This window comes from Enterococcus sp. C65, from assembly GCF_040887165.1.
In the GTDB taxonomy this organism is placed as follows: domain Bacteria; phylum Bacillota; class Bacilli; order Lactobacillales; family Enterococcaceae; genus Enterococcus_B; species Enterococcus_B hirae.
Genome location: NZ_JBFOFG010000012.1, coordinates 1 through 57,671, shown reverse-complemented (window position 1 = coordinate 57,671; position 57,671 = coordinate 1). Strand labels below are relative to the sequence as shown.

Here is a 57,671-nt window from a genome sequence, read left to right as displayed (position 1 = left end):
TCGATACCAGGCGTTTATGCTGCTGGCGATATCTGTTCTTACAAAGGAAAAGTAAAATTGATCGCTACTGGATTTGGCGAAGCACCTACAGCTGTCAATAATGCGTTACACTTTATTAACCCTAAAGAACGCACACAACCTGGACATAGTACCAGTTTATATGATAAAAAAGTTCCTCCGAAATAGGATAGCTTGTGTGATTTTTGACCATTTTGTCCAAAGCAGAGGAGACAACATTTGTTTCTTGCTTTTTTATTTGGTAGGCTAACAATATAGTTGATTCACAGAAGCAAAAGGAGGAAGAAAATGGTTATCAAAACTGAAACGCTAGAAGAAAAAGCACGTGAATTGCTCAATGAGCGTGGAGTAACCCTTGAAGACATTGCTGAGCTAGTGATGTTTTTACAAAAAGATTACATTACTGATCTTACTTTAGCAGATTGTATCCAAAGTGTTCACGCTGTCTTAACCAAACGTGAAGTCCATAACGCGATCATAACTGGGGTTCAATTAGATATTTTAGCAGAAGAAAATAAGTTGATGTCACCGCTCCAACATATCATTGAAGATGATGAAGGACTGTATGGGATCGATGAAATACTAGCCTTATCAATTGTAAATGTCTATGGGACAATCGGTTTCACTAATTATGGCTATATCGATAAAGTAAAGCCTGGTATTTTACAAAAATTAAATAGCCATGACGGAAAAAATGTGCATACTTTCTTGGATGACATCGTGGGTGCAATCGCTGCCTCTGCTGCCAGTCGTCTTGCTCACCAAGAGCCAGAAAAACGCAGTCGTTTGACTCAATAAGAGGTTGTGAAAGAAGCGATCAGCTCCGAGCGAATAAGAGAGGATTTTTTAAAATAGCTTCTCATATTTTGAAAAATTCAGGCTTATTTCAAGGAGCCGATGTTTGAACACCGTTTAGAGAAAGAGGTTGTGAAAAGAGCGTTTTGTCCTGAGTATTAAGGATGAAAATCTCGAAACAGCTTTTCATGTTTTGAGATTTTTTGACTTAATACCGAAGGACAGCTCTTTGAACACCGTGAATCAGAGGTTGTGAAAACATCGTATAGCTCCGATGACAATAAGAAAGAATTTTTTAAAATAGCTTCTCATATTTTGAAAAATTCAGGCTTATTTCAAGGAGCTGATGTTTGAACACCGTTTAAAGCAAAAACCCGAGACAATCTCCTTGTCTCGGGCTTTTTTTATTCTGTTGAAACAAAATAGGCATTATGATTTGTTCTATTCTATGTTTGATTTTAACTTCTTTTTAGCTCTCTTTTTCCAATGATCACAAAAAAAGCAAAAAAGAGTTCAATTAAAATAAAAAATAAAATAAAACTATGCATAAAAAATTGTTCTGGTAAGACGTTAATGATTGGATCGGTTGTCGGATCAAACAACCAATCGTCGTTGTTAAAAAATGTTTCATGGAACAAGATAAAAAAGCGATCAAATCCTACCAACATAAAAAAGCCAAAAACAATCGGTACGAGCATTCCAATCTTAAACGGTTGAACTAAACGCCAAAAACGCTTATGACGTTTCAGATAAAAAAGATAGTAGATACTAGGTATCAACGTCAGCAGCAGCACAAAATAGTTAAGTAAAAAAAGTTTTTTGACTTCATAAAAATGATGTGCCCCACTTGTAGAAATAGGAAAATTTTGCAGACTTAATTCCTTCTGAAAAGGATTATTTAAATAAGCCATTAATTGATCAAAATTTTTCAATAAAGTTTCTTGATCAAGCGTAGTATGATCCAATATGTTCAGATATTTGATGTCTAGTTCATAGAGAAAGCGAAAATTGATTGTTATCGCGATCGCCAGACTGATCAGCATGAAGAATAGACAAACCAAACCAGCATATTCTCCCCACACCCATTTTGTTTTTCTCATTCTAGAAACTCCACTCATCTAACGAACGGAGAACGTGTGTAGCAGGTACCGGTAATAAAGGTACATCCTCAGCTTTCGTAAATCCTGAGAGCACCAACAACGTATCAATCCCATTTCGAATCCCTGCTTGGATGTCTGTTTCATAGTTGTCTCCAACCATGATGACATCTGCTTTCGTTAAACCTAATTTTTCTACCGCCTTATCCATAATGATCGCTTCTGGTTTGCCAATATAAATCGGTGGCGTCTGCGTAGCTGTCTCCACAAACGAAATTACCGATCCTGCACCCGGCAGCAACCCACGCTCAGTTGGAATATTTTTATCTGGATTTGTTCCAATAAATGTTGCCCCTTTTTGGATTGCAAGAGTCGCTTTGACTACTTTTTCATACGTCAGATAATTATCTAGACCGACTACTACATAATCGGGATTTTCTTCGTCCCAGACAAATCCTGCTTCTAAAATCAAATCGATCAAACCAGCTTCACCTATGGCATAAAACGTGTTTCCTTTCCCGGCAGCGTGCATAAAATCGATCGTTGCTAAAGAAGCTGTATAAACAGTTTCAGGGCTAACGTGTATATCAAATTCATCTGCCAAGCGATTTGCTACTGCTTGTGGACTTTTTGTGGTGTTATTCGTAACAAACAGAAAAGGCTGTTTTTTTGCCTGAAGAGCCTCCACAAAACGTTTCCCAGCAGGTATAGGTTCAGTCCCCCGATAAATCGTTCCATCTAAATCAATCAAATATCCTTTATAATCCATCTTTACTCTTCCCTTTGTCTTATCGTAAAATTAGTGTTGGCTTTTGGTTTAGTTGATGTTTTTTCAGTCTTTTTTTGTTCTGTTTTTCTTTTTTTGATGACCGGTTTTTTGTGATTTGAAGAAACGGGTCCTTTTTTCTCATCAATGTACGCACGATGTTGGTTTTGATTTTTCTTTTTTCTTCGGCGAGGAGTATTTTTTTCCTTCTTACCTCCGATTTGTTCAATCACAAAATAAGCGCAACCAAAATTACAATACTCATACAAATAATCTTCCAAAGCATCAATTCGTTGGTCGGGATGAGCACGTCTGTTATCTACACGGAAAAATCCTTTTAATCTTAGTTGTTCATAGCCCCAATCACCAACGATATAGTCATAACGCGACAAGACTTCACTATATCTTTCGCCAAGTTTTTCTGGATTGAACCCCTCTCGATGATCCTTTACTAGGCGATAGTGCTGTTCGCCAATCAAAAAATTCTTCTCATCGATGAAAGTAATGATTTCTCCCTTTACTTTCTCCGGTTTGGGTTCTTCGATAATTTCTTCTAACACGGCGGTGATTTCTTCTGTCACCGTATGGTCCTCGACATTTTTCGCTGTCTGTTTTTCTTTTGTTTTAGCTTCAACGGCGTGTTGCTCTTTTTGTTTTGCCGACATGCTTTCACCACCTATCATTCCTATTATACCTTGTTTTTATTTTATTGGATAGTGAGCATTTAAGTATTCCCCTACTACGCTACGAATAAATTCCGGAAATAAAAATTCATTTTCACCAGCAATCTCAATCGTTGGAAAGAAAGGTACAAACATAAAATGATCCACTGTTGTAAATGTATATCGACGCTCGTTATCTATCGGCTGATTCAGCCAGTGAACTTGATGATTCACTGCATCATAAGAGATCCCACTATAAACCACTTGTCCAAAAATTTTTCCCCGAAATCCCATACCTCTGATTGGGTAATTGCGTAAAAAGGCACGATTTTTTTCGATTTCTAATACCAATCGAATCAAATCACTTCCTTTAAGTGTGACATTCAGTAAATGCATTGGATGAGGCAATGCCGTATGCAGTTGATCCTGATTGATCAGCCCTGCTGGTAATCCAGTTAAAAACAACCCACTATTTAGCATTGCGCCTTGTGTTTGCCCACGATACTTGACTGCTTCTAACGCCTCATAGATAAAAGAATGTTCCGCAAAAATATCTACTGATAAATCATAAGGTAACTTGGCTACTTTTTTTGCCGCTAATAGTTCGTGCCCTTTAGTTAAATAATCTTGGCTTTCCTGCTCATCTTCAATAAACGTCATCATCGTTTCTGTTGGGATAGCCCGAGCTGATTTTTGGATGATGTTTTTATGCTCATCAACGGTGAGATGAACCTCTCCAACGTATTGTCCATATTTTCCCGCTGCTGCAAGCTGAACACCATTAACGATTTGACCATCAATCAGCAAATGATGCGTATGTGATCCTAAGATTACATCGATTGATGGAAGTTCTTGGGCAATTTGACGATCGTCTTGGATACCTAGATGGCTCATCAATACCAAGATGTCTACTTTTGGTCTTAGTTCTTCCACTAATTCAGGCAAAATATCATAAGGGTTTCTGATATCCCAACCATTTGGACTATAAGTTAAGGGAAAAGGAGCCGTCAAAGCCAGTAAGCCGATTTTAGTCTGTTGAGGAGTTTCAATGATCTTGTACTTTTTTGCCCATTTCGGCGGTTGCAACAGATGTTTATCAAACAAATTATCCAATAAAATATCAAAGTTTGCCTGATCATAAAGATGATTCAATTGATCCTTGGCATTTCCCACGCCTTCATTATTACCTATCGTCACAGCATCATAACCTACGTTATTCATTAGTTCAACATTTGCTTGTCCATCGGTTGCTTCTGATAGCGGGTGCCAGCGATCAACAAAGTCACCTAAATCAACAGTGATGGTCGTGGTATTTTCTTTTTTTTCGTTTTCACGCTTTTTTTGCTCAATAAACCTTCTGATTTTAGGCCAGTTTTCTAGATGCGAGTGTAAATCATTCGTATGTAATAGAACTATTTTTTCCATCTTATTCTTTCGCCTCACTTTTCTTTATCATACCATAGGCTTTTTCTTTGTTCACTTTGAAAGATTTTAAAGAAAATCAAATTCCTCCGCTGTGAATAGACCCCATTCTAAACGTTAGCCTTGTGGATAATATCGGATCAAGCTAATAATCAGTCTATCCCTAGCTAGCGATTTAGGGTAGAAAAGTGATGAAAAAATACGTTACAGCAAAACATGATTAATAGACATAATTCTATTGGCATTGCCCATTCATTCGTCAGCTAACTTTCAATCAAATCGACAGAAATAAGCCGTAGAATTTCCAATATACGCAGGACGAATGTCGGAATTCTTCGGCTTATTTCTTAAAACTAACTCTTCTATCACTACTTCTTCAGTAATAATCAAGTAGTAATCAAGTAGTAATCAGTTTCTCATTTTTCTCTTTTCAGACAACTAATTAAAGTTTTTTTAATCAAAAAATTGATTAGATGCAGCTATCCCGATTTGTAGACGATCCAATGGTTCGCCAAACATCCCTGCCCAGCCATCGTAGCCAGCAATAGAGGTGCCATCATCACAACATACTCCTAGCCAACCAGCTCGGGCGGTCGTTTGTGAACGGTAGTAGGCTTGCGATAATGTCTTACCTGTAGGTGTTGTATAGTAAAGTTGCACACCATCGATGGCTTCACCAGGATTTCCTGCACATCCATTGACCATATCATTTGGATCACCTTTGCTGACCCAATCTAACCAACCACTTTTTACCGTATGGACTCGATAACGAATCGTTCCCGCATCTACTTTGATATAAAGCATGTCATGTTGATTATTTGGCAATCCTGAAAAACCGTTGGAATCGACATCATTGAAATTGGTAATTTCTCCTAACCAACTTCCGCCCAACACACGTAACCCATAGTGAACATTGGTAGAAAAACTTCCCCCATTATTTACCCCTGGTGAATAAGTAAATAAAGGATTGGATTTCGCAATCCCGATTTGCAGACGGTCTAGCGGTTCGCCAAACATCCCCGCCCAACCATCATAACCGACGATCGATGTTCCATCATCGCAACAAGTTTGTAACCAGTCAGCACGAGCGGTCGTTTGTGAACGGTAATATGCTTGTGAATAAGTTTCTCCAGCAGGTGTTGTGTAATAAATTTGTACACCATCAATCGCTTCTCCAGGATTCCCTGCACATCCATTGACCATGTCATTTGGATCACCTTTACTAACCCAATCTAACCAACCGCTTGTCATCGTGTGTACTCGATAACGTAATGTTCCTTTATCAACCTTGATATATAGCATATCGTGTTGATGATTCGGTAATCCTGAAAAACCATTAGAATCTGAATTGTTAAAGTTAGTGATTTCTCCTAACCAAGCTCCCCCCAACACTCGTAAACTATAATGAACATTTGTCGAAAATGAAGGTGGCGTTGGGTCATTAGTCATTCCTGTTGAACTTGATTGATTAAAACCGCCAGAAAAACGCCAAACTTCATAATAATGAAACCCATTTGCAACGATATAATTTTTATCAAAACGTAATTCTTGAATCGCAGTATTTTTTTCTCCTTGCGTATAGTAACAAGTTGAAGTGATGTTTTTACCACCACCAGTAATCACACCTGTATGTCCAATCGCACCACCTGAATCAGCCATCGAGGACCCACCAGAAAGTAAAACAATATCCTCATCTTTCAGCTGAGAGAGATTGGAAGCGTTTGAATTTCCGACTAAAACTAATACATAACCACATCTCTGGAGATAACCACCAAGGGTAACCGTATTATATAAATAGCTATAAGGAATTCCAGAGCTGTCTTTGACTGCTTGAGTAATACTTCCAGAACAATCTGCCGTTCCATCTGTACCGTTTCTTGAGCCAGTCATGGAATAGGTTATCTGTCCACGATGTTTATTGAACCAATCCACGACTTTTGTTCGGTTTAATTGTTGGTACCAGTATCTAGCTTGTTGCGCTCTTGCTGGTTGGTTTGCATTTGCCGGTCTTTCATAATATTGAATGAAAATATTCGCCAGTTCTTCTGGAGATTTGTTACTTGTCTTAAATTGTTGAAACGTCATAGATATATTATAAAATTGTTGATTGTTTGCTACCTCCCACTCAATACGTTTGCATTGAGAAATGACGTCTTTGTAATTTAATCCATTCGCATTTGCCCAATTGATATATTTAGATGCTGGTGTCCATTGCACTAGTCCGTATCCACCAGACATATTTCCGACAATGTCGCTCTCCCATCGGTCGGCAATAATGCCACTTTCTGATTGCATGTTCCCTAATAATCCAGCAACTGCGGTTTTTGACCAACCTTGACTGACCAAGTAATCCCAAATTGTTTTTGCTGTTTCAAATTGTCCCATAATAATTGTTCGCTCCTTACTTTCAATCATTTTTTCATATTAGTTGCGCCTTTAAATGTACACAGCTTATTACTTACTGTTATCTTTCATCCTCCTAAAAAATTATTTTGATCATTTGATTCGAATCACATAGATATGTGAGCTATTTTAGTGATTTGTGACAGAAAAAATAAAATCTTTCACTTTTTTCTAAAAAGCTGTGCCTAGGTTGCTTTGTTAGTAAATAAAAAAGTCATGATCACGTAGTATCTCAGTAAATTCACTTTGATCCTTCCTAATCGTTCTCTGTTTCGTTATTGTTTTGGTTTCATTTTGTCTTGAATTGATTTTAAAATCCCCTCAAAATAAGTCGTTACTTCTGACTCAGCAATATTGGTCAAAATGCTCCCAATCTCAGTGAAAATCAGGCAAGTCGTAAAAACCTTTACTAACGTAAATTCAAAATGAACGCCGTTTTGGATCAACACAAAATCAACGACTCCCGTCAGGATCAATAACACAAAATGACTGAGTTTTTTCCAAAGTCCTCGCCAACTTAGCGTTGAATACCAAACATGATTGACTTTTGCTTTAAGCCAACCTGTTATGAGATCTAATAGAACCACTAGAAAAAAACTGTGAATTAATGCTTGATCATTAGCAAAGACTTTCGTTAATGCCGTCATACTAACACCTCCTTTTAAACGTAATGACTGCGAAAGAAATGCCCTCAATAACAGACATTAGTTTGCAGTTTTGAGTCCCTTGCTTTTAGCTTTCATCATTTGTTTGATACACTATTCTTCTTTTTACATTGTCAGACCTTCCTTTCACTACTTTGCTAAAGATTTTTGTTTCCATTTAGATATGTTGGAAAATAATAAAATTTGTGACAAAAAAAAGAATCATTTGAGCAAAATCACTCAAATGATTCTTTCAACTTTTCACTGTTCTTAAGTCAACTTATTCGTTCACTATTAAATTTAGAGCTGTCATTTTATCAAGTTCTCTGCATATTCAAAAAAAGAATTTCACAAAATATTCGTTGTGAATATTTGTAAAATCCATATTTCAGCTTAAAGTTAAATTTTATTCTAGGCTTTTTTCTTGTCATTTATTTTAATTATTTTTTACTTCTTCTGCTTTCTTAAAATCGCATGTGTCAATGTTTCAGAAAAATTGATCTTCAATTCTTTGCCTAATTTATCTGCCCATTTAGGAATAGACACATTTTTACGTTCTCTCTTTTCCATGTCCAGATACTCTTTTATATTAACTGAAACAAGCGTGACAAATAAATACTCTTTATTGTATGTATTTGTCTACTCAAAAGGAAAAGAGTTTTCTACATTAATATTATTTATACTTGAGCTAGACGGCAATTTATTTTCTTCCTCAATATAATAAGACAATTGTAGCCCAAGATAGTCACTAGCCATCTGTATACCGTCGTTTATATCATTTGCTTGTGTTCCGTTCCCATCAATATGTACCTCTTTCGATTATTTATTTTTAGGTCATTGGTATGGAATGCTGTCTTTTTACCAATAACAATTATACTCTATCTATTTACTTCTCTATAAAATACAAATAAAGTACCTAAAAAACTAAAGAGACACTGGTTCATTATACAAAAAAAAACGTAACAAGTAGTAAAGTACTACCTATCACGCTTTTAAGATTCGTTTTAATCAGACACATGGCGGATCCTGCTTAGTGCTGCTTCCTTCCAGATCTGACACGCTTCACAAGCCCGCCATTGTCCTAGCCTTTCGGCAAATAATAGTATACCTGATTTTTTTTTATTTGGCTAGCCTTTTTTTAATTTCTTTTTTCTTAAGCGCAACTCTCTAAAAAAATCCGTTAAAAGTTGGCCACATTCCGTTTCCAAAACGCCTCCTACTACATGGGCTTGGTGGTTAAAGCGTTCATCTGTCAACAAGTTCATTAATGTTCCCGCTGTTCCGCCCTTTGGATCATACGCACCGAAGTATACTTCTTTGACTCGAGATAAAATCATCGCACCGCTACACATAGGACAAGGCTCGAGTGTCACATATAATTGGGATTCTTCTAAACGCCAACTTCCAACATTTTGACAAGCTTCACGGATCGCAATCATTTCCGCATGCGTGGTTGCATCTTGCGTGGTTTCTCTTAAATTGTAGCCTCTTCCAATGATTTCATCATTTAAAACAACAATCGCTCCAATTGGTACTTCCGCTAATTGTTGGGCTTTCTGAGCTTCTTCAATGGCTAACCGCATCCATTTTTCATGTTTTTCATTATCGATTTCCTTCATTTCCAATCGATCCCCTACTTTTCATTTTCTTGCTTAACTTTAGCATAAGACAAAAAGGTTGTAACTAGCTTTTTGTCTTATGGTAAAATAAAACTTGAGGTGACTTTGATGGACTTGACAAAACTGATAACACTTTATCCTAATGCACAGAAAAAAAATTCTCCTGCTTCCGATAAAGGAATTCTCTCTTTAGCAATTGATGATTATTTTTTATGGATCGATCAATCGACGATTTCGACACAAGAAACAAATATTTTGAAAGCGTTATTCCCTGTAGCTACTGTCGAAGATAATCATCCGTGGTATCATTATCTATTTGAAAATAAACCGCTAGTAGCAGAAGAAAGCTTTCGCATGATTCAATTTCACATTGATCCAAGAGGAGAATTTCTTAAGCGCCAATGGCAAGAAACAATCGGTGAAATGTTTTTCCACTTAGAAGATTTTTTCTTTTATACAGAAACCGATGCTGTACTGATTGAAAAAAAATATCCTAGTTATCTAGAAATTTCTGAGCTAAGAGGTATTTTTCTTTCATTAGATGCAGACTTTGAAATTACTACCCAAGTATTTATTGGCTCATTTCATTTGCCTTCTCCCAATTTTTCAGAACTGTTTTTTGAAGAGCGGAAAATATTTTTTGAAGAAAAAAAGCACTTTGCTTTACATGGTGGCGCAATCTCATTATCGGAGGTGGCTTTACATCATTATACAAAAGGAACAATGAACAACAATCAGTTAATTGCAAGTTATCAGGAGATGGTCAAACGGACAGAAATGGAAGAGATCATTTCAGTGTTATGGAAAAATTTAGGTAATATTAGTTCGACAGCTAAATCACTCTTTCTTCATCGAAATACATTGAAATACAAAATCGAAAAATTCCAAGAACAAACTGGGTTCAACTTAAAAGAAGCAAATGATTTACTGTTTTGTCATTTGCTCTTACTGCAAGAACAAACACATTGAACACAAAAAGCGAAAGTATTCGTTCATGAGACAAACCAATAATGTTTGTCCCATTTTCTAATACTTTCGCTCTTTTTGTACTTTTAACTTTACTTTTTTTGTTGCATCACATGATTTTATCAACGTAATGGAGTAAACGGTCTTTCACATCTTCCGTTGATCCTTTTAGAGAATCTCCGTAGACAGAAATTTTCTTTTTGCCTGACTTGATCTTCGCCAGGATTCCCATCAAAGAATCTAAATCACTATCCGATAAATGTTCAACGATATCTAGTAGTTTTTCGTTTCCATCAAATGTCTCATTAACGAACTTTTTTACTTTTGCCCGGTTCGTCAAATGATGGATTTTTTCAATGACTTTTCCCGAAACAACTACTGCTGTCGCTACGCTTGCTGCTGCTGCGACACCTAATCCAATTGTTACTTTTGTTGATGTTTTCATCATTATCAGCTCCTTTTATCTATATTAATCATAGCATAGATAAAAAGATAAACGAACTATTTACCCTTTTTCACTTTCAAAATCGCCGAAAGATAAAACGCTACCACCAATTTTTCTGATCATCTATATGAAAGGACGCTTCAGCATCGTTTCATCCATTTACTTAGGGGAATATTCAATATTTGTTAATACTTCAGGCAAGTTCTCTTCCAACTCAGCCAATTTATTCCAAATCAATGTCATTGTTTCAAAAAATTCATGAGAAGATCGATCTGAGTTCAAACTGCCTAATGCATTGAGCCAAAGTAATTCTAATAAGTAAGGCTCTTTGATCCCAGTATGTTCTTTGACATATTCTGAAAACGCACGTTTAAATAAGGAAGCCATATCTAACTCAGACTTAATCACTACTCCACGAATGCTTTCATGGATTGAAAAGAACTCTTTTAGTAGATGGACGATACTGAAGAAATCATCAATGACATATTCTGATAAATAGCGATCAAAACAGATCGTTATTTCTTCAAGTATTTTTTCTTTTAATATACGTATTGATTTAAAGTGGGCATAAATCGGATAAGTGGAACAGCCACAAAAAGAAGCTAAACTCCTAGCTGTTATCTTTGATAAGCCATTTTCTTCAGCATATACCATACTTTTAAAGAGTAAATACTCTTTGCTAAAATTTGTTACTCTACTCATACAATTCTTCCTTTCTCACTTTTGATCATTTTTTTTAAAAAGACATTATTTTTAGTCATCTCTAAATTAAAGGCATTATTATTTAGAGAACAGTACTAATCCCCCATTAAAAATAACAACATAACATCAAAAAAATATATTTAGGTACAATTTCAACAAGAAGCTTATTTTATTAATAACTTTCTTCAGTACTCAAAACCCAACATAACAAAATCAGCTAAATAACAATGTTTTTGTTATATAAATTGATTATTTAATCTGTTATAACTTGACAAAATGAGCGAAAAAAACAGCAATAGAATAAACGATTGTTATATACCATTTAAATAACAACATGTACATACAACAACTACTACTATGTGAGAATAACATACATTAAAAACTCTTTCCACTCACAGTTTATGTCCTCCCATGGACAATGGACAAAAAATAAAAGGAAAAGGAGCAACTTATGTTAACGGACGCAAAAAAGAAAGAATTGTTAGTATTCTATACCATTGTTCAAACCAATAAATGTTCCTTACGTGAATTATCTCAGGTTCTATCAATCCCTAAGAGAACGATCAAAGAAATCATCCGCAAATTAAACGGGACTATTTTTCAACAACTAAGTATCCCTAGATTCATTTACTCAACTGCCAAAGGCGAATTGAAATTAGATTCACAACATAAAGATGAAAAAATGGCGATCTTTCATTATATAAAATTGTTTTTCCTACGCGAATCAAATCGTTTTAATTTTTTATTGTTACTTTTTGATTCGCCACACAGCCGTGTTTCAAAAAAAATATTACTGGAAAAGTTGTACATATCTCCTTCTTATTTAGAAAAACTAACTAATCAATTAAACAAATCACTTAAAAAGTTCCATCTGCAAATCATCTCTCGCCAAAATTGTTACATTTTGAAAGGCGATGAATTATCGATTAGAATTTATATGTATTTCTTTTTTTCTGATGCTTTTCAGGGGATTGATTGGCCTTTGACAAATATGAAACTTTCCCAAGTAAAGCATACTCATTTATCCAATGAGCTTTTGATGACCAAGAAAACATCAAAGATACAAGAAAAAGTTTACTTATTAGTGGCAATCTTTTTAATGCGATCTGCTCATCATCAATTACCAGATGCTAGCCTCTTAGAAAGCTATGAAACAATGAAAATTTTAACTTCTACAAAAGATTTTAGCGGCGAATTGAAAAAACAATTGTCCCAATCCTTGCCTGAAAGTCTTGTCCAAAATGAAGTACTATACTTTAATTTTTTACTTTGCTATTTTTTTCCTAACCTCATTCCCGAACAACAAAAAACACTCTTTGGCTATGAGTTTTCTAAAAGTAATCATTCGCTTTGTCGACAAGTTTCTTTTCTGATCAAAAAAATAGCTGAGTCATTCCCTTCGATATCTGCTGGTGAAAAGAAATATTATTACCATTATTTGATTATGATGCTGACGACGTTTATTTTTTTATTCCAAGAAAAAATCGATTACTTCCATGCACTTTATTATCCTTCTGAAAATATGAAAATCGATGCCTCGGATCAACGATTAAAAAAAATACAAATGATCATCGCTGACACGTTTACTTCTCAACCAAGCCAAAATTTACTGCACGAACATCTTAGTCGCCTGATCTATACACTTTTAAAATCGGAAGAAAATAAAAAATTAGCGATACATCTACAAATAAGCAAGGTCTTTTCGGGAAACTACCACATCGAAAAATTATTAAAAAATATTTTTAATCATCAGTTTTTACAAATCACCGAAAACCCTGAAGAAGCTGATTTAATCGTCACTGATTGGTTCGATACCCAACAACAAACGGCAGATATCTTTTATCTTGACCCTGAACGTGAAGATGAACTTTGGCTCCATTTATTCCATCTGATACAAAGACTCCACCAAAAATAATCCTTTTGTTTCCTTAAGCTGGAAAATAGCTGAAACAAGCCAAAAAAGTATAGGACAACCTGTTGTCCTATACTTAACTATTATCTTGATAGATAGCCCTATCTTATTCAACTCTTTGCGTTTGAACCAGGTCAAAGCGGTTTAACGATGATTACTTACGATTTTTCATTGCTAGTAAGGACCTTAATAATGTCCCATGTACTAGTCTCTACGATTACCACCGAATAATAAGATCAAACGAAGCAATTGTAAGAAAGTGGCAAGTGCTGCAGCTACGTATGTCAATGCTGCGGCAAAGAGTACGTGTCTAGCCATTGGTACTTCTTCTGCTGTCAGAAGACCACCTTCGCTTAGAATTTGAATGGCTCGTCTGGATGCATTAAATTCGACTGGTAATGTAACTAGCTGAAACAAAAGCGCAAGTGAAAAAGCAAAAATACCGATGTTGATCAATGTATCATTCCAGCTCAGTAAAACACCAATCAAAATCAATGGAAATGAAATCATCGAACCAAAATTAGCCACTGGAACCAGTGCGGCACGAATCTTTAGTGGCGCATAACCAACAGCATCTTGTACCGCATGCCCACATTCATGGGCAGCAACACCAATTGCAGCTACCGAAGTAGACTGTGCCGTTGCTTGTGATAAGCTCAACATTTTATTTCCTGAATTATAATTATCGGTCAAATCTCCTGCAATTTGTTGGACACCGACATCATTAATTTGTTGACTTTGTAAAATGTATTGCGCTGCTTGAGTACCCGTCACGTTATTCTTACTTCTGATTTTGTCATATTTACGAAAAGTACTGTTCACATAAGCTGAGGCAATACCGGAAATAACTAATCCGATGATCACTAACAAAAATGTAGGATCAAAAAAGCCATACATGCCATATCCATACATGATAAATCCACTCCTTTTTATTTTAACTTATTTTACCATGAGTGATCTAAAAAGAAGGTGAAAATACCTTGAGTGTATTAGAGTTTTTTAACAAATTCTGATTTTAATTTCATCGGTCCAAATCCATCGACTTTACAATCAATGTTATGGTCGCCTTCCACTAGACGAATATTTTTCACTTTTGTTCCTTGTTTGATGGCACCAGATGCACCTTTCACTTTTAAATCTTTGATCACTGTCACACTATCGCCTTCTGCCAAAGGATTACCATTAGCATCAAGAACGATCAAGCCATCTACTTGGTCCTGTTCTTCATTTGTCCATTCATTTGCACATTCAGGACAAATAAATAATCCTCGATCTTCGTAAGTGTATTCAGAGCCACATTGTGGGCAGTTTGGTAATGTCATCTTCTTTCTCCTTTAAAAATAGCGTTGAGCATTATTGTAACGGATAACGTGTCTTTTGAAAAGAGAGACTTGTGATTTTTAAAACAAAGTTTAGTAAAAATCCTTTTTACAACGAACAACTCTCTCTTCTAAAATAGTTACTATCTTTGATACGCATGACAAATCTCTTTGATTTCGTCATAAATTTCTGCCACTTCCGCTAAATCTTTCGCACTTGCGCCACTTGCGAGCGGGTGGCCACCACCATGATGCTTTTTCGCTAATTCATTAATGATCGGGCCTTTCGAACGTAACCGTACACGGTAATATCCTTCAGGTTGTTGCACAAAGATTCCCCAAGCTAATACCTCATCAATGACACCAGGCAAGGAAACAACAGCTGCTGTTTCAGAATCATCAATTCCGTATTGCGAAAGGAGTTCTTGTGATAAAATCACTTTTCCTGCGCCATTTTCATCAACCTGGATATTTTGGTATAAATAACCTGAAAGTTTAGCAACTTTCATCGGCATTTGTTCAATTTCACGATTCAATGCACTGGCATCAAAAGGATAACGTCTTAAATCTGCTGCAATTTCCAACGTCCTGGCGGTTGTAGCTGGATATAGGAAGCGTCCTGTATCTCCTACAATCCCAGCATAAAGCAAACGCGCTGCACTAGTATTCAACGTTAACTCATTTGGAAACATGAGGGCAAACTCCGTAATCATCTCACTACAACTGCTGGCTTTCGTATCGACCCAGACCAGATCACCATACGGTTCATCATTTGGATGATGATCAATTTTTATTAATTTCTCACCTAACTTAAAACGATCATCACTGATTCTAGGTGCATTTGCTGTATCAGTGACGATGACCAAAGCTCCTTCATACACTTGATCATCAACTATTTGCATTTCTGCTAAAAAGCGCAAGCCCTCCACAGTTTCCCCGACTTGGTAAATTTCTTTTTGAGGAAACGTTGCTCTTAAAATCTCTGCTAAACCTACTTGAGAACCTAAAGCATCTGGGTCAGGACGTTGATGTCGATGGATGATGATTCGATCATATGTTTTTATTTCTGCTAAAATTTCAGATTGGACAGTCATTATTTCCCTGCTTTCTATGAACGTTCCATTACTTGGCAAACAACGATTGCCTTGGAAACGATCGTATTTTCGATATATACTTCAATGTCTAGTTTGGCTGATCTCCGACCAATTTCAAGCACTCTTGGACGAATATCCAATTCGCTTTCAAGTTGGATTAAACGTAGATAATGGAGACTCATCTGTTCGATCATGATATTTCTGCGTTGATTTAATACCATGGTTTTTTGTGCAACATCAGAAAGGATCTCACTTAATACACCAAATGAAATCGTACCGACCCCATTGACCATTTGAGGGGTAACCATAAATTTAAACTTTGGATTTGCCAAAAGATTCCCGTCTCGGTCTCGATCGATCGTTTGGATTCCTCCTGAGATTTGGTCAGAGATCGTATCTGCAATTTGCGGTTGTCGCTGAACTAACTGCATGGCTTTCATCACATCTTGCCGAGTAATCAGCCCTTCAAGTGTCAAATCATCCGAAACGACTGGCATGACTTCTAAACCATCCCAGATCATTTGATGGCTGACAGAAGCAACACTCATGTTTTTTTTCACACTGATCGGGTCTTTTGTCATGACCCGCTCAATTACTTGTGTATCTGCTTTACCAAGTACATCTTTAGCAGTAATAATTCCCATCAAGCGCATGTGACGGTTCACTACTGGAAATCGTGAATGGTGCGTTTCCTCTGATAGTTTTTGATAATCGGCGATCGTATCTGTTTGTAGCAGGTAGTGTGTCTTTTCTGCTGACATATAGATATCACTGACAAGCATAATGTCTTTTTTAATCAATTGATCACTCAAAGCACGGTTGATCATCGTTGCTACGGTAAAGGTATCATAAGTCGTACGAAGAATCGGCATCGCTAATTCGTCTGCTAAGCGAGCAATCTCGGGGGTAGTGTCAAATCCACCAGTAATCAGCACGGCGGCTCCATCTTCTAAAGCTAATTTTTGAACTTCCGTGCGGTTACCGACGATCATCAGTGATCCTGGTGTGATATAGCGTTCCATCGCATGTTTCGTCATCGCACCGATCACAAATTTATTCAATACTTTGTCTAATCCTGTTGCACCTCCCAATACATCTCCTTCAATGATCCTGACGACTTCCCCAAACGTCAGTCGTTCAATATGTTTTTTCAATTTCCGCTCAATCCGGATTGTTCCGACACGTTGGATCGTTGAAACTAATCCGATATTTTCAGCATCCTTGATGGCACGATAGGCCGTTCCTTCACTTACGTTTAATTCTTTTGCTATACTTCTGACTGAAATACGATTTCCAACCGGTAAGCTTTCGATATATTCTAAAATCAAGTCATGTTTCGTCGCCATATCTTTAACCTACACTTCTAGCGTTTCAGAAACGCTCATTATTTTTCCTTCGTTCCCTGCCAACTTCTCAATAAATAGTTGAGGATCTTGTTGGATAACAGGAAATGTATTGTAATGGATAGGAACGACTAGCTTAGCGCCAATCCGTTTTGCTGCTCTCGCTGCATCTTCTGGTCCCATTGTAAAATTATCACCAATTGGTAAAAAGGCAACGTCAATGGTAAATTGTTCGGCAAGTAAAGCCAAATCACTAAAATCAGCGGTATCTCCTGCGTGATAGATCGTTTTTCCTTCCGCTTGGATCACAATCCCACTAGGTTCGCCCATATAAAGCGGTGTGCCAGCTACCTCATAACTTGAGCTGTGCTGAGCAGGAACAAATTTTACGATCCCAAATGGAAATTCATATTTTCCACCAATATTCATCCCATGTCCTTTGGCACCTAACTGTTCCGCATAATTGGTAATCTCAACAATGCTGATAATCGTTGCATCATTTTGTTTAGCAATCGGCACCATGTCTCCTACATGATCGTTGTGCCCATGAGTAACTAAAACCCAGTCTACTTCTACCTTATCCACTGTTAAATCTGTTAACGGATTGCCTGTAATAAACGGGTCGATAATCAAGCGTTCACCATTTTTCATTTCGATCGACACACATGAATGTCCGTGATAAGTAATTTTCACTTTTCTCACTCCTTTTACTTTCTTTCATACATTAAATAAACCGATTTCATTTAGAGAATAATCCTAAATAATAGTACAGTACATACGTAATCATTGTAACAGATAATACAGTTTGTACCAAGTGGCAAATCAGCTCAAACCACTCTAAGTACGCTACTCCACTAACTCTGCATACGTAAAAGGAACTATTTTTTCGAAGTCTGTTCTAGCGATCTTAATGCTTCTGCCAATTTCGCCACTTGACATGACCAACACTTGCTTTTCTTTGAAAGACGCATCAACTAAAAAAAGATAATCTGGGTGTTTAAGATAAATGCCGATCGGTGTATTTGCACCATGTGGATAACCAGTAGATGCCATCACAAAATCCATTCCGGGAAAACCGACTTTGTGATCACCAGAAATTTTCCTGGTTTTTTTGTAATCTAAATGTTCCGACAATGGAACAACGGCAATGATTACACCTGTTTTATCCCCTTTCAAAACTAATGTTTTACAAACACTGTTTTGATCAATCTGTTTTTGCTTGAGTATTTTTTGAAAATCATTCAATTCTGTCTGATTAAATGTCAGAGCTTCGTAAGAAATTCTTTCTTTTTCTAAATATTCTTCTACTTTTGTTTTCATCTACTATCTTCCTTCCATTTCCTTCTCTTTTATTTTACAAAAAAATAGAAAAAAAAGAACGAGCAAGAACTTTGGTTCAACTGATACAAAAAATGGTATGGAAAAGTCACCTCTTTAAAAGATTACGACCTTTTCCACACCATTATTGTTTCAATTATTTTTTGCCTCTACGTTGTGTTGCTTCCATGATCACTGGTAAAATCACTGGACGACGTTTTGTTTGTTCAAATAGGTAGCGTCCTAATTGATCTCGAATGTCTTGTTTTAATTTACTCCACTCAAAGTCGTTACTTTCCAAGTGTTTTTCCACGATTTCTTCGATCATCGTCCCACTTTCTTTCATCAAGTCACGACTAGCTTTGACATAAACGAAACCGCGAGATGTGATTTGTGGTTTTGAGACGATTTTCTTTTCACGGCGACTAATAGTAACTACAGCTACAAAAATACCATCTTCTGACAAGATTTTACGGTCACGTAACACAATATTACCAATATCACCAATTCCTAAACCATCGATCATCACATTTTCAGCACTGATCGTTCCAGCGACACTCATCCGTTTATTTTTATATTCCAACACATCACCACGTCCTGTGATGTAAATGTTTTTGTAAGGGATCCCGACGGCATGAGCTAAATCAGCATGAGCAGCTAATTCACGATATTCACCTTGAACAGGAATAAAATAAGTTGGTCTCATCAAATTAAGCATCAACTGAAGATCGTTAGGGTTCGCATGTCCAGACACTCGCATGTTTTCAGAGATCAATTTGACCGTACCACCTGCACGATAAATGATATCTTCTGTTTTAGCTACCATCGTTTCCATCGCAATACTTGGAGTAGTTGTGATATAGACTAAGTCGCCTTCTTCGATTTTGATATTACGGTGGGTTTTATTGGCCATTTTTTGCAATGACTTAATTGGTTCACCCATCCGTCCAGTTTCTAAAATGATGATTTCTTCTGGTTTGTATTTCTTCATGTCCTTCAAGGTCACAAGCAAATCTTCACTCGGAAGTTGTAGTTTTTCCAGACGCATTGCTGTTCGAATAATCCGTTCAAAATCTTGCCCTGTCAATACTACTTTTCTTTGTGCCTTTTCGGCTGCATCCAAGACTTGTTGAACCCGCTGTAGATTACTTGCCACACAAGCAACGATAATTCTACCTTCCCAATACTTGATCGTATCGAAGACTTCATCCGCAATCTGCAGCTCTGATGCTACAGGAACTGAGTTTTCAGCGTTCGCTGATTCACTAAGTAATGCCAATACGCCTTCTTTACCGATTTCTGCCAAACGAGCATAATCAGTTTGATACATTGGAATAGCTGTCTGATCGAATTTAAAATCGCCTGTGTAAACGATACTGCCCTCTTTGGTTTTCAAGTTGATCCCGACTGAGTCTGGAATCGTGTGGGTGGTTCGGAAAAAGCTGACGATCGTCTCGCCAAAATCAATCTCCGTGTGTTCATCGACTACATGGAAATCTTTGAAACCTTTTGCTGCATCATTTCGTCCCACACTCAATTTAGCAAGCTCGATCGTTAACTCGGTTCCAAATACTGGTACAGAGAGCTTAGAAAGTAAATAAGGTAACGCTCCGATCGCATCTGCATGTCCATGTGTCAAAAAGACTCCCGCTACCCGATCAATGTTTTCTTCCAGATACGTAAAGTCAGGAATGACTACATCAATACCTAACAATTCGTTTTCAGGATATTTTAAACCACAGTCTAAAACAAAAATATCTTCTCCCACTTCAGCGATGTACATATTTTTTCCATTTTCACGTACGCCGCCTAAAGGGATAATTTTAATGGTACTCACAAATTTCACCTCTTCTTATGATGTCCAAGTTTAAAGACATCGATTCTCTTCTTTAACTAAATAGATGATTCATCTCAATGAGCAACTCACAAAATTTTAGCTGACTTCTTCTATTGCTTAGCAAGAAAAAGCAGCTGATTGACAGTCCTCTTGTTTATCTTCTGCCATTTTTGAATAAGTTTCATTAAAGCGATGAATCGATTATTTTTAACACAAAAGTCGAAAACAATGGATTCGACTACTCCCCATCATTATACAACAAATTAGATAAATCGCTAGCATCTGCTATTCTCAAGAAAAAAAGCCTGGTTTTATAAAGCACAACCAATCTTGCCTCAAATCATTGATTAAAACAGTCTCAATTTAACAAACTGTCTACTTTTATCCGTTCTTCTGTTACAAACATACTCCGTCTATTTTACCATATTTTTAGGAATAACTATAGTAGGATTTTCGATCTCAATAAAGGCTTTCTTACTACCAATCACTTCAAAGCTCTATTAAGTTCATTGACTTATAATTATACTTATTATAATTCGAGAGAGTACATCAACAGATTTGCTGGAACGCATACTAAAAAAAGACGGTAGAATCGGTATCGTGGCGCACCTCAAAAGTTCGTTTACTAACTATAAGAGGTGCAAAACACAATAAACCAAATCTATCGTCTTTTACAATCAATCTTCCTTAAGAACTCGCTTTGGACAAAACCAGAGGATCATTCTCAAAGTTTTAACCAAACTTCTCTTTTGGAGAAACTATTTTTTATCATCTTTTTTGGAGAATTTTTCTTTGACATCTTCAAAGCCTTCTTTGATATCATCGCCTAAATTACGAGCTTTTTCTTTGATATCAGCACCAAGTGATTGTGCTTTTCCTTCAGCTTCTTTGCTTTTATCATCTGTTGCTTTACCGTAAGCTTCTTTTCCTTTACCAACTACTTTGTCTTTTGCATCTTCAGAACGTCCTTTTAAATCTGCCATATTAATTCCTCCCTTAAATTTCTCATTTCTAACTATCTAACTATTATCAGGGTATCATCAACTTGAAAAACAGACAAACAGTATGCTCTTAGATCGTTTTTTCAAAGGTTCCCCACACTTTAACTTCTTTGTTTTCAACCATTACTTGTCCTTTGGCGATCACTGTTTCGATGGCTAAGGTTTCTTTGTCAAGTATACATAGATCAGCATCGTTCCCTACTTTGATTGTTCCTTTTCGCTCCAGCTTTAACACACGAGCGGGATTGACTGTGATTGCTCGCAAGGCTACTTCAAGTGGAATCTCTTCTTTTTCTACCGCTTCTTTGATACCTACCAGTAGTGATTTTGCGCTTCCGACACCCATACCAAGAAAGTGATTTTTTTCATCAAAATAAGGTAAACTTCCTTGTCCATCAGATGACATTGTAAAATGATCAAGGGAAACGCCAGCTTCGATCAACTGTTTTAAAGCTTTACTAAAGCGGACTTCCCCATCTGTTCGTTCCCAAAAATCAGGATCTTCGCTCGCTGTGAAGTCAATTGTCCCACCTTTTTTCGCAAACTCGATACAAGCTGTTAAAAGTTCTGGCGTGCGGTTGGCATGGGTAGGTAAAAATTGCGTAATCGGAATCTCGGTTTCCTCAACTACCCTTGTTAATAACTCTAGTTTACGTTTTCCTCCACCTAAATGGACATTGACGATACCAGCTTTACCAGACAACATGCCTCCTACTCGGGCATCAGCAGTTGCTCGAGAAAATTCTTCAAATGTGGGCTGAGATGATCGATGGTCAGAAACAGCAATTTCGCCAATTCCGATGATTTTATCAATTGTCAAAAAATCTTTGATGATTGAATCCGTAACCGTTTTGAGTGGTAACCGATAAGAACCTTCATAGACGTAAGTTGAGATCCCTTCTGCTTCTAAGCCTTTTCCCTTACTGATAAGCGCAGTCATGTCACGACCTTCACCATCTGTTCCCAAACACCCAACAACTGTTGTTACACCCGCTGTCGTCAATTGACTTAAAGTTACTTCTGGCGTACGATTTTGAAAACCGCCCTCTCCACCTCCACCTAAAAGGTGAAAATGGCAATCAATAAAGCCCGGTGTCAACACTTTCCCACTACCGGAAATTTCTTCCACTTCTAACTCAGCATAGCCACCGGTCAACGCTTCTTCAAGCGCAATAATTTTATCCCCAGCAATCAATACATCCATGACCCCTAAATAATCTGGTGCATAGACCTCAATTTGACGAATGATTTTCATTTGACTTCATCCTTTCTGATACCGATATTTTGGTTTTCTTTGTTTCAAAAGTAACTATTTTTAGTATAAAAAAGCCGAAGAATAATGAAAATAAGACAAACTATTTTCAGTCTCTTCGGCTTGCTTTCTATAAGTCAACTTTTTGGCTAGTAAGTTTGAAAAAGCATCGAGTTCCTCTGTCATCAGAAAAAACACCGTGCATACTTCACTAACCCTGACCTTAATAAATAGTATTCTTACTTCGCTATTGTAAGCCGATTGCTATCGCAATCATGATAAAGATAGTACCTAGGACAAAAAAGAATCCTTGCATTTTGATTTGGAATCTTGCCCATTTTGCCCACTCGATACGTGCAACACCTAAGACACCAATCAAACTAGCTGATACAGGGGTAAAGGCATCCATAAATCCAGCGCCTAATTGATAAGCTAATACAGCTACTTGACGAGAGACCCCTACTAAGTCAGCAAGTGGTGCCATGATTGGCATCGTTAACGCCGCTTGACCAGAATTGGATGTCACGACTAAATTAAACAGGCTTTGGAAAATATACATTGCCCACGCTCCGATAGCCGCTGGTACTCCTGCTAAAGCTGTACCGATACCATTTAGAATGGTGTTTAAAGCAGAAGGAACAGAAGCATCTGAGCCACCTAATACTAATAAGATCCCTTTTGCCATCCCTACAACGATTGCTGTTCCAGCTAAATCAGCAGCACCCGATTGGAAAGAAGAGGCAATATCATTGATCCGCATGCCATCCAATTTGAAGATTACTGCAATGATCCCTGCGACTAATCCCATAACAAAAAATTGTGAAGCAATTTCTGGGATATAATACCCTTCTTGCGTAACACCCCAAACGATCCAAACCAATACGATGAGCATTTCAAGTAAAATCAATTTGTGTCCCAACATAAACGCTTTTTTCTCGTCGGTTGTTTTTTTCAAATGACTTCTGAAATAATCATCTGATTTATACGTCAATGAGCTTTCAGGGTTTTTACGGATTTTCTCCCCATAAATCATCAAATAGCCAGCAGATAACGCTGTGATAACGACCCACATGATCAATCGGAACGTCGCACCCGATAACACTGGAATGCCAGCGATCCCTTGAGCAACTGCTACACTAAACGGACTCATCCAGGAAGTCGCATTTCCGACTTGAGAGGCGACATACGTGACTGTTACTGCAACGATCGAGTCATAACCAAGAGCTATCACAAATGGGACCATCACCATAGAAAAAGGAATGACTTCCTCTGCCATGCCGAATGTCGCGCCACCGAATGAAAAAGCAAAAAATAATAGCGGTAAGGCTAAACGCTCCAGTCCCCTTGTCTTACTGATGAAAGCATAGATCCCTGCATCAATTGCCCCGGTGCGCATGATAATTCCAAAAGCACCACCAACAACTAAAATAAGCGCAGCGATTCCGACAGCCGATCCATACTTGTCTCCTGAAACTAACCCTTCAAAGACAAAATTCAAAAATCCGAAACCACCAAAATCATCGGTCCCCCATACTCGAGCCGTTTTATGGAGTTTTTTTGAAGTATCATAAATGCGTTCGCCAAATTGGTCATAAAGTACATCATCTGTTAAAGAGATTTCATCTAACTTTTCTTGCGTTAATTTCTTTTCACCTTCAGAAATCACTTCTTCTAACCCTTTTTCAGGGACTTTTAATTTCTCTCTTTCCGTCGGATCATTTTGTAACTTCTCTAATTGATCAAATACATAGGAGCGATCCAAGGCATAAGCATAACGAAATGAATCTTGGCGTAATACAGTTCGCGTACTTGTTTCTCCATTTGCATCTTGGTATTCGATATCTTGTGTACTAAATTTTCCTGCTGGTACAATAAATGTCAGCAACCAAGCAAGGATGACCACTCCAAAAATGATGACATAAGTATGAGGTGTCGTCATTTTTGTGAGATCCCGTTTGGATTTCCCCGAAGACACTTGCTTCTTCACTATGAAGTCTTCCTTTCTATCTTTAAATTTTTATGAATAAAACAATCAATATCAGATTAGATTATACAGCAAAAAAACGCTAAACACATTAATTATCTATTAAAGCAATCTTTTTTATTTTTGTTAAAAACAACCAAAAAAAGTTAAATAACTCTTTTGTATTTTGTGACGCAAGCATATAATCAATTAGTTTCATATGATATCTTTACTTGTTTTATTATTTATGAAGAAAAACCAATTACATTTTATCATTTTTAAAATATGTATATTTTTTCAACATTCGATATAAATAGAATTTTTTATTCATTATTTATCCGAAAAAAAACGAATAAAAAAACAGATAGTGTATTAGAAAAAATAGCTGCTTCAGACTTTTTTTAATCTATAAACAATCTTCATTGCAATAATCATAACTAATGTACTATAATTGCAATGTAAAGAGTTTTGGGGAAGACTCTTTCATCAACGTGTATTAAGAGACAAAAAAGAATTCAAGTGAATTCTTTTTTGTCTCTTCTTTGTGATATTTTGCTTGTTTTAACTATTGAAAAAAGATGTTACCTTGCTCTAATTTTTACACTAACACTTAGAAATCGCCGAATGTTCCTAGTTTTATTCAAAGGTGTCCCTTTTTCATCTACTTCAAGGCAATGTTTCCATTCATTCTATTTTTACGTTCCCTAACGAATCAGCTGGCAGACTGTAAAATATAGGGTTTGCTGCAATAGTAATATGGTAGCGATAGAGGAACTATCACAAAGAGCAAGCTCAACTTCTGACAATGATAAAGCGGTATCATTCATTTGTGCATGGTTATCCAATACTAGGTCAGCAAATTCAAACAATCGCAACCCATTACTGTGTTGTGATTTGATACTTCGCGAGAGATCAAATCCAGTAACAATAATCAGTAAATGACCATTTGACTTGATCCATTGAGCTAACTCCACAATACTTGGATCCCTACCTTCATTGGAAAGAAGTAGAAAAATATCTGCTTGTTTGACAGAGAGCTGATCAATGATCGCTTTTCCTGTTCCTTCCAAAGTTTCATATATCCCATTTGCCGGATTTTCAATTAACTTGCCCGGTATCATTTCAGGTAAATGCTCCCAAAACTCAAATGCTATCCCGCTTAGTGTACGACTAGCAAAGATTTGTAAACGTCCACCTAATGAAACTTGACGAGCAATTAAAGAAGCAGCTTGAACCATCAAGGGTTCTTCGATTCTTAATTTCTTTTCTAGTTGCTGATAATAATCAAAATAGCGTAAACTCATTTATTTATCCACCTTTAATTTCACAACAAAAACAGCAAGTGTGCTAAAACATAAAAAAAGAAATCAGTTAAGACGTATCAACCTTTTGCTTGAAAATGAAAGATAAAAAAAGGCATTGAGCATACTGCCCAATACCTTGACATAGTAAATAAACGAGCTACCGACCATCGAAAAACCGACACAAGGGTAGAAATCTCCCCAGAAATTAGGTACAATAAATACGGTCGATGCCTTGCATTGACTATGGCAAATGATCGGTCAGGGTGTATACGTGTGACTGGTCATTCCCTGATAGTTAGTTGCCGCTAACTATTAGGGAGCCTTTTTTTATTCTGCTGTTTCTATCTTCAATCATTTTAAGTAATCTATCAGACAAGTGCAAGTCCGAAAAAATAAAAAAACCATGGTCTGTTTTCTTGACATATAAATCAACTTTTTTTAACTGAACAAGAATCCTATCGTGATAGGATTCTTGTTTTTAGATTTATTTTTTATCAATGATAACAGCCAATATCTACTTAAATAAATAAATTTGCCGTCCACAATTAGACATGTCATGATCATTTTTTTGCTTAGCCTACCAGGATGACTCTCCCCTACTGCTTTTTGCTAACTCCCATTCCTTAAATGGTATACTCAGACCCTAAAACCAGACAAAAAAGCAACCGCTCATCCAAATAAAATGGATTTAACCAGCGATTGCTTTGTTCTAACGAAAAACTCAAGCGAGCAATAACCGTAGTTGCAAGCTACATAGATCAACTTTCTTAACTCACTGCTTTTAGCGTTTATCTGATCGTTTTGTTCTGCGATGAGAAGCCGTGTGTCTGCCTTTTTTGCCGATATGAACGCCTCTAAAGAAATAAGGGATAAAGATGATGAAATAACCTATGATAAATATCAAAGCAAAAATCATAGCTTCCCACGCACCTAAAGCAAGTTCAAGCATAACACTTAAAATAGAAATTGTTGCTAAATACCAGATAAAAATCAATAATTTCTCTTTTTTTCTAGCCATTTGAATGAAAACATATCCACAAATTAGCACCAATGGAGTCAAAAACAACCAGTTATTTCCTTCCATCAGCCATTTCAATCCATCAAGAAGTGTTTGACCGATTGTAATCAATTTTCCCATACAAAGCTACACACCTTTTCTGTATTTAAAAGTCAATTTTGCCATAACTCTTTTATATTACTACATAATAAGCAAAATGACGTTTATTTTAATAGCTAACAAAAAGTATTTTACTAAAATTTAAGCAACGAACTAGATAAGACCAAGTAAAAGTACCTTAGTTTAGAAATTATAACTCTTTACTAAGTTGTATCAGATACTCTTTAAGGGTAGCGCCGATTTCTGGATGTTGTAACCCATAATCAATATTGGTTCGCATGTAACCATATTTATCACCAACATCATATCGTCTCCCTTTAAAATTTCTTGCATAGACTTTTTGATGGCGATTTAATGTATCAATCGCATCCGTTAATTGGATTTCATTGCCCGCACCTGGTGTTTGCGTTTCGAGTATTGGAAAAATGTCTGGTGTTAATAAATAGCGTCCAATAATGGCAAGGTTACTAGGCGCCTCTTGAGGAGTAGGTTTTTCTACCATTTTTCTTACTCGATATAACCCAGTTTTTTCTTCCTCTCCAGGATCAATGATTCCATATTTTCCTGTATCTTCTGGCAAAACTTCCATCACTGCAATCGTTGATGAATGAGTTTCCTCGAAGTCCATCATTAGCTGTTTTGTCAAAAGGACTTGATCCACCATCAAATCGTCCCCTAACATGACAACAAATGGTTCATCTCCTACAAATGCTTTGGCCTGAAGAACTGCATGCCCTAATCCTTTGGGGTAAGATTGTCGGATAAAATGAAGATTAACAGCTTCTGTTTCCTTGATGGTACTTAATAAATCGAGTTTTCCCTTCTCACGCAGATTTAATTCCAATTCAAGGTTAGCATCAAAATGATCTTCGATCGGACGTTTTTCTTTCCCAGTAACAATTAAAATATCTTCAATCCCAGATTTTAATGCTTCTTCAACAATGAATTGGATCGTTGGTTTGTCAACAATAGGAAGCATTTCTTTAGCCATTGCTTTTGTCGCAGGTAAAAAACGCGTGCCTAAACCACCTGCAGGTATGATTGCTTTCTTAACTTTCATACACCCCGTCCTCTCATTTCAATATAAGCCCTTAGCTTAATGAAAATTCATTCTCTATTTTACCATCTCGCAACATGATTTCTTTGGCTGCTTGTTTGATGTCTTCTCCATTATATAATACATTGTAGATTGTCTGTGTGATCGGCATCTCTACCCCTAGTTGTTCCGCTAATTCAACCGCAGCTTTAGTAGTAGAGACTCCTTCAACCACCATTCCCATATTCTCAAGTACTTCTTCTAATTTATGTCCTTGACCAAGCAAATTTCCTGCTCGCCAGTTACGAGAATGGACACTTGTACAAGTCACGATTAAGTCACCTACACCACTCAAGCCAATAAATGTCAATGGATTGGCACCCATTGCCACTCCTAGACGGCTAATCTCCGCTAATCCTCGAGTCATGATCGCCGCTTTTGCATCATCACCAAAACCTAATCCATGGATGGCACCAGCACCGATAGCAATGATATTTTTTAAAGCCGCACCCGTTTCAACTCCGATGACATCATTATTCGTATAAATTCTAAAATAATCATTCATGAACAGATCTTGCACATAGATTGCCGCTTGCTGATCAATGCTTGCAGCAGTAATGGTCGTAATATCATGAACAGCAACTTCTTCCGCGTGGCTTGGTCCAGAAAGCACGACGATTGCCTTTCTTTTTTCCTCTGGAATCTCTTCAGCAATAACTTCAGAAATGCGTTTATGTGTTCCTTGCTCTAACCCTTTACTTGCATGAATGATGATTGGTTTAGTATTCATTTTCTCAATCAATTCTTGAGCAACTGAACGAATGGCTTTCGTTGGTACAACGAATAAAACCGCATCGACATCCTTCACTGCTTCTGCTAATTCTTTATAACCGATAATCGTTTCGGAAATTTTTAGGTTAGGTAAAAATTGTTTATTTGTATGATACTGATTCATTTCATCGATTTGTTCAGGAACATTTCCCCAAATACGAACATCATGTCCGTTTTCTGCTAAGGTTTGCGCTAAAGCAGTCCCCCAAGAGCCTGGGCCTAAAACTGCAATTTTTTGTTTCATTGATATTCCTCCAAATAGTTGATAGTAACTATTATAGTATAGATACTCTAAATGTTGAAAACTATTTTTCCCGTTTTAACAGTTTGTTTAACACTTGACATTGTTGTATTAAGATACATTTTAATTTTATGTCATTCAAAGCGTTATAATTATCATATAAATAATCATTGAATCAACTAGAAAGGGGGGCTAGAATATGTGGTCTGTTACACCGCCATTTTAATTAATGTTTCAGTTATTTTTATTCCAGCGATATGGGTTGCATCGTTTGTCCCATCACTTTTGTACGATCGTTACTAAATGATAAAAGAAGAAAACACCAGAATTCAGATTGAACTGTGTGTTTTCTTCTTTTGTTTATTCTCTCATCCTGAACAACTGAAAATAACTATTTAGATCAGAGCATGTAAAATGGTTGCGTGGCTTATCTTATATTTTGATTCTGACAATTTTATGTAAAAAAATCAGAGTGCGCCTTATATGTCTATGTCCTCATTACATCCTCATTGTAATAGCCCTGACATACTGCACTCTGACTCTTTTTTTATTTTGTTAACTTTATTAACTGATCTTCAGCCATAATGCTAAAGCTACATCAGGTTCCCAACCGATTTGTCCCATGTGGATGTTACGACAACGGTAAAGATTTCCTTTATAGGTCACAATATCACCGATATTATATAATTTCCCAATTTTCCATTCTTCTGCTTGATTATCTGCTGTCGTTTTCGCTGTCACTTGTTGACTTTTCTTAGAAATACCAGAAATGTTAACAGCTGCTATTTGATAAGTATACGTTGTGTCAGGAGTTAAACCAGTATCTACGAAAGTTGGTGACTTCGTTATTGTCACTAGCGTTCCATTTCGATAGATTTCATAGCCGATGACCTCTTCTTTCGGATCATTTGCAGACCAACCGAGTGTCACAGAGTTTTGCGATACACCTTTTACTACTAAACCAGTTGGCATCGAAGGGGCTGGTAATTGTGAACCAGCTTGTATTCTGATCGTTAATACGTCAGACGATGTTGAGCGATTTCCTGATGTATCGACTGCTTCAACCGTAAATGAATAGGTTGTGTCAGGGGATAAGTTGCTCACCGTATAATTGGTTGTGTTACTAGTGCCAATGAGTTGTTTGTTTTGATAAATATTATAATGAGAAACACGCACATTATCAGTAGAAGCTGACCAGCTTAATGAAATGCTTGATTGCGTTGCAGTTCCTTTTAAATTTTCTGGTTTAGAAGGTTTCTCAGTATCTGGTACTTGCTCTTTGAACAATCCTTGATAAGCATTCGCAAACGACTGATTATAGGCAATCCCAGCTTTATTTCTGCCCTCGTCCCAATTGACACTCCATGTCATGATTCCTTTTAATGGCGTTTGATCTTTTGTCATTTGTTCAAATACTTGGTAGACCTTTGAAGGATCTTTAACATAGCCATTCGCTGCGGCATCTTCGTTAGCTGGGATCCCTAGAGCTAGTTTACTTGCCGGAATTTGGATAAAGCCACCGCTTCCTTCATTAAATGATTTTGAAATCCCGTACAAAAATTCATACTTTTTATTGTCATTGTTTTGGGCAATCCATTCCGTCCCAACACTGATCCCATCGCCTGCTTGATTATACAATTGAGGGGCAATAAAGTCATATTCATTTTGTAAAGCTGTAATATATGGTACATATGCTCCATTTGTTCTTAAGTATGGAAATTCAGGCGCCATTGAGATAATAAAATGTTTGTTTTCTTTCTTGTAATGCTCACGAACGATTTTTAATGCCGCCGGAATGACTGTTTGATTATCCCCAGCAGCCACCGCAGTTTGTTCCAAATCAATATCTAATCCATCAAAGCCATATACTTCTACTAACCGAATGATTTCATTCGCAAAAGCTTGTTCCTGGCCACGATGTAATTCAATATGTGAATCTGCTCCTCCTAGAGAAATAATGACTGCTCGCCCTTGCGCATTCAATGTTGCTACTTTTTCACGAAAGGCCTGATCCGTCATATTATAAGGTTTAAAAGTAGGAATCCCTTCTCCTTTCATAAACGAAACCGTCACTACATTGTAAAAAGGATTTATTTTGGCCAAATCAATGTCGGCTGGACGACCTCCTTGATAGCCTGCGCCTTGTTCCGCTTGCCAGTTATGATAGTATCCGACTGCAATTTGTTTATTCGCGAGGTCAGGCATCGTGTCTGCTGCATCAGCTGCAAAAACCGTCGTACCTCCACTTACTATTGCACTAAACACACCTACAGAAAATAATACTAGTTTTTTCTTCATCAAACCGCCTCCATTATTCTTTATTACATAACATATTACACCATCAATTAAAACGATTACAATTATTTGCATAGTATTGCAACACCCAAATAATCGATTACGCACTTTTTCTTTAAAAGCGCGCAAAAATGACGCTTTATTTAAATTTTATTACATTTGTGATATATTTAAAAAAACATCTACAATATATATAAAAAAACACTAGGAGGATAAAAATATGACTAACCATTCGTCTCTGATTCGTAAGTTAAGAAAAGAACGTGGCTTAACACAAGAACAGTTGACACGAGGTATCTCACAACGAGGAACCCTTGCTGCGTTTGAATCAAGAGGAACAAAGATCAGTTTTGAACTATTAGTTAACTACCTTGAACGAATGAACATTACTTTAGAAGAGTATCAATTTCTTCTTAATAGCAATTCACTTACGAATAAACAAAAATTGACCAACTATCTCATCTCATCCAAAAAAATCACTCACGAACAAGAATTAGAACTACTAAACGAATACGAAAAAACAGGCAGCATTTACTATCGTTTGATTTATGCCCAACGAAAATTGATTATGAACTACCTCTACAACCATACTGATACCAATTTGAAAATAGAAGAAGAAATTTTTGTGATCAAAAATTATCTTGAAAAAATTGAAACCTGAGGACATTTTGAACTAACGATTTTTTCAAACTGTTTGTTTATTTTTGATGATCAATACATCATCCATCTCTTTCAAACCAGTGTATCAAAAATGAAAACGTACATAGACGCTACCTACTATTCAGAACTTTTCTCTAATTTTATTCTTAATGGTTTACGCCTCTCATTTAACCGTCATTCTGCGATTCTTAGAAAACTTTTTCTATGCGAACTGAAAAGATTAACGCAAAACCACAAACAGTCAGTTGATCTTGCCCAGTATAAATTATTTGCGGCTTTGGATCGATTAGCAGATGGCGATCATTCAGCCATCTCGGAAATCGAAAAGGGTCTTCGTTTTTTTGAGTGGTTAGATTTGACTAATGCTAAAGAATATTTTAGCAATCTCAAAAATTCATTGATTGAAAGCAGTTTACAAAACAAAGCTAATTAACAATTACGAACCGGAAGATGTTATTTTTGTTGTAATGCTAGACAAACAATCTAAGCTTATTGTTCTCCCCGTTATACTAAATCCATGAAAAGAAAACCTTTTCATAAAAATTATTTGGAGGAAAGTTATAATATGAAAAAAAGTTCTTTATTAGGGTTAGGTTTGGTTTTAGCAACGACAGGATTGACAACATTATCTTCCGTCAATGTTTCAGCACATGGTTATGTTATCTCGCCAATTAGCCGTGCCTATCAAGGTCAATTGGATAAAGAAAACATTGGCTATGATTTCGCAGTTCAAAAATATGGTCCGATCATTAATGAACCACAATCACTAGAAGCTCCTCAGGGATTCCCTAAAGGTGGACCAGCAGATGGAAAAATCGCTTCTGCAAATGGTGCAAGAGGATTTGAATTAGATAAGCAAACTTCTAGTCTATGGACGAAACAAAATTTAACAGGGGGAGCGACAAAATTCACTTGGAAGTATACGCAATCACACCCAACTAGTAAATGGCATTACTATATCACTAAACCAGGTTGGAACCAGAATAAACCACTTTCTCGCAATGAACTTCAATTGATCGGCGAAGTCCAAGGAAAAGGTGCGCAAGCTAGCACGAGTCCAACTCACACCATTACGATTCCAAATGACCGGATAGGTTATCATGTGATTTTAGCAGTTTGGGATGTAAGTGATACATCAAATGCCTTCTACAATGTCATTGATGCGAATATCCAACCTCGTAGTATCTTAAATGATTTAAATGAATCCATGTGATTCTCTTTAACTGAACAATCAATCATTCTTCATTTTCTTTACTGTTTATTGAAAACATTTGCTCAATCTTTCCCACGATGGGTAGTTCTAGTATTGCTAGGCTCAACATCGTGGGATCTTTTTCGTTTCACTTTTGCCACTCATCAATAATAAGAGCGTATCAGAAAGAAGTTATCTTTTATCGAACGCTTTTTCATGATAGCGAACTGAGCGAACTTTTTTAGGAACCATACTTTTTTTGTTGCAATAACAAACAATATTTAACCCTCTTCTCCTATCGTTTTATACTATTTTTGTGAAAAAATTTATTTCACGTAATAAGCAATTGATGGAGGGAATCAAGATGAAAAAAAGTTTAGTCGTAGGATTAGGACTCGTTTTAGCAACAACTGGTTTAACTGCCTTATCGACAGTTAATGTGGCTGCTCACGGTTATGTGGAGAAACCTATCAGTCGTGCCTATCAAGGAGAATTAGACAGTAGGAAGAATTGGCATGCAGCTCTTGAAAAATACGGTGAAATAATTACTGAGCCACAATCACTAGAAGCACCTAAAGGATTCCCAAATGGTGGACCTGCAGATGGAAAAATTGCTTCCGCAAATGGTGCCAAAGGATTTGAATTAGACAAACAAACTGCTACTATTTGGACAAAACAAAACCTTTCAACTGGTCCAACGAAATTCACTTGGTCTTATACTGCCGCGCATAAAACAGCTAAATGGCATTACTATATCACGAAAAATAATTGGAATCCAAACAAACCATTATCCCGCGATGAATTTCAATTTATAGGTGAGGTAGACGGTCACGGGAAAGATGCTGACACAAATCTAACACACACGATCACTATTCCAAGTGATCATCTCGGTTATCATGTCATCTTAGCCGTTTGGGATGTGAATGATACTTCAAATGCCTTTTACAATGTGATTGATGCGAATATCCAACCTCGTAATCTCTTAACTGACTTATCAAACAATTCATAAAAATTCTTCTATCAACATATCAACACACGGATCAAATCGCTCACTTGATCCATGTCATAACCAAAAAACATACCAGCATGAACCGTTTATTTCACTGACAGACGATTCATATTGGTATGTTTTATTTTATTATTTTACGAAATCGTTCCTCTTAGAACTGATTGTGTCGCTTAATACTCAAATTGACGGTAATATCTTCTGATTTCTAAGGGGTGACAATTTAATTGCTCGATATGCGCATCGATTCGTTGCGTCACCGCATGCATCAGCAAATAAGAAAGGACACGTCCACGATAACTTTCGTCAATTCCTTCAATTGGATAGTCTTTTGTATCAATCAATGTATAATTTGCACAGATTTTTGGTAATAGGTTTGCGACTCTTTCTGCAAGTACACGTTGTTCATCTTCTCCTAAGAACAACGTCACTGGTGTCGTTTCTTCAATCACTTCTAGCGTACCATGTAAAAATTCAGCAGCGTGGATCGATTTAGAAGGCAACCAACTTTGCTCTTCCCAATAACACATCGCATAAGAATAGACAGCGCCCCATTGGTTCCCAGCACCGATAAAATAGTGCATCGAATCGTGACGATGTTTTTCAGCAAACGCTAATCCAAAAGCATCTGCTTGTTTTTCGGCTTCGACTAAGCCAACTGCTAAGTGCTCTTCTAATTGTTGATAATAGGTTTCGTAGTCTTCAAATTCGCCATGATTATACATCAAACGATCTGCGACCATAAAGAATTTGATTTGTTCGGTTCCAGGTGCAGGATAAGTGATCGTATGGTCACAAAGTTCAGCGAGAATACTCTCTTTTGTATCAATAAACCCGATCAGTGTCGCACCCACTGTTTTGATTTCTTTGACCGCTTGCACGACTTCTTGCGTGGTACCAGTAACTGAAGACAAGACAACAATTGATTTTTCTGTTAGGCGTTTGTTGCCAGTTGTGTAATATTCTGCTGCATGTTGGACATAAACAGGTAGGTTACTTTTACCATTCATATAAGTCACAGCTTGCATCGCTGACGCGTAGGTTCCGCCGATTCCTAAATAATAAATTGCATCGAATCCCTCTCCCAATCCGTCAATGATTTGTTCCACTTGCGGACGTAAAGCTAGCGCCCCATTGATATCCTCGATTTGTTTTTGTTCATTGAATTTTAACATAGTCTCCACCTCTTAAATTTTACTTTTTAATACTTCATCAAAATCATCAAAAATTCTTTGTCCTAAATCGATCCCTTTGGCAGTTGCAATTTTATAAGCCAAAACTTGGATCGGTACAACTAAAGCTAAAACAGAAAGATCTTCTTCGCTAGTGATTCCCAGACTAAGCTGATTCTCAGTCGTTTCTCCTTCAGTCGTTACAACAATGACCTGTCCAACATATTGTTTCATGTATTGTGCTAATCGCTGGGAACGTTTTTGACTATCACTATCGGTTTCCAGGAAGAATAGGATGTGACCAGGATTGGCTTCTAAATACGGACCGTGCATGTATGCTTCTAATTCAAAGCCTTGGGAAGGTTCCCGAACAGTTTCTGTAAACTTGGTTTCAAACTCTTTTGCTGTTCCCCAATTCGGTCCATACCCGATCGCAATAAATCGTTTTGCTACACGAAAGAGTGCTTCATTTTTTTCAAAAAATTGTTCTGTTTGCGCAATGATCTGAGGAATTTTCATCACGATTTCTCTTAGTTGAACTAGTTTTTCTTCTTTTTGCGCTGCTGTTATTCTGTCTTTACTGGTTCCAATCGCTAGACCTAAGAGAATCAACTGAAGAACGGTTGCTGAATAGCCCTTGGTAACAAACCCCACTTTTTCCACGCCCATATTCAAGTCAATCACTTGATCCACTTCTTTGGTGATCGGATTTTGATCATCTCCAGTTAAAGCGATCGTCCGTCGTTTTGATGATCGGATCTTTCGAATGGCATCGACTGTCGAAGCACTTTTCCCACTTTGAGAAACAGCGATGACTGTATCAACTTCTTCTGACAATTTCCCATAATGATTAAAATGATAAGGTTCTTGGATATCCACAGTGATGTCTCCATAGCTTTCTAGTGCCGGCTTTGCAGCAAGACAAGCATTATACGAAGAACCTGTCGCCAGAATCAGAACGTGTTGCATGTTTTGATAAGACACATGAAGTGACGAATCATTCTTTTCAAGAATCGCTGATAAAGCTGTTTTTTCTTCATGAATATAATCAAGCATTGTGACCATCTTGTTCTCTCCTTTTCTAAAAGATACCAATCCATGAACCAGCAATCCCAAAAATAGCTAATCCAATCAAAATCATCAATGGTTTGACTTCTTTTTTCAATAAATAAAAGACTGCTCCAAAGGCACCTAAACTTAAAATATGAGGAACGATATCATCAAAAATACTTTGAACCGTGACAGCATTTTCACCTGTTCCGATTTTCAAAGGAATATTGATATCGATCATCGTCGCAGTCATCCCGCCAACTACCATCAATCCAATGATTGAAGCACCTAACGTTAAACTTTCCATCATTCCGTTTGCTTGGATTTTCTTTAAAAATCCAGTACCTAGTCGATAGCCCCAACTTGTTGCCAAGTAACGAAACAAAACATGAGGGATATTGAAAATCAAAAGGAATAAAATTGGTCCTAAAATATTTCCTTGTAGTGCTAGTGAAGTCCCAACACCCGTCGCGATCAAACGCAACGTTCCCCAAAAGAATGAATCGCCTAACCCTGCTAAAGGTCCCATCAGTGAGGTCTTGATACTATCGATAGCTGTTACATCAAATTCTGGGTCATTTTTATTTTCTTCTTCCATCGCTGCATTGATCCCTAAGATCAGGGTCACGATATGTGGTGTCGTGTTAAAAAACTCTAAATGGCGTTTAAGCGCCGCTGACATTTCTTCTTTGGTATGATAGAGCTTTTTCAAGATGGGAATAATGGCAAAGACATAGGCCATATTCATCTGTCTTTCATAGTTCCATGAAAATTCCATTTGAAATGAGCGCCAAAAGACCTGATTCAATTCTTTTTTGGTCACTTTGTGTTCTTCTTGATTAGAAGTCTTCATCCTCTTCTACCTCCCCTGCTGAAGTTTGAACGGATACTTGACGTACGTTCATGATATTGACGACAATGACGGCTAAGATCGCCCCAAAGATGGCAATACCTGTTACTGGAATCTCTAAGTAAGCTGCTACAGCAAAGCCTAAAAAGAAATAAGGTGCTACTTTTTTATTGATCAATAAACGTGCCAGCATGGCAAATCCAAGTGCTGGAATCAACCCAGTTGCAACGGTCAAGCCGTTTTGCACAAAATCTGGTATTTTCGCTAAGAGATTCCCGATCGTTTGACTTCCGACTAAATAAGAAATCATGACTACCAGACCAAGCATCAATGACAAGCCGAAACCAGCTAATAAGTGCATGTGTTCGATCCCTTTATAATTCCCATCCTCCGCATAACGATCTGCTCTGTGGTTCATGATCGGAATCAATAGTCCTAAATAAACATTTTTTAAAATAAGGGTAAGTGTCGCAATTGGTAAACCTAATAGTAATGCTGTTTCTGTTCCTGCTCCTGCAGTAATGGCAAATGCAGTTCCTAAGATTCCACCGGTCACAACGTCTGGTGGAATCGATGCTCCAACTGAAAATGAACCAATAAAAGCTAATTCCAAAGTTGCTCCCATAATAATACCTGTTTTTACATCTCCCAAAACAATCCCTGTAAATAATCCCGTTACGATCGGACGAGAAAGCAGGGAAGTTCCTAACGCATACTCTGATTGCGCAATAAAGGCAACCAGACCTAAAAGAATTGCTTGTAGGATCATCTTTTATTCTTCCTTTCTCATAAGACTTCCTTTGCTGCTATTTTTTTATCTGCTGGTACTTGACGAATTTCTACTTCTATCCCATCAGCGATCATTTGTTCCAACAATTTTTCTTCTTCAGGTAATACGTTGACCGCTTTACCTAGACTCCGCGTTCCTTCCTTTGCTTTAATCCCACCTAAATTGATTTGCTTGATCTGTGGACAAGCTTTTGCTAATTGATACGCATCTCTCACAGACTCTACTACGATAAATAGTTTATATTTATCCGTTACGCCACTTTGTAATGCAGCGATCGAATCTTCAATCGATTTGATCACTAGTTTCACTCCTTGTGGCTTTGCCAACTTAATGGTTGTTTTGCGTATTTCATTGTTTGGCACATCATCATTTGCGATCAAAATACAATCTGCCCCAATTGATTGTGTCCAAGAAAAAGCGACTTGACCATGCAATAAACGATGATCGACTCTTGTTAAAATAATCATTTCCAATCCCTCCTAAAATTCTTCTTCTTCCATTTTTTTTTCGATACTTTCATTACAAAATTGGATCATTTCTTTTGAATCATTCAATACCTGATGGATCAATTCAACGATTGAATCAGCTGTCTCAATTTTTGTGGCAATCTCGATCAACAATGGCAGATTCAAACCAGCAATCAAGTAGATATTCGGTCGGTTAATGTACTGCAAAAATTCATTGTTTACACTGCCACCAAATAAGTCAGTGATGATGATCAACTCTTGCCCTTGATGATCGTTGATCAATTGCTGCACTGATTTTGCTAAATCAAACGTTTCAGTTCCATAGCAATCTAACGCTAGGATCGAATGCGTTTTACCAAAAATAAGTTCCAAAGAATCTAAAATCCCTGAAGCAAAACGTCCATGGGAGGCTAGAATAATTGTTCTTTCCATGTTTCCACCTCTTTCTTACTCTCACTACAAATAAAGCAAGATACGTGCCAACATAGTGGCGGTATCTTGCTTACGATTAAAATTCTTCTTCTGAGCCTATTTTATCCTCTACATTTTCGAGAATATCATAAATATAAGCGACTTCTGATGGTGGGATCGTGACACTATAATGTTCTTCGATGACACTAAATGCTTCTTTGATTCGATCCAAGGTTTCTTTTTGACACTGTAACAACTGTTCTTGACCATGGTAACTTTCAATCGGGATCTGCCTGATCAATCGCTCGATCAAACAACTGACATGGACAAAAAGGGCGATCTTTTGTGGCGTCGTGATGTTCTTATCAAAACGCATCTCCAATTCACGCATAAACAACTCGATTTCTGTCATCACTTTTTCTGTATCAAGGATCGTCACCGACTCCAGTACTTTTTCTAATGAAAAATTTCGGACAAATTGCTGATCAAAGTTAGCTTGTTCTTTCAATGAAAAAATAGGAGCCAGCCATTGAACAAGTTCATCCATTTTCTCTCCTGAAATCAATGACTCTAACGAAAGATATGGCATCGTGTCGATTTGAGGATTCGTTGTCCCAATGATGCCAATCACATCGTACATCGAAAAAACCGATTCCGTTAATTTTCTTTGTGTTAATACTTGGTATTCATAAGGGATGATTTTAAGTGCGCTGTTTGCTGGTAAACTTTTTTCAAGTAGTTCACTCATATGGACAGCCGTTCCGATCCCCGTCATGCAAGTGATCAGTAATGCTTTTTGTTTATTTTTTTGAGGGTAAATGATCGTCCACTCTGCTTCCAAGGAGGCCACCGCTTCCTTGACGATTTCTTCCAGATCAGTCATTTTTTGCATTTTTTCTCCAATACTGATAACTAATGGTGTTGTCACATTATTCAAAATAACGATTGGGGCAAAGACCTGATCTTTGAATAGTTGATGGATTTCTTTTAGCGAGCCCATATCAACTAAAATGATCAGTCCATTAGAGATATCATGACGATTACTGTAATCGATCATTTCATCCGCAATTTGTTGGGGGGTCACATCTAAGGGCATATCAAAGGATTCAAACAGATCATTTCCCAACAGTCGATTAGCGACGTTTGCCATACTACTAGCGGTAGCATAACCATGAGCAGCAATGATTGCTTTAGGCACACTTTGTTCTTTTGTCCATTTCGTCCGTCTCAAATAGATCGTTAATAAAATATGATCTAATAAAGTAACTTCTAAATCTAACTTAGCTTGTGTCAATTCCAAGATCCGATGGGCGTAGTGATAGTTTGCTGGATACATTAGTTCTAACTGGCGGTCTAGTTCCTTGATCAATTGTTCGATTTCTCCATCTTCTGGTAACCACTTTACTGTGCTTCTTTGATAGAGATAATAACTTAGCGCATATACGCTGTTACCATCAAACTTGATCTGATAGGCACTTTCCATTTGTTTTAGCGTTTCTCGAATGGAGTGCAACCAGTAGACTAGTAGTTCATGTTTTTCTTGGCGACTCGTTTCAAAGAGTAAAAAATCAAATAAATAAACGACTTCTTCTTTTAATTTTTCCTCACAGTTACTTACTGTTGCGCCATTTTTCTTAAAGGTCAATAATAGTTGTTCAAAGCAGCGGATCATTCGCTCCTGTTCTGGTTGTCTTTTTTCAACCAAATGAGCTAATTCTTTTTTCTCAGTGATCCACACAGCTGATTGGGCTGGGCTGTCTTGATGGGGAACCTTCAAAAGATATCTTTGTAAATGTTGGAGTTTGATCGATAGGCTCTCTTCCTCTTTTTGTTCAGCGAATGCTTTGGCTACAGCTACTTTTACGCTATTTTTCAATTCACCGATGTTGCCTGAAAAACTTTGGTTCGTCAATAATGATAGCACTTGACCACTCACTTTCATTGGACGCTCGATTTTTCTTTGTTCATTTAAGAAAAAAGAATAAATCAGCTCCAATCGTTCTTCTTTTCCACGAGCACGTAAAGAAGGCAGATCAATCTTAAAAGGAATCCGACGCATAAAAGTGGGCAGAAAATGTTTGGTGACTTCTTCAGTCGTAGCAAAGAAGAGCCGAACATCGACTTTTTTCCCCTGATTCGTTTCTCCCATTCGATAAATAATCCCTTGATCCAGATACGTAAACAATTTTTCTTGTCCTTCAGGGCTAAGTCGATGAACTTCATCTAAAAATAATAATCCCCCATCGGCTGCCTCAAAAGCGCCAACCTTATCTTGTGTCGCACCGGTGTATGCTCCACTGACATATCCAAATAAATTACTCGTCAACAATTCTGGATTGTCGGCATATTGAGCACAATTCAACGTCACGAAAGGCGCATTTTCTGGTAAGAGATCATGTTCTAAACAGTATTGATAAACGATATTGACTAAGAAGCTTTTCCCTGTACCACTTTCTCCAGTTAATAACACAGGTAGCCCACCATCTGGATAAAAAAGAGCTGTTTTGATTTGTTCAATGCTTTCTTTCAGGCTTGCTTCGTGACCGATCACTAAAGAAAAAAGATCTTTACTTCTTGAAAAAATAGGCTGTTCAGCCCTAATTTCTTCAGTTGAGGCATAATACGTTTTACTTAAAGCAAAAAATTGCTGTTCAAAAGCCATTTTATGAAAGTAATAGACCGGACGAGAATTGATCTTAACCAAAATGCCAGCTTCATTTAATTGATTAAGATAATGACTGACCGTATTACGTTTCACTTTAAAGTATGCTGCTAAATATTTCGCTGTAAAAACATCACTTAATTGTGCTAAATCGATAAATGCCGTTTGATTTTCTAAATAATCTTGGATTTCTTCTTTTAACATTCTCTCACCTCTTCTCCATCATAGGAAACGCATTCATTTTGTCAATAGCTATTTTTATCTAAAAAGAAGGAGAAACAAACGAGATTCGTCAATGACTTTTTTTGCTAATTCACTTCAAAGTTTCATTTATGAAAAGGCTTATTCACTTTTCATTCTAAATTTCATAAGATACAATGTGAGAGTACCTACTTATACATAGGAAAGTACTCGTTTAAGAAAAAGGGTCATCAATGTAAAATAGACAGAAATTTCTTTCAACTGACTCCCCTTTCTCTTAAATCCATGCCTACCGTTTAAGTAGCTAAGAAAAAAATTCGAGAAAATTTATTTGGCTTTTTCTTAAAAATTCTCTTAGCTAATGGTAAATATATTTTAGGAGGAATCATATGATTCAGTTATTGCGTTATGCAAAAGATTACCGTAAACAAATCATTCTGGGTCCCGTTTTTAAATTCTTAGAAGCTGTCTTTGAATTGATTTTGCCATTATTGATGGCCTCATTGATTGATAACGGTCTAAAGATGAATGATCGTGGTGTGATCATCCAAATGGGGATCTGGATGGTCGTGATGTCAGTTGTTGGATTGATTTGTGCGATCATTTGTCAATATTATGCTTCAATAGCTTCACAAGGATTTGGTACTGAGCTTAGAAATCAACTAATCAAGAAAATCAATTCCTTTTCACATAGCGAATTAAATCATTTTGGTACAGATACATTGATCACTCGAATGACGAACGACATCAACCAACTCCAATTAGCATTAGCCATGGTAATCCGTTTATTGATCCGTGCGCCATTTCTAAGTATCGGTTCAGTCGTCATGGCCTTTGTGATTGACTGGGAAATCGGCTTGTTTTTCTTAGCTATCCTACCGATTTTTTCAATCATTTTATACTTTATCATCAAAAAAACAATTCCACTGTACCAAAAAGTCCAAGAAAAACTGGATCGTTTAAATGAAACGGTTAGTCAAAATCTAAGCGGTGTTCGTGTAATTCGGGCATTCTCCCGCACAAAAACAGAAATTGATACTTTTGATGAGGACACCGATGAATTAGCTAAAAACTATTTACGTGTTTCAAACATCTCAGCTCTCTTATCACCGGCTACCACATTGATCATGAATATCGGTATTATTTGTTTATTGACTGTTGGTGGGATCAAAGTCAATATCGGACATTTACAACAAGGTCAAGTCCTTGCGTTGATCAATTACATGAATCAAATGTTACTGGCATTGATCGTCGTATCTAACCTGGTCGTTATCTTTACCCGGGCCGAAGCTTCAGGTAATCGGGTCAAAGAAGTCCTAGAAACTGACATTACACTGACAGATGCAGAAGATGCCTTGACACCGAATTTCCAATCCGAAAATATCGTTCAATTTGAACATGTCGACTTTCGTTATACTGAAAAATCAGGATTATCTTTACAAGACATTACTTTTGCTTTGAAACGAAACACGGTTTTGGGGATCATTGGACCAACCGGTAGCGGAAAAACAACTTTAACTCAATTGATTCCACGTTTCTATGACGTCAGCGCAGGTTCCGTCGCTTTTGATGACGTGGATGTTCGCTCATGGAAACTTGATCCTTTAAGAAGCCAAATCTCACAAGTTCCTCAAACCGCTGTTCTATTCACTGGAACCATCCGTGAAAACCTTCAATGGGGAAAAGAAGATGCCACAGATGAAGAATGTTGGGAAGCTCTTAGAATTGCTCAAGCAGAAGATTTTGTTCGACAACTTCCTAAAGGATTAGAAACAAAGGTAATGGAAAACGGAAAAAACTTTTCTGGCGGTCAAAAACAACGGCTAACGATTGCACGTGCGTTAATTGCCAAACCTGAATTATTGATTTTAGATGATTCTTTAAGCGCGTTAGATTATCAAACCGATCTTAACTTAAGAAAAGCATTACAAACCTCATTAGATACGACAGTCATTATTATTTCTCAACGAATCCGCTCGATTCAAGAAGCACATAAGATCCTCGTGATGGATCAAGGAAAGATCGTTGCGCAAGGGAAACATGAAGATTTATTGAAGGATTCCGTTGAGTATCGCGAAATCGTCGCATCACAGGAGGAAGAATAAGATGAAAACAAAAAAATTATCCTGGAAAACCCTCAAACGATTCGTTCCTTACCTTACAGCCTATTCAAAAGATATCTGGTTTGCGATCCTTTTAGGGATCATCAACGGGATCGCTACTGTGGTAATGACTTTACAGATTGGTCAAAGTATTGACCAAATGATCGGCGCAGGTCAAGTTCGATTTGCTCAATTGTTCCACCTCTTATTATTATTTGGCGGGATCGTATTGATCAACGTGATCAGTCAATGGCTAATCCAAGTCTTAAGTAATCGCTTGGCTTATCTTTCCGTAGCAAAATTAAGAAAAGATGCCTTTGCACGTTTGAATAAATTACCGCTTCGTTACTATGATCAAAATTCACACGGGAATATCGTTAGTCGTTTTACCAACGATATGGATAATATTTCCATTGCGATCTCTGCGGCGTTTAACCAAATGTTTGCCGGCGTGGCTATCATCGTCTTGTCTTTTATATTTATGTTACGCCTTAGCCCGTTATTGACACTCGTCGTGATTTGCTCCACACCGATCATTTTTCTTGTGAGTTGGATCGTTGCCCGTGCATCACAAAACGACTTTGACAATCAACAAAAGATTATCGGGAATATCTCTGGCTTTGTTACCGAACGGATTGGGAATCAAAAAATCGTCAAAGCCTTTCAACAAGAAGAAATGAATCAACGACAATTCCAAGCATTGAACACTGATCTTTATCAAAAAGGACAACGTGCCCAATTTTCTTCTTCTTTGACGAATCCGTCTTCTCGTTTTGTGGATCACTTAGCTTATCTTTCGATTGGATTAGTTGGTGGTTTACTAGCATTAAGAAGTGGCTCAGCCATTACAGTCGGTGTGATCTCTAGTTTCACGATCTATTCTAGTCAGTTTTCTAAACCGTTTATTGAACTTTCTGGAATCACGACACAGATCCAAACCGCTTTTTCTGGATTAGAACGTGCCTTTGAACTCATCGATCAACCCGAAGAAACGCCAGATGAACCTAATGCTTATGCGTTGAATCCAGCAACAATCAAAGGTGAAGTAGCGTTCAATCATGTATCCTTTTCTTATGAACCAAGTCAACGATTGATCGAAAATTTCAGTTTTGTTGCTAAACCAGGGCAAACGATTGCGATTGTAGGTAAGACTGGTGCTGGTAAATCCACGTTAGTTAACCTGTTGATGCGTTTTTATGATGCGACAGGTGGAACCATTACGATCGACGGGTATGATATTCGAGATATCCAAAGAGATAGCTTGCGAAAAAGCTTTGGTATGGTTTTACAAGATACTTGGCTCTTTGACAGTACGTTAAAAGAAAATCTACAGTATGGCAATCCAGATGCTAGTGATGAAGAAATCAATCAAGCACTCAAAGCTTCGTATATGTATGAATTTGTGGAACGCTTGCCTGAAAAGTTAGCAACAAAAATCGGCGGACAAGGTCTGAAAATCTCTGACGGACAAAGACAATTGTTAACGATCGCCCGTACAATGATCAGCAACCCTCCCATGTTGATCCTAGATGAAGCAACTAGTTCAGTCGATACTTTGACGGAAAAGAAAATTCAAGATGCCTTTTTAACAATGATGGAAGGCAAAACGAGCTTTGTGATTGCCCACCGTTTATCGACAATCAAAAATGCCGATCAAATCTTAGTCATGGAGCAAGGCGCCATCGTTGAGATGGGTACCCACGATGAATTACTACAAAAAGACGGGTACTATCATCAACTATATCAAGCGCAGTTTACTAAAAATAGTTAACTCAATCAAAAAGTAGTTGTAATAAATCAGTGTAACTGTCCCTCAAGAGCTAGTTTTTCACTAACTTTTGTGGGACAGTTATTATTTTATTAGAGAAAAGCATTAAAAGAACCTATTCATTCACTCCTAAAACATGAACAACGTCTTTGCGACATGACTCACTTTATATGTAAATGGTTATCAAAACTATACTTCTTCATAAAAAAACAAAAGCAAAACATTTCATCCCTAGCTCATCTTTAAATAGCTTAGCTGCCCAAAACTTCCTTACTACCAACGGTTTTTATTCTATAATTGAAGGTAAAAGAGAAAGACCATAAAGTCTCTCATATTTTTTTAAAGCTAAAAGAAACTCCTCTTCAAGTTGAGTTGCACCAATTAACCTAATCCCCATAAAAAAATCTGTTAATTGCTTAGGATTAGCTGTACGCTCGACCAAGCTATTCAGTAGCAAATCGTCAAACCTTTCGTGTACCTCTGTTTTTTGTGGTGTCACTAGTCTACCTCGAACCATCTTTAATTTTTCTAGATATTCTTTTGAATAGCCGCTTTCTTTTCTTTCTAGCATTAAAAGAAAGAGAACATGATACAACGTGCAAAGTGAAGAGAGAAAATTTTCGTTATCACCCATTCTTTCTACTTTCGAAGCTTGCATTTGAATAAATTCTGTTGTAAAAAGAAAAGCCAGTGAAGTAAATGTGACTATTTCAAAACGACCATATTCTGCTACTTTTTCTAGATGGTTCATGATCGCTTTGATATAAACCTTATCATGTAGGGTAAACTTTCTTTCATCATTCGGTAGTAAATGCCATTGATAGCCTTTAGCTATTAGATAATTCCGCTTATCAACAATGCTTTTTGTTTTTTTGATATCTAATTCTAAATTTCTTAATCGGTCGTCAATTGGTAACTGGACATCTTCCAATTGACTAAGTAGCTGATTTAACTTTTGTCTTGGATGATTTCCGTTTATTTTATTTAAATAAAATAAACATTCGTCTAACTCAATGTTCATCTTTTTTAAAAAAGCTAATAAAGGAATCAATGGAATCTGATTTTTACCACTTTCGTATTTTACTAAAGATTCTCTAGAAGTTATTTTATGTGCTAACTCTTTTTGAGATAAACCCCTTTCCTTTCGAAATTTACGTAGTAATTCATGAATTTCCATTCGTCGTTCACTTCCTTTTTTAAATTCAATGTGACTATTGATACCATATAAAATAATTTACTCGTTTTCATTCTATACTATGGATACAAGTAATAAAAGCGCTTTAAATAATAGTAAAGGAGAAAATATCAGGAGATTTGTGAATATAGTTATTTGGTGATTATGTTTTATTCACTAAATTGTTATAAAGTGCTTATTTTTACTGCAAAGTACAAAAAAGAAATGTTATGTAAGAATTCACACGACTAAGAGTAACTATTTTTTACTTAAACTGGATCATCGAAAGGAATTAAAAAAATATGTTAAAAAAACAAATTCATTATAAGTCTTATTGCTGTTATAACTCTAGCTTCCTTTATCATTCCTAACTTTTCTATGATTGTCAATGCAGAGATGATTCAAGAGACTGACTATGTGCCAATGACACAAACGATTAGTACCTATTTTGAAAGTAATCCAGTGACGGTTCCTGGTATAAATTCGAAAGAAGCTACATCAATCGTTAAAAATATGGTCATTTTGTCTGAAACAGCAAAAGAAATTAGCTCGAAAGAAAAAAACAAACTAATGGACGTATTTTCATCTAAACTTGACTCTACTATTCAATTACATGTTTCAGAAAAATATTTAACATTGGACAATGCTACAGCGTTACAAATTATAAGTGAAAATGGAGAAAATAAAGATTATTATTCATTGACTGTACCAATCACAAATGAACACTATAATCTATTCAGCAGTGTTACGGTAATCTTTGATATGATGTACAACATTAAGGGAGTCCAAGAATCTTTGATCACTCAATCAGAAAAAGATACTTTCGAGATTAGAACATTTTCCAATGGCGAAGAAATGACTCACCAAATTCTTGAAGATAAATTTATACCAAATAATGAATTGAAAAAACAGTTACAAGAAGTTCAAAGGGAGTTTCTTCATTTGAAGCAAGCTCGTGGAATGGCTGAAAAAGCAGCGTGTCTAGCAATTGTTTTAGGAATAAGCCGTGCAGTTGCTAACATCATTGCCCCTACATGTGCTGCTGCTTGTCTTGCAGTTCCATTAGTATGTGCTGCTTGTATAACAGGTTTTGTCGCTCTTGCTGGTGGTGCCATCGGTGGAGTAGTCGCATGTTTTAAATTATAAACTGGTTGTGTTTATGATAAATATTAATCCAAAAAAATTGATGTGTTTCATTTTAATTATTTGTAGTTTACCTACTATTTTATATGTCTATACTCAAATGGCAACATCTAAAGAGGGTTTATATGAAGTGGATAGTATTTCTTTAGAAAAAATAATGAATGGAAAGGATACTTTATTTGTTTATGTAGGGAGACCTACATGCCCCCAATGTAAAGAATTTGAGCCTATTTTGCGAAAAGTACTAAACAACCAGCACCAATCTATGGGATATTATAATACAGATCACGCTCGTAAAGAGAATGAGGATAAGTTGGAAATAATGGCTGACAGCTTAGGAATTAATTCTATCCCGGCCATAATAAAAATTGTGGATGGGAAAGTTATTGATCGAATAATTGGCCTAAAAAATGAAAAAGCAATCGAGGAGTTTATCCTAAATGGCTAAAAAGAATTGGTACAAAGAATTGTTAAAGATATCATTGTGTATAAATATTATTATGACACTTTTCCCTAATTTTAGAACTGGAAGTGCTATTTTCTACTTCAATCTTCAAATTGGGCTTGCCTATTACTATCTTTCATTAACAAAGCCCTCTAAAAGTGTCACAATCCTTTTGACCATCATCAGTAGTATTCTAGGTGGTATGGCCATATATCATCTCTTTCAATCGTTGTTCACTATTTTATAGAAATAATTGTCTCCTTTCTTACAATAAATAAGCAAAAGAAGCAACCTTCTGGGATGGGAAGGTTGCTTCTTTGGTTTCTGAGTTGACTATTTTGCGTGAAGAGTCATACTTCTTAAAATCTTTTTGTATGGAATACTACGTCCGACGTAATACATCGCAATGGTTTGAATAGGAATCCAAACGACTGTTTTTAATAACCTTGGTGCCCAGACGATCCAACTAAATAATGGAACATGATACATCATCGCTAGCCACAAAGGGGTCAATAGCAAATTAATGATCAGCGTGACCGAAAGTGTAGCTAATAGCGAATTTTTCCAAGTAATCTCTTTTCGATAAAAAAAGAAACCATAAATTGCTCCTTCAATAAAGGCATTCAAAGTAAAACCAATGAAGAAAGCTGTTTTTGAAAATAACGCCATTCCTACTAAGTCAGCTAATACACCCCCAATTCCAGACCAAAACGGGCCAAATAAAATCCCCATGATCATTTGTGGAATAAATGTGACACTGATCTTCACAAAAGGGGTTTCGATCGATACCAAACGGGATAAAGTGACCATCAAAGCAATCAACAATCCCATGATAGCGATCATGCGTGCGTCTAACCGATTTTTCTTCATTTCTTAGCATCTCCTTTAAGAGCTGCTACATCCTACATGCAGCGAATGCGAAAATAAAACCGCGAACAACTTGTCCTTCGTCAAAGAGGCAACATCCCATCCTCTCAGCACTTAACGCTTTATTTTCTACTCTGTTTATTTTTGGGAAGTCATTCCCAGCAAAACTATAGCATAGATCACACACGACTGTAAATAAAAAAACATACATTCCCGAATAAAAAGTAATTCATGTTCGTGAAAAATCACACATCCAACGATCATAAACAGATGATCAATAGCAAATAACGAATTTTATTCCAGAGACAACGGTCGATTCTCTAACTCATGAACTACAGTACGGAAATCCAGAAAGCCAGCTTCTAGTCCTCGCAACAGTACTTCTGCTGTTCCAATATTGGTTGCTAAAGGAATTTCGTAAACATCCGATAAGCGGATCAGTGCAGTCACATCCGGTTCATGAGGCTGCGCAGCCAATGGATCTCGCAGAAAAATCACGAGGTCTAATTGATCTTCTGAGATCATTGCACCAATTTGTTGGTCACCACCTAAAGGACCGGATTTGAAGCGATGGACTTTTAAGCCAGTTGCTTCGGTGATTTTACCACCTGTTGTCCCAGTTGCGAATAGTTCATGTTTTTCCAAGATTGCCTTATAGGCGGTTGTCAACTTGATCATCAAGGGCTTTTTGCGGTCATGAGCAATTAAAGCAATTTTCATAGTGATCATCCTTTCCTCTCTCAACCTCTTGTTCCTCTAGTCTCTATTCTACCTCAAGGTGTAGCATATTGCCCAAAAAGACAATCAATTCTTGTTCAAGTTGCCATTGTTCTTAGATAACGCTTTCATTTATACTTAATTCAACATTAAAACTAAACAGAAAGCGTGGAATGAATCATGGTAGAAATGGCACTGAAACATGTATACAAACAATATGACAACGCAGAAAATTATTCCGTCACAGATTTTAACTTAGCAATCGATGATCGTGAATTTATTGTCTTTGTTGGACCTTCTGGTTGTGGAAAATCAACTACATTAAGAATGATTGCTGGGCTAGAAGATATCTCGGAAGGAGAATTAAGCATCGGCGGTAAAGTAATGAACGATGTAGCACCAAAAGATCGTGATATCGCTATGGTATTCCAGAACTATGCGTTATATCCACACATGACTGTATTTGACAATATGGCTTTTGGGTTGAAGTTGAGAAAGTATGACAAAGCAGACATCAAAAAACGGGTAGAAAATGCTGCTGAAATTTTAGGGCTTACTGAATATTTGAAACGTAAACCTGCTGCCCTCTCAGGTGGACAACGTCAACGGGTTGCTTTAGGACGTGCTATCGTTCGTGATGCAAAAGTTTTCTTGATGGATGAACCATTATCAAACTTAGATGCAAAATTACGGGTAGCGATGCGTGCTGAGATCGCCAAATTACATCAACGTTTAGAAACGACAACCATCTATGTAACCCATGACCAAACAGAAGCAATGACGATGGCAGATCGTATCGTTATCATGAAAGATGGCTTTATCCAACAAATCGGTACGCCAAAAGAAGTGTATGACACACCGGTCAATATGTTCGTCGCAGGCTTTATCGGTTCACCCGCAATGAACTTCTTCAACGTTACTTTAAACAATGGTGTAATCAGTGACGGTCATGGCTTAAAATTAAAAATCCCTGAAGGAAAAAACAAAGTTTTAGTTGAAAAAGGCTATGAAGGGAAAGAAGTTGTTTTTGGTATTCGCCCTGAAGATATCCACAGTGAACAAGTGGTGTTAGAAGCACAACCCGAAGCAGTTGTTCATTCAGAAGTTGTTGTATCAGAATTGTTAGGTGCAGAAACCATGCTTTATACCCGAACAGGTACAACTGAATTTATTTCAAAAGTCGATGCACGTGACTTCCATAAACCAGGGGAAATGGTCGACTTAGCATTCAATATCAGCAAAGGACATTTCTTTGACAAATCAACTGAAGAAGTGATCGGATTGCCATAAAAATTAAAAAATCAGCTTTTGCTTTAAGTTTTAGCAGAAACTATGCCAAAAACTAGTACTATTATAACAAATAAGCCGAAAGAGACTGCGACAAAACTTGTCCTAGTCTCTTTCGGCTTATTCATTTTAAAGGAGTTATCTCTAGTTAAAGAGGAAAAACTGATTGATAATGGTCCTTTTTCTCAAGCCATTTTCTTGATTGATTTCGTTGAAGGTGTCTTCTGACTTACTTGCTTAGCTTTAGTGAAAACTGGAATATCAAAGTATTTGCTCAATGTTCCTGCCACGAAATAAGCAATATTGTAATCGACTAAACTATGGATCAATCCACCAATCCCCATTAGGATAAAGACTGTATAAAAATAGCCTTCAGAATAATAAGTTTCTGGCATGTTCCCTACAAAGAAAAAGACACTAACCACTAACATTTCCGCAATCGAATGAATGATACCTATCACAAAGTTGAAACTTTGGAAACGCCAGTTGGCTAAAGTAAATTGTCCATTTTTTAAGACAATCTCTGGTTTCTTTTGCAAATACCAAGAACCAATCACAGCAAAAATCAAATGAGATAATGCACGCAGCGCAATAATCACTGGTGTGGTCAAAAAGAAACCAAATGTCGTACCCAAAGCAACGGTAATAGCAATTCCTGGTGAAAAAAACATCGCAATAAATATGGGTACATGAGAAGCCAAAGTAAAAGAAGCTGGTGGAATCATGATTTTTGGCATGACAATTGGAATAATAATCCCCATAGCTATCAACAATGCAGAAATAGTCAGGGATCGTACTGATTTTTTTTTCATTTTCTTCTCTCCTAATGTGTCTTGACACCTTTATGATGTCTTATTTTAACTTTAACAACAAGATGTGTCAAGACACATCGGTCAGAAAAATGTTGAATAAGCCTTTTTCATGTATTCAATTATCCGACACCAGATAAAGTAAATTTTGAATGAAGCTTATACAAGAAAGATGTTTTAAACTACAGTCTCTGCTAGCTACATCCTCTCCTTCTATTTTTGTCTATAGAGATGAAAGACAAATACAAAAAAGAAGTACGCCCTATGTACATGTAAACAACGAGGTACACTGGGCTCACCCTTCTTTCTCCTTAGTAGTCAAAATAAGTTCTAAAAATTCATTGGGTTCATTTATTATAGTATCGTTTTATTCTAAAAAATTTATTTTCATAAGAAACTATTTTTCGGTCCAAACCGTTAGCCATTTTAAACACATGAACGATTATGATCTTAAACTGAGATTACAGGAATTGGGTTACAGTAGTCATTTACTTATTTTTCAATTAGTGATGACTATCCAACTCATTTTATTGGACTTAGATAAACAAAACGCCTAAAAGCTAGCATGCTAGACTTTTAGGCGTTTTGCTTTCTTGATTGAATTAGATCGATTCCGCAGATGGGAGCAAGAACTTAGTTTTTCTCGCTCAGCTCTTCCATTGCATTACTTAATGCAGCAAATTCAGCTAATGAGAGGGTTTCTCCACGACGTTTAGGATCGATGTTAGCTTTTTCTAAACTAGTCGTTAACCAAGCTTTCGTTGCTTCATCTTTGCCATATGAAGATTGTAAGTTATTCCATAATGTTTTTCTTCGTTGCTGAAACGCTGCTTTTGTCAATCGGAAAAATGCCTTTTCATCAGTAACCGCTACAGCTGGTTGCTTTCTTCTGGTTAGTTTCAAGATAGCTGAATCGACATTCGGTTGTGGAACAAAAACAGTCTTAGGTACGATGAAAGCAACAGATGCTTCCATAAAATACTGTACAGCGATTGATAATGAGCCATATGCTTTTGTACCAGGCTTAGCAGAAATACGGTCAGCGACTTCTTTTTGCATCATCACAACCATTTCTTCTACTTGCAGATCTGATTCTAAGAAATGCATCATGATCGGTGTCGTAATATAATAAGGTAAATTTGCAACAACTTTGATCGGTAAAGCTTGTTCAAAATAGGTTGTTGCTGCCTGATCTAAATTGGTTTTTAAAATATCTTGATGAACAACAGTCACATTAGGATAAGGAGCTAACGTATCTTTTAACACAGGAATCAAGCGATCATCGATTTCAAAGGCAACGACTTGATTGGCATTACGTGCTAGTTGTTCCGTCAACGCTCCAATACCTGGACCAACTTCGATGACATTTGTTTGTTGATCGATTTCGCCAGTTTCCACGATTTTTCTTAAGATATTTGGCTCAGTCAAAAAATTTTGACCTAAACTTTTTTTAAATGAAAATCCATGTTTCAATAAGATTTCTTTTGTTCTAGAAGGTGTCGCAATATCACGCTGTTCACTCATGTTGTTCCTCCACTTTTTTCATTGCTTGGGCAAATTCCTCTGGTGTGATTCGAAACATTTTCAAACGCTTCTCCAGTTGTTTCCCATTGGTATAACCAATTCTTAATTCGTCCCCTAGTTTTTCACGTTTTTCTTTTGCTTGCGCTCCCGCTATTAAACCATGAGAAATCAGCACTTGTCTAGTAATTTCCGTTTCGTCTTCCTCAAAAGATGGGGTGATTACTTTTTTCAATGCTTCTAAGATGGCCTCATCACTAGCATGTTCAACGCCAAGACTTCCTTGTTTTTTGGGACGTGCTTGTTGACGAGGTAAGAAAGCATGTTTTGCCTGAGGAACGACTTCCATGATCGTCTTGCGGATTTTCTCACCCGAAAAATCAGGATCAGTAAAGATGATTACACCACGTGTTTCCTGCGCATGTTCAATCTGCATGAGTATTTCATCATTGATCGCTGAACCAATCGTTTCGATCGTGTCGACGTCGACTACTTCTTGGAGTCTTCTAGTATCGTCTTTTCCCTCAACGACTACAATTTCTTGGATTTTTAATTTAGTCATTTTCAGCGATCCTAAATAGACGATGAGCATTTTTCCAAGTTTGGAGCGCCACTTCTTCTATCGGAAGATTACGTAATTCGGCAATTTTTTCAACTGTATAACGGGTATAACCTGGCTCGTTTCGTTTCCCACGATAAGGTACTGGAGCTAAGTAAGGCGCATCCGTTTCTACTAGCAATCGATCGAGTGGAACATGAGTGGCTGCTTCTTGAACATCTTGCGCTTTTTTGAAAGTCACGACCCCACTAAATGAAATGTGCATCCCTAAATCAAGAAATCGTTTGGCCCATTCAAAATCGCCACTAAAACTGTGCATGATTCCACCAATATCACGAATATCTTCTTCTTTTAAAATTTGATAAGTATCTGCTAACGCTTCTCTGGTATGGATACTGATCGGCAGATTCATTTCTTTCGCAATCGCAATTTGTCTACGAAAAACTTCAGCTTGCACTTCTTTCGGATCTTCCATCCAGTAATAATCTAAGCCGATTTCACCTAACGCTACCACTTTCGGCATCGTTAATTGCTCTTGTAATTTTTTCTCAATGTCTTTAGTATAACTTCCTGCTTCAGTAGGATGCCAACCAATAATACTATATATGTTTGAATAATCGTGACTAAGCTGTAATGATTTTTCGATCGTTGGGGTATCGAAACCTACTACCGCCATTTTTGTCACGCCCAACTCTTTGGCCCGTTCAATAGTTTCAGGAATATCATCATTAAATTGTTCCGCATTCAAATGGGTATGAGAATCAAATATCATTTTTTATCGCTCCTTTTCTTCATTACTTTAGCATATAAGTGGCTATGGCAGAAGTAGGAAAGACGAAAATCAGGTCAAATTTATTGAAATGCAAATTTCTAGTTGTAAATAAAAGGACTTAAGCAAGTTTCCTCTCTTAAGTCCTTTTACATGACTATTAAATTAACGCTCGTCTTGTTTTTTCTTGTAATAATACACTGGGATACCTAGTAATGTGACAACGATCCCGATCATTGCCAAAGCTGTTTGAGTAAGTAATGTCATCCCTAAAATAAAGACAGCGCCAAAGATTGCAATCAATGGAATCACGGGATACAAAGGTACTTTGTATGGTCTTGGTAAGTCTGGTTGTTTTTTTCTTAAAACAAATACACCGATAAATATCAATAAGCTAAACAGCCACATAACAAAAATTAGCATATCAGTTAAAAAGTCGAATGAACCTAAACTCATCATAATGCACGCAATCACTAATTGAAAAAGTGCTGGAACATATGGCACTGTGAATTTTTTTGATAATTTCGTTAACTGTTTACTAAAAGGTAACTCACCTTCCAAAGCCATCGCATAAGGAATACGGATTCCGGTCAACGTGTACCCATTCAGTGCCCCATAAACAGAAATCAAGATACCGATCGTCACGATCTTTCCACCGATATTTCCAAAGATAACTGCTGATGCATCAGATGCTGCATTAAGGTTACCTGCAATCTGATCAATTGGCAGAGTTTTTAAGAAAACAAAGTTAATCAATAAGTAAACCACTGTTACAAAACTTAACCCTAAAATAATTGCTTTAGGTAAATCTTTTTCGGGACGTTTCATTTCCCCCGCCATTGCACCGACACCAAGCCAGCCATCATAAGCGAATAAAGTTGCTAATAAAGCACTACTTAATCCTTCTGCAAAAGACACATCTTTCCCTGCTTCGAATGGGAATAGTTGGATCGTTCCACTACCTGGTGTCAACAGTCCCCAAATAACGATGACAGCTAATGGAATCAATTTGATAATCAGTGTCGCAGACTGGACAGTCGTCCCCACTTTTGTTCCTAGTAAATTCAAACCAGTAACAGAAATAGCAGTACTAATCGCAATTAATAGAAGATAATCCGTAGATAGTTGTAATAAGTTCGTCATTTGTGTCGCAAAAATAATCGAGAGCGCCGCAATATTCGCTGGAAAATAAATCAAACTTTGGGACCACCCCAGTAAAAAGCTCGGTAATTTTCCATAAGCAGCTTCAATATATTTGACTGCACCACCCGTTTCTGGGATCGCAGTTGCCAACTCGGCTACCGTTAGACCAGCACAGATCGTTAAAAATCCTCCTAATAGCCATGCCAATAGGGTCAAACTAGTCGATTGTGTACTTGCCGTAACAGCCGCTGTTTTAAAGAAAACTCCTGCCCCAATTACAGTTCCCATAACAGTTGCTAATGCGCCAAATAAGTTGATCTCTCGTTTTAACTTGCCTTTCATTCACATTCTCCTTTTCCCCGCAGTTTTTAATATAATTTTCAGTATAACGGAGAATATTTTGTTTTACCATCATTTTTTTCAGTAAATTTATTGAAAGATACCACCTTAGCCCTATGAATCCTCCATTCACCTCACTTATAATTAATGTAGGTTATATAAAGGAGGACCAATGATGGACTTTAATCGTTCTTACCCAAAAATAGCATCTTTCCTAAAGGATCATTTTGCCATTTCCAGAAAATCACAACAACAATCACTTTGGCATTGGTTCACGCTAATTTTGTTTGGGACATTTATTCTTGCTACTTTCACTCAACAGTTACTTTTGTTGTTTAGCTTGATTCTGCTAGTTGCACTGATCAAAGGTCCCGGAATGATTCTATGGGGAGCCATTTATGCTTTTTTAATCAGCCTTTTCCCTCCTCTAGGTATCATTTTATCTGCGCTTTTCTTTCTATTGAACCTCAGTACTTTCACCAAAAATTGGCGAGTCACTTTAGTTGCTGGTTTCTTTTATTTTTACCCTGCAATGATCATGTCGTTAAGGACGCTCTCACATCTCGATAATCCTTTGTTCCTTTATAGTAGTTTATTCACTGGGTTAGTGCTACTCCATTTGATGTTGCAAAAACTTTATCAACGCTATGGGATTGGCCGAACGATTTTTTGGTACATTGTATCGATACCTTTTACTCTTTTAAGTTTCTTGTTACCAACTCGTTTAAAAGAGCGATTCAAAAAAACCCCCTCAAAAAAGTAGTGTCGATTTGGTTAGCGACCACCCAAAGCTTGATTTTTGCTCTATACTTTTTGATGTTGGTGAATGTCACTAACATCTTTTTTATGATGTAAAAGGGTAAAAAAGACACCCTGGAATCCTTTAGAATTAATTTGACAAACCAATTCATAGGAGGATTCAAAATGTCTTATACTCAGCTTATCGAAGGACTTTAACTATTCTAAACCTAACTATCTATTTCGAGGAAAATGATTTAACCAAAAAAATATAATGGCAAATTTACTTGATTTCCAAAGATACTTTTCAATGCACGCCCGAAGAATATCCGCATTGTCATTTGTCGTCCCCTCTAGACTTATTTGTTAGAAGGATAGTTATTACGACGATTTATGATTCGTCATAGTAAAACTAACCAAATAAAAAA

51 protein-coding genes, 1 other RNA gene, 3 pseudogenes and 1 riboswitch (1 of these 56 running past the window's edge) are annotated in these 57,671 nt (G+C 37.0%); of the genes and pseudogenes, 13 read left to right on the top strand and 42 right to left on the bottom strand.

Annotation, left to right across the window (positions count from 1 at the left end):
* Together AB3I12_RS12420 and AB3I12_RS12415 are read left to right on the top strand one after the other, a co-directional pair.
* A protein-coding gene (locus AB3I12_RS12420; RefSeq protein WP_010737203.1) for an NAD(P)/FAD-dependent oxidoreductase crosses the window boundary here: on the top strand, window positions 1-186 show its 3' portion. The gene continues 813 nt to the left of window position 1, outside the view; the window shows 186 of its 999 coding nt (coding positions 814-999); its start codon lies beyond the left edge, outside the window; it ends in the stop codon at window positions 184-186.
* Between the two features lie 120 nt (window positions 187-306).
* Window positions 307-816 (top strand): phosphatidylglycerophosphatase A, encoded by a 510-nt coding sequence (locus AB3I12_RS12415; RefSeq protein ID WP_010720723.1) that lies wholly within the window; start codon window positions 307-309, stop codon window positions 814-816.
* Between the two features lie 455 nt (window positions 817-1,271).
* Here AB3I12_RS12415 and AB3I12_RS12410 read toward each other — a convergent pair whose 3' ends face one another.
* From AB3I12_RS12410 to tadA, 10 genes and pseudogenes are all read right to left on the bottom strand, one after another.
* Entirely contained in the window at window positions 1,272-1,913 is a 642-nt protein-coding gene (locus tag AB3I12_RS12410) for a TIGR01906 family membrane protein (protein ID WP_010737201.1), read from the bottom strand.
* A 1-nt stretch (window position 1,914) separates the two neighbouring features.
* Complete coding sequence (locus tag AB3I12_RS12405; RefSeq protein ID WP_010720725.1) at window positions 1,915-2,679, bottom strand: TIGR01457 family HAD-type hydrolase; 765 nt, start codon at window positions 2,677-2,679, stop codon at window positions 1,915-1,917.
* 2 nt (window positions 2,680-2,681) lie between these two features.
* Complete coding sequence (locus tag AB3I12_RS12400) at window positions 2,682-3,341, bottom strand: YutD family protein (protein WP_010720726.1); 660 nt, start codon at window positions 3,339-3,341, stop codon at window positions 2,682-2,684.
* Window positions 3,342-3,377: 36 nt separating this feature from the next.
* Window positions 3,378-4,763 (bottom strand): bifunctional UDP-sugar hydrolase/5'-nucleotidase, encoded by a 1,386-nt coding sequence (locus AB3I12_RS12395; RefSeq protein WP_010737199.1) that lies wholly within the window; start codon window positions 4,761-4,763, stop codon window positions 3,378-3,380.
* Between the two features lie 450 nt (window positions 4,764-5,213).
* A pseudogene (locus AB3I12_RS12390) lies at window positions 5,214-5,681 on the bottom strand (hypothetical protein); the annotation flags it as partial.
* 660 nt (window positions 5,682-6,341) lie between these two features.
* A pseudogene (locus AB3I12_RS12385) lies at window positions 6,342-7,145 on the bottom strand (phage tail tip lysozyme); the annotation flags it as partial.
* A 293-nt stretch (window positions 7,146-7,438) separates the two neighbouring features.
* Entirely contained in the window at window positions 7,439-7,810 is a 372-nt protein-coding gene (locus AB3I12_RS12380) for a phage holin family protein (RefSeq protein WP_010737197.1), read from the bottom strand.
* A gap of 444 nt (window positions 7,811-8,254) precedes the next feature.
* On the bottom strand, window positions 8,255-8,377 hold the full coding sequence (locus tag AB3I12_RS12375) for a hypothetical protein (RefSeq protein WP_256734524.1): 123 nt from the start codon (window positions 8,375-8,377) through the stop codon (window positions 8,255-8,257).
* A gap of 432 nt (window positions 8,378-8,809) precedes the next feature.
* Window positions 8,810-8,894: signal recognition particle sRNA small type (gene ffs, locus AB3I12_RS12370), an RNA gene on the bottom strand.
* Window positions 8,895-8,934: 40 nt separating this feature from the next.
* On the bottom strand, window positions 8,935-9,426 hold the full coding sequence (tadA, locus tag AB3I12_RS12365) for a tRNA adenosine(34) deaminase TadA (RefSeq protein WP_010737195.1): 492 nt from the start codon (window positions 9,424-9,426) through the stop codon (window positions 8,935-8,937).
* Between the two features lie 108 nt (window positions 9,427-9,534).
* Here tadA and AB3I12_RS12360 point away from each other — a divergent pair, with 108 nt between their 5' ends.
* Complete coding sequence (locus tag AB3I12_RS12360; protein WP_010737194.1) at window positions 9,535-10,395, top strand: helix-turn-helix domain-containing protein; 861 nt, start codon at window positions 9,535-9,537, stop codon at window positions 10,393-10,395.
* Between the two features lie 106 nt (window positions 10,396-10,501).
* Here AB3I12_RS12360 and AB3I12_RS12355 read toward each other — a convergent pair whose 3' ends face one another.
* Window positions 10,502-10,837: a hypothetical protein gene (locus tag AB3I12_RS12355; RefSeq protein WP_010737193.1), complete on the bottom strand. Its 336-nt coding sequence runs from the start codon at window positions 10,835-10,837 to the stop codon at window positions 10,502-10,504.
* Between the two features lie 159 nt (window positions 10,838-10,996).
* On the bottom strand, window positions 10,997-11,539 hold the full coding sequence (locus AB3I12_RS12350; protein WP_010720734.1) for a hypothetical protein: 543 nt from the start codon (window positions 11,537-11,539) through the stop codon (window positions 10,997-10,999).
* A 451-nt stretch (window positions 11,540-11,990) separates the two neighbouring features.
* Here AB3I12_RS12350 and AB3I12_RS12345 point away from each other — a divergent pair, with 451 nt between their 5' ends.
* Window positions 11,991-13,454, top strand: a complete 1,464-nt coding sequence (locus tag AB3I12_RS12345) for a helix-turn-helix domain-containing protein (protein WP_010737192.1) — start codon at window positions 11,991-11,993, stop codon at window positions 13,452-13,454.
* 201 nt (window positions 13,455-13,655) lie between these two features.
* Here the strand turns inward: AB3I12_RS12345 and AB3I12_RS12340 are convergent, their stop codons facing one another.
* From AB3I12_RS12340 to AB3I12_RS12270, 15 genes are all read right to left on the bottom strand, one after another.
* On the bottom strand, window positions 13,656-14,363 hold the full coding sequence (locus AB3I12_RS12340; protein WP_010720736.1) for a zinc metallopeptidase: 708 nt from the start codon (window positions 14,361-14,363) through the stop codon (window positions 13,656-13,658).
* 77 nt (window positions 14,364-14,440) lie between these two features.
* The gene (locus AB3I12_RS12335) at window positions 14,441-14,773 is read right to left on the bottom strand and encodes a zinc ribbon domain-containing protein YjdM (RefSeq protein ID WP_010720737.1); all 333 of its coding nucleotides are present in this window, start codon (window positions 14,771-14,773) and stop codon (window positions 14,441-14,443) included.
* 140 nt (window positions 14,774-14,913) lie between these two features.
* On the bottom strand, window positions 14,914-15,864 hold the full coding sequence (locus tag AB3I12_RS12330; RefSeq protein ID WP_010720738.1) for a bifunctional oligoribonuclease/PAP phosphatase NrnA: 951 nt from the start codon (window positions 15,862-15,864) through the stop codon (window positions 14,914-14,916).
* A gap of 14 nt (window positions 15,865-15,878) precedes the next feature.
* Complete coding sequence (locus AB3I12_RS12325) at window positions 15,879-17,210, bottom strand: DRTGG domain-containing protein (RefSeq protein ID WP_063627457.1); 1,332 nt, start codon at window positions 17,208-17,210, stop codon at window positions 15,879-15,881.
* Between the two features lie 9 nt (window positions 17,211-17,219).
* A complete protein-coding gene (locus tag AB3I12_RS12320; protein ID WP_010720740.1) occupies window positions 17,220-17,900 on the bottom strand; it encodes a metal-dependent hydrolase in 681 nt (226 codons plus the stop codon).
* 153 nt (window positions 17,901-18,053) lie between these two features.
* A complete protein-coding gene (locus tag AB3I12_RS12315) occupies window positions 18,054-18,527 on the bottom strand; it encodes a YbaK/EbsC family protein (protein WP_010737189.1) in 474 nt (157 codons plus the stop codon).
* A gap of 154 nt (window positions 18,528-18,681) precedes the next feature.
* Complete coding sequence (locus tag AB3I12_RS12310; RefSeq protein WP_010720742.1) at window positions 18,682-20,361, bottom strand: ribonuclease J; 1,680 nt, start codon at window positions 20,359-20,361, stop codon at window positions 18,682-18,684.
* A 758-nt stretch (window positions 20,362-21,119) separates the two neighbouring features.
* A complete protein-coding gene (locus AB3I12_RS12305) occupies window positions 21,120-21,344 on the bottom strand; it encodes a CsbD family protein (RefSeq protein ID WP_010720743.1) in 225 nt (74 codons plus the stop codon).
* A gap of 88 nt (window positions 21,345-21,432) precedes the next feature.
* Entirely contained in the window at window positions 21,433-22,617 is a 1,185-nt protein-coding gene (gene iadA / locus AB3I12_RS12300; RefSeq protein ID WP_034867459.1) for a beta-aspartyl-peptidase, read from the bottom strand.
* A 244-nt stretch (window positions 22,618-22,861) separates the two neighbouring features.
* Complete coding sequence (gene yfcC, locus AB3I12_RS12295; protein WP_063627458.1) at window positions 22,862-24,601, bottom strand: putative basic amino acid antiporter YfcC; 1,740 nt, start codon at window positions 24,599-24,601, stop codon at window positions 22,862-22,864.
* 680 nt (window positions 24,602-25,281) lie between these two features.
* A complete protein-coding gene (locus AB3I12_RS12290; protein ID WP_010737187.1) occupies window positions 25,282-25,881 on the bottom strand; it encodes an SIS domain-containing protein in 600 nt (199 codons plus the stop codon).
* Between the two features lie 781 nt (window positions 25,882-26,662).
* Window positions 26,663-27,019, bottom strand: coding sequence for a hypothetical protein (locus AB3I12_RS12285; protein WP_010720747.1), 357 nt, complete (start codon window positions 27,017-27,019; stop codon window positions 26,663-26,665).
* A gap of 169 nt (window positions 27,020-27,188) precedes the next feature.
* Window positions 27,189-28,058, bottom strand: coding sequence for a UTP--glucose-1-phosphate uridylyltransferase GalU (gene galU / locus AB3I12_RS12280; RefSeq protein ID WP_063627459.1), 870 nt, complete (start codon window positions 28,056-28,058; stop codon window positions 27,189-27,191).
* Between the two features lie 31 nt (window positions 28,059-28,089).
* Window positions 28,090-29,109, bottom strand: coding sequence for an NAD(P)H-dependent glycerol-3-phosphate dehydrogenase (locus AB3I12_RS12275; RefSeq protein WP_010737185.1), 1,020 nt, complete (start codon window positions 29,107-29,109; stop codon window positions 28,090-28,092).
* Between the two features lie 561 nt (window positions 29,110-29,670).
* Window positions 29,671-31,404, bottom strand: a complete 1,734-nt coding sequence (locus tag AB3I12_RS12270; protein WP_063627460.1) for a glycosyl hydrolase family 18 protein — start codon at window positions 31,402-31,404, stop codon at window positions 29,671-29,673.
* Between the two features lie 217 nt (window positions 31,405-31,621).
* On the opposite strand from AB3I12_RS12270, the pseudogene AB3I12_RS12265 reads away from it, so the two are divergent.
* The 3 genes and pseudogenes from AB3I12_RS12265 (at window position 31,622) to AB3I12_RS12255 (ending at window position 34,262) form a co-directional block, all read left to right on the top strand.
* A pseudogene (locus AB3I12_RS12265) lies at window positions 31,622-32,494 on the top strand (helix-turn-helix domain-containing protein).
* Between the two features lie 132 nt (window positions 32,495-32,626).
* Complete coding sequence (locus AB3I12_RS12260) at window positions 32,627-33,274, top strand: lytic polysaccharide monooxygenase (protein WP_010737182.1); 648 nt, start codon at window positions 32,627-32,629, stop codon at window positions 33,272-33,274.
* 343 nt (window positions 33,275-33,617) lie between these two features.
* Window positions 33,618-34,262, top strand: coding sequence for a lytic polysaccharide monooxygenase (locus AB3I12_RS12255; protein ID WP_063627461.1), 645 nt, complete (start codon window positions 33,618-33,620; stop codon window positions 34,260-34,262).
* Window positions 34,263-34,432: 170 nt separating this feature from the next.
* Here AB3I12_RS12255 and AB3I12_RS12250 read toward each other — a convergent pair whose 3' ends face one another.
* From AB3I12_RS12250 to AB3I12_RS12220, 7 genes are all read right to left on the bottom strand, one after another.
* Window positions 34,433-35,434, bottom strand: coding sequence for an SIS domain-containing protein (locus AB3I12_RS12250; RefSeq protein WP_010737180.1), 1,002 nt, complete (start codon window positions 35,432-35,434; stop codon window positions 34,433-34,435).
* Between the two features lie 12 nt (window positions 35,435-35,446).
* The gene (locus AB3I12_RS12245; protein ID WP_063627462.1) at window positions 35,447-36,496 is read right to left on the bottom strand and encodes an SIS domain-containing protein; all 1,050 of its coding nucleotides are present in this window, start codon (window positions 36,494-36,496) and stop codon (window positions 35,447-35,449) included.
* A 16-nt stretch (window positions 36,497-36,512) separates the two neighbouring features.
* A complete protein-coding gene (locus AB3I12_RS12240; RefSeq protein WP_010737178.1) occupies window positions 36,513-37,334 on the bottom strand; it encodes a PTS system mannose/fructose/sorbose family transporter subunit IID in 822 nt (273 codons plus the stop codon).
* Complete coding sequence (locus AB3I12_RS12235; RefSeq protein ID WP_063627463.1) at window positions 37,321-38,100, bottom strand: PTS mannose/fructose/sorbose/N-acetylgalactosamine transporter subunit IIC; 780 nt, start codon at window positions 38,098-38,100, stop codon at window positions 37,321-37,323. The genes AB3I12_RS12240 and AB3I12_RS12235 overlap by 14 nt, the downstream gene beginning before the upstream one ends.
* 17 nt (window positions 38,101-38,117) lie before the next feature.
* Window positions 38,118-38,588: a PTS sugar transporter subunit IIB gene (locus AB3I12_RS12230; protein ID WP_010737177.1), complete on the bottom strand. Its 471-nt coding sequence runs from the start codon at window positions 38,586-38,588 to the stop codon at window positions 38,118-38,120.
* Window positions 38,589-38,600: 12 nt separating this feature from the next.
* Entirely contained in the window at window positions 38,601-39,020 is a 420-nt protein-coding gene (locus AB3I12_RS12225; RefSeq protein ID WP_010720759.1) for a PTS sugar transporter subunit IIA, read from the bottom strand.
* A 76-nt stretch (window positions 39,021-39,096) separates the two neighbouring features.
* Window positions 39,097-41,865 (bottom strand): sigma 54-interacting transcriptional regulator, encoded by a 2,769-nt coding sequence (locus tag AB3I12_RS12220; RefSeq protein WP_010737176.1) that lies wholly within the window; start codon window positions 41,863-41,865, stop codon window positions 39,097-39,099.
* Window positions 41,866-42,251: 386 nt separating this feature from the next.
* On the opposite strand from AB3I12_RS12220, the gene AB3I12_RS12215 reads away from it, so the two are divergent.
* Together AB3I12_RS12215 and AB3I12_RS12210 are read left to right on the top strand one after the other, a co-directional pair.
* Window positions 42,252-43,967 carry an ABC transporter ATP-binding protein gene (locus tag AB3I12_RS12215; RefSeq protein WP_010737175.1) on the top strand — a complete coding sequence of 572 codons (1,716 nt, stop codon included), beginning with the start codon at window positions 42,252-42,254 and terminating at the stop codon, window positions 43,965-43,967.
* A 1-nt stretch (window position 43,968) separates the two neighbouring features.
* Entirely contained in the window at window positions 43,969-45,735 is a 1,767-nt protein-coding gene (locus tag AB3I12_RS12210; RefSeq protein WP_010737174.1) for an ABC transporter ATP-binding protein, read from the top strand.
* A 283-nt stretch (window positions 45,736-46,018) separates the two neighbouring features.
* On the opposite strand, the gene AB3I12_RS12205 is transcribed toward AB3I12_RS12210, so the two are convergent.
* Window positions 46,019-46,909, bottom strand: coding sequence for a helix-turn-helix domain-containing protein (locus AB3I12_RS12205; RefSeq protein WP_010737173.1), 891 nt, complete (start codon window positions 46,907-46,909; stop codon window positions 46,019-46,021).
* 420 nt (window positions 46,910-47,329) lie between these two features.
* Between AB3I12_RS12205 and AB3I12_RS12200 the strand changes: the two genes are divergently transcribed.
* Both AB3I12_RS12200 and AB3I12_RS12195 read left to right on the top strand, forming a co-directional pair.
* Complete coding sequence (locus AB3I12_RS12200) at window positions 47,330-48,052, top strand: hypothetical protein (RefSeq protein WP_228012216.1); 723 nt, start codon at window positions 47,330-47,332, stop codon at window positions 48,050-48,052.
* A gap of 13 nt (window positions 48,053-48,065) precedes the next feature.
* A complete protein-coding gene (locus AB3I12_RS12195) occupies window positions 48,066-48,497 on the top strand; it encodes a thioredoxin family protein (protein WP_010737171.1) in 432 nt (143 codons plus the stop codon).
* 330 nt (window positions 48,498-48,827) lie between these two features.
* Here the strand turns inward: AB3I12_RS12195 and AB3I12_RS12190 are convergent, their stop codons facing one another.
* Both AB3I12_RS12190 and mgsA read right to left on the bottom strand, forming a co-directional pair.
* Window positions 48,828-49,364 (bottom strand): folate family ECF transporter S component, encoded by a 537-nt coding sequence (locus tag AB3I12_RS12190; RefSeq protein WP_010720763.1) that lies wholly within the window; start codon window positions 49,362-49,364, stop codon window positions 48,828-48,830.
* Between the two features lie 37 nt (window positions 49,365-49,401).
* Window positions 49,402-49,500, bottom strand: a riboswitch (THF riboswitch).
* Between the two features lie 155 nt (window positions 49,501-49,655).
* Window positions 49,656-50,081, bottom strand: coding sequence for a methylglyoxal synthase (gene mgsA / locus AB3I12_RS12185; RefSeq protein ID WP_014834468.1), 426 nt, complete (start codon window positions 50,079-50,081; stop codon window positions 49,656-49,658).
* A 177-nt stretch (window positions 50,082-50,258) separates the two neighbouring features.
* Between mgsA and AB3I12_RS12180 the strand changes: the two genes are divergently transcribed.
* Complete coding sequence (locus AB3I12_RS12180; RefSeq protein ID WP_010720765.1) at window positions 50,259-51,368, top strand: ABC transporter ATP-binding protein; 1,110 nt, start codon at window positions 50,259-50,261, stop codon at window positions 51,366-51,368.
* A 182-nt stretch (window positions 51,369-51,550) separates the two neighbouring features.
* Here the strand turns inward: AB3I12_RS12180 and AB3I12_RS12175 are convergent, their stop codons facing one another.
* The 5 genes from AB3I12_RS12175 to AB3I12_RS12155 form a co-directional block, all read right to left on the bottom strand.
* Window positions 51,551-52,177 carry a hypothetical protein gene (locus AB3I12_RS12175; RefSeq protein WP_063627465.1) on the bottom strand — a complete coding sequence of 209 codons (627 nt, stop codon included), beginning with the start codon at window positions 52,175-52,177 and terminating at the stop codon, window positions 51,551-51,553.
* Between the two features lie 630 nt (window positions 52,178-52,807).
* Complete coding sequence (gene rsmA / locus AB3I12_RS12170; protein WP_010737167.1) at window positions 52,808-53,698, bottom strand: 16S rRNA (adenine(1518)-N(6)/adenine(1519)-N(6))-dimethyltransferase RsmA; 891 nt, start codon at window positions 53,696-53,698, stop codon at window positions 52,808-52,810.
* A complete protein-coding gene (gene rnmV, locus AB3I12_RS12165) occupies window positions 53,691-54,257 on the bottom strand; it encodes a ribonuclease M5 (protein ID WP_010720769.1) in 567 nt (188 codons plus the stop codon). Before rnmV ends, rsmA begins: the two co-directional genes overlap by 8 nt.
* Window positions 54,250-55,026 carry a TatD family hydrolase gene (locus AB3I12_RS12160; protein WP_010737166.1) on the bottom strand — a complete coding sequence of 259 codons (777 nt, stop codon included), beginning with the start codon at window positions 55,024-55,026 and terminating at the stop codon, window positions 54,250-54,252. Before AB3I12_RS12160 ends, rnmV begins: the two co-directional genes overlap by 8 nt.
* A 162-nt stretch (window positions 55,027-55,188) precedes the next feature.
* Window positions 55,189-56,508, bottom strand: a complete 1,320-nt coding sequence (locus AB3I12_RS12155; protein ID WP_063627466.1) for an APC family permease — start codon at window positions 56,506-56,508, stop codon at window positions 55,189-55,191.
* A 172-nt stretch (window positions 56,509-56,680) separates the two neighbouring features.
* Between AB3I12_RS12155 and AB3I12_RS12150 the strand changes: the two genes are divergently transcribed.
* Window positions 56,681-57,268 (top strand): hypothetical protein, encoded by a 588-nt coding sequence (locus tag AB3I12_RS12150; RefSeq protein ID WP_063627467.1) that lies wholly within the window; start codon window positions 56,681-56,683, stop codon window positions 57,266-57,268.
* Window positions 57,269-57,671: the final 403 nt, after the last annotated feature.

Bases quoted from the DNA above. Each gene is read 5' to 3' on its own strand.
- AB3I12_RS12200 (WP_228012216.1), top strand. From the start codon at position 47,330: ATGACACAAACGATTAGTACCTATTTTGAAAGTAATCCAGTGACGGTT.
- AB3I12_RS12335 (WP_010720737.1), bottom strand. From the start codon at position 14,773: ATGACATTACCAAACTGCCCACAATGTGGCTCTGAATACACTTACGAA.
- AB3I12_RS12360 (WP_010737194.1), top strand. From the start codon at position 9,535: ATGGACTTGACAAAACTGATAACACTTTATCCTAATGCACAGAAAAAA.
- AB3I12_RS12180 (WP_010720765.1), top strand. From the start codon at position 50,259: ATGGTAGAAATGGCACTGAAACATGTATACAAACAATATGACAACGCA.
- AB3I12_RS12260 (WP_010737182.1), top strand. From the start codon at position 32,627: ATGAAAAAAAGTTCTTTATTAGGGTTAGGTTTGGTTTTAGCAACGACA.
- AB3I12_RS12230 (WP_010737177.1), bottom strand. From the start codon at position 38,588: ATGATTATTTTAACAAGAGTCGATCATCGTTTATTGCATGGTCAAGTC.
- AB3I12_RS12305 (WP_010720743.1), bottom strand. From the start codon at position 21,344: ATGGCAGATTTAAAAGGACGTTCTGAAGATGCAAAAGACAAAGTAGTT.
- AB3I12_RS12205 (WP_010737173.1), bottom strand. From the start codon at position 46,909: ATGGAAATTCATGAATTACTACGTAAATTTCGAAAGGAAAGGGGTTTA.
- AB3I12_RS12245 (WP_063627462.1), bottom strand. From the start codon at position 36,496: ATGGTCACAATGCTTGATTATATTCATGAAGAAAAAACAGCTTTATCA.
- AB3I12_RS12355 (WP_010737193.1), bottom strand. From the start codon at position 10,837: ATGAAAACATCAACAAAAGTAACAATTGGATTAGGTGTCGCAGCAGCA.
- AB3I12_RS12215 (WP_010737175.1), top strand. From the start codon at position 42,252: ATGATTCAGTTATTGCGTTATGCAAAAGATTACCGTAAACAAATCATT.
- AB3I12_RS12325 (WP_063627457.1), bottom strand. From the start codon at position 17,210: ATGGCGACGAAACATGACTTGATTTTAGAATATATCGAAAGCTTACCG.
- AB3I12_RS12250 (WP_010737180.1), bottom strand. From the start codon at position 35,434: ATGTTAAAATTCAATGAACAAAAACAAATCGAGGATATCAATGGGGCG.
- AB3I12_RS12340 (WP_010720736.1), bottom strand. From the start codon at position 14,363: ATGTATGGATATGGCATGTATGGCTTTTTTGATCCTACATTTTTGTTA.
- AB3I12_RS12240 (WP_010737178.1), bottom strand. From the start codon at position 37,334: ATGAAGACTTCTAATCAAGAAGAACACAAAGTGACCAAAAAAGAATTG.
- AB3I12_RS12270 (WP_063627460.1), bottom strand. From the start codon at position 31,404: ATGAAGAAAAAACTAGTATTATTTTCTGTAGGTGTGTTTAGTGCAATA.
- AB3I12_RS12375 (WP_256734524.1), bottom strand. From the start codon at position 8,377: ATGGAAAAGAGAGAACGTAAAAATGTGTCTATTCCTAAATGGGCAGAT.
- AB3I12_RS12290 (WP_010737187.1), bottom strand. From the start codon at position 25,881: ATGAGTTTACGCTATTTTGATTATTATCAGCAACTAGAAAAGAAATTA.
- AB3I12_RS12395 (WP_010737199.1), bottom strand. From the start codon at position 4,763: ATGGAAAAAATAGTTCTATTACATACGAATGATTTACACTCGCATCTA.
- AB3I12_RS12415 (WP_010720723.1), top strand. From the start codon at position 307: ATGGTTATCAAAACTGAAACGCTAGAAGAAAAAGCACGTGAATTGCTC.
- mgsA (WP_014834468.1), bottom strand. From the start codon at position 50,081: ATGAAAATTGCTTTAATTGCTCATGACCGCAAAAAGCCCTTGATGATC.
- AB3I12_RS12255 (WP_063627461.1), top strand. From the start codon at position 33,618: ATGAAAAAAAGTTTAGTCGTAGGATTAGGACTCGTTTTAGCAACAACT.
- rnmV (WP_010720769.1), bottom strand. From the start codon at position 54,257: ATGACTAAATTAAAAATCCAAGAAATTGTAGTCGTTGAGGGAAAAGAC.
- AB3I12_RS12405 (WP_010720725.1), bottom strand. From the start codon at position 2,679: ATGGATTATAAAGGATATTTGATTGATTTAGATGGAACGATTTATCGG.
- AB3I12_RS12155 (WP_063627466.1), bottom strand. From the start codon at position 56,508: ATGAAAGGCAAGTTAAAACGAGAGATCAACTTATTTGGCGCATTAGCA.
- AB3I12_RS12235 (WP_063627463.1), bottom strand. From the start codon at position 38,100: ATGATCCTACAAGCAATTCTTTTAGGTCTGGTTGCCTTTATTGCGCAA.
- AB3I12_RS12345 (WP_010737192.1), top strand. From the start codon at position 11,991: ATGTTAACGGACGCAAAAAAGAAAGAATTGTTAGTATTCTATACCATT.
- galU (WP_063627459.1), bottom strand. From the start codon at position 28,058: ATGAAAGTTAAGAAAGCAATCATACCTGCAGGTGGTTTAGGCACGCGT.
- rsmA (WP_010737167.1), bottom strand. From the start codon at position 53,698: ATGAGTGAACAGCGTGATATTGCGACACCTTCTAGAACAAAAGAAATC.
- tadA (WP_010737195.1), bottom strand. From the start codon at position 9,426: ATGAAGGAAATCGATAATGAAAAACATGAAAAATGGATGCGGTTAGCC.
- AB3I12_RS12175 (WP_063627465.1), bottom strand. From the start codon at position 52,177: ATGAAAAAAAAATCAGTACGATCCCTGACTATTTCTGCATTGTTGATA.
- AB3I12_RS12210 (WP_010737174.1), top strand. From the start codon at position 43,969: ATGAAAACAAAAAAATTATCCTGGAAAACCCTCAAACGATTCGTTCCT.
- AB3I12_RS12410 (WP_010737201.1), bottom strand. From the start codon at position 1,913: ATGAGAAAAACAAAATGGGTGTGGGGAGAATATGCTGGTTTGGTTTGT.
- AB3I12_RS12150 (WP_063627467.1), top strand. From the start codon at position 56,681: ATGGACTTTAATCGTTCTTACCCAAAAATAGCATCTTTCCTAAAGGAT.
- AB3I12_RS12315 (WP_010737189.1), bottom strand. From the start codon at position 18,527: ATGAAAACAAAAGTAGAAGAATATTTAGAAAAAGAAAGAATTTCTTAC.
- iadA (WP_034867459.1), bottom strand. From the start codon at position 22,617: ATGAAAATCATTCGTCAAATTGAGGTCTATGCACCAGATTATTTAGGG.
- AB3I12_RS12195 (WP_010737171.1), top strand. From the start codon at position 48,066: ATGATAAATATTAATCCAAAAAAATTGATGTGTTTCATTTTAATTATT.
- AB3I12_RS12275 (WP_010737185.1), bottom strand. From the start codon at position 29,109: ATGAAACAAAAAATTGCAGTTTTAGGCCCAGGCTCTTGGGGGACTGCT.
- AB3I12_RS12380 (WP_010737197.1), bottom strand. From the start codon at position 7,810: ATGACGGCATTAACGAAAGTCTTTGCTAATGATCAAGCATTAATTCAC.
- AB3I12_RS12160 (WP_010737166.1), bottom strand. From the start codon at position 55,026: ATGATATTTGATTCTCATACCCATTTGAATGCGGAACAATTTAATGAT.
- AB3I12_RS12350 (WP_010720734.1), bottom strand. From the start codon at position 11,539: ATGAGTAGAGTAACAAATTTTAGCAAAGAGTATTTACTCTTTAAAAGT.
- AB3I12_RS12285 (WP_010720747.1), bottom strand. From the start codon at position 27,019: ATGGGAAAATTGATTACAATCGGTCAAACACTTCTTGATGGATTGAAA.
- AB3I12_RS12225 (WP_010720759.1), bottom strand. From the start codon at position 39,020: ATGGAAAGAACAATTATTCTAGCCTCCCATGGACGTTTTGCTTCAGGG.
- AB3I12_RS12400 (WP_010720726.1), bottom strand. From the start codon at position 3,341: ATGTCGGCAAAACAAAAAGAGCAACACGCCGTTGAAGCTAAAACAAAA.
- AB3I12_RS12330 (WP_010720738.1), bottom strand. From the start codon at position 15,864: ATGACTGTCCAATCTGAAATTTTAGCAGAAATAAAAACATATGATCGA.
- AB3I12_RS12220 (WP_010737176.1), bottom strand. From the start codon at position 41,865: ATGTTAAAAGAAGAAATCCAAGATTATTTAGAAAATCAAACGGCATTT.
- AB3I12_RS12190 (WP_010720763.1), bottom strand. From the start codon at position 49,364: ATGAAGAAAAATCGGTTAGACGCACGCATGATCGCTATCATGGGATTG.